Annotated in this window: 58 protein-coding genes (1 of these 58 running past the window's edge); 25 read left to right on the forward strand and 33 right to left on the reverse strand. The window is 39.6% G+C overall.

The window, feature by feature from the left end; translation table 11 throughout:
• Positions 1 to 21: 21 nt before the first annotated feature.
• Together Q1R07_RS00555 and Q1R07_RS00560 are read right to left on the reverse strand one after the other, a co-directional pair.
• Entirely contained in the window at positions 22 to 933 is a 912-nt protein-coding gene (locus tag Q1R07_RS00555; RefSeq protein WP_300484917.1) for a T9SS type A sorting domain-containing protein, read from the reverse strand.
• 6 nt (positions 934 to 939) lie between these two features.
• Positions 940 to 1830, reverse strand: coding sequence for a T9SS type A sorting domain-containing protein (locus Q1R07_RS00560; protein ID WP_300484918.1), 891 nt, complete (start codon positions 1828 to 1830; stop codon positions 940 to 942).
• A 351-nt stretch (positions 1831 to 2181) separates the two neighbouring features.
• Between Q1R07_RS00560 and Q1R07_RS00565 the strand changes: the two genes are divergently transcribed.
• Positions 2182 to 3306, forward strand: coding sequence for a hypothetical protein (locus Q1R07_RS00565; protein WP_300484919.1), 1125 nt, complete (start codon positions 2182 to 2184; stop codon positions 3304 to 3306).
• A gap of 38 nt (positions 3307 to 3344) precedes the next feature.
• A complete protein-coding gene (locus Q1R07_RS00570) occupies positions 3345 to 5357 on the forward strand; it encodes an FG-GAP-like repeat-containing protein (RefSeq protein ID WP_300484920.1) in 2013 nt (670 codons plus the stop codon).
• A 78-nt stretch (positions 5358 to 5435) separates the two neighbouring features.
• Here the strand turns inward: Q1R07_RS00570 and Q1R07_RS00575 are convergent, their stop codons facing one another.
• Together Q1R07_RS00575 and Q1R07_RS00580 are read right to left on the reverse strand one after the other, a co-directional pair.
• Positions 5436 to 6314, reverse strand: a complete 879-nt coding sequence (locus Q1R07_RS00575; RefSeq protein WP_300484921.1) for a DUF5777 family beta-barrel protein — start codon at positions 6312 to 6314, stop codon at positions 5436 to 5438.
• A 61-nt stretch (positions 6315 to 6375) separates the two neighbouring features.
• Entirely contained in the window at positions 6376 to 6771 is a 396-nt protein-coding gene (locus Q1R07_RS00580; protein WP_300484922.1) for a hypothetical protein, read from the reverse strand.
• Positions 6772 to 6860: 89 nt separating this feature from the next.
• On the opposite strand from Q1R07_RS00580, the gene Q1R07_RS00585 reads away from it, so the two are divergent.
• Together Q1R07_RS00585 and Q1R07_RS00590 are read left to right on the forward strand one after the other, a co-directional pair.
• Positions 6861 to 7226, forward strand: coding sequence for a hypothetical protein (locus Q1R07_RS00585; protein ID WP_136403278.1), 366 nt, complete (start codon positions 6861 to 6863; stop codon positions 7224 to 7226).
• A 14-nt stretch (positions 7227 to 7240) separates the two neighbouring features.
• Entirely contained in the window at positions 7241 to 7783 is a 543-nt protein-coding gene (locus tag Q1R07_RS00590) for a YceI family protein (protein ID WP_300484926.1), read from the forward strand.
• A 51-nt stretch (positions 7784 to 7834) separates the two neighbouring features.
• On the opposite strand, the gene Q1R07_RS00595 is transcribed toward Q1R07_RS00590, so the two are convergent.
• From Q1R07_RS00595 to Q1R07_RS00610, 4 genes are read right to left on the reverse strand one after another with little or no spacing between them, the layout of a single operon-like run.
• Entirely contained in the window at positions 7835 to 8368 is a 534-nt protein-coding gene (locus Q1R07_RS00595; RefSeq protein WP_300484927.1) for a hypothetical protein, read from the reverse strand.
• A complete protein-coding gene (gene prfH, locus Q1R07_RS00600; RefSeq protein ID WP_300484929.1) occupies positions 8365 to 9054 on the reverse strand; it encodes a peptide chain release factor H in 690 nt (229 codons plus the stop codon). The genes Q1R07_RS00595 and prfH overlap by 4 nt, the downstream gene beginning before the upstream one ends.
• A complete protein-coding gene (locus Q1R07_RS00605; protein ID WP_300484931.1) occupies positions 9033 to 9653 on the reverse strand; it encodes a hypothetical protein in 621 nt (206 codons plus the stop codon). The genes prfH and Q1R07_RS00605 overlap by 22 nt, the downstream gene beginning before the upstream one ends.
• An 8-nt stretch (positions 9654 to 9661) precedes the next feature.
• On the reverse strand, positions 9662 to 11053 hold the full coding sequence (locus Q1R07_RS00610) for an RtcB family protein (protein ID WP_300484933.1): 1392 nt from the start codon (positions 11051 to 11053) through the stop codon (positions 9662 to 9664).
• A gap of 560 nt (positions 11054 to 11613) precedes the next feature.
• Here Q1R07_RS00610 and bshC point away from each other — a divergent pair.
• The 4 genes from bshC (at position 11614) to Q1R07_RS00630 (ending at position 17386) form a co-directional block, all read left to right on the forward strand.
• On the forward strand, positions 11614 to 13203 hold the full coding sequence (bshC, locus tag Q1R07_RS00615) for a bacillithiol biosynthesis cysteine-adding enzyme BshC (protein WP_300484935.1): 1590 nt from the start codon (positions 11614 to 11616) through the stop codon (positions 13201 to 13203).
• A gap of 90 nt (positions 13204 to 13293) precedes the next feature.
• Positions 13294 to 13713: a nucleoside-diphosphate kinase gene (locus Q1R07_RS00620; RefSeq protein WP_136403285.1), complete on the forward strand. Its 420-nt coding sequence runs from the start codon at positions 13294 to 13296 to the stop codon at positions 13711 to 13713.
• A 282-nt stretch (positions 13714 to 13995) separates the two neighbouring features.
• Entirely contained in the window at positions 13996 to 15429 is a 1434-nt protein-coding gene (locus tag Q1R07_RS00625) for a hypothetical protein (protein ID WP_300484938.1), read from the forward strand.
• 31 nt (positions 15430 to 15460) lie between these two features.
• On the forward strand, positions 15461 to 17386 hold the full coding sequence (locus tag Q1R07_RS00630) for an amidohydrolase family protein (RefSeq protein WP_300484940.1): 1926 nt from the start codon (positions 15461 to 15463) through the stop codon (positions 17384 to 17386).
• Between the two features lie 58 nt (positions 17387 to 17444).
• Here Q1R07_RS00630 and Q1R07_RS00635 read toward each other — a convergent pair whose 3' ends face one another.
• The 4 genes from Q1R07_RS00635 to Q1R07_RS00650 all read right to left on the reverse strand — a co-directional run bounded on the left by Q1R07_RS00635 (position 17445) and on the right by Q1R07_RS00650 (position 19012).
• Positions 17445 to 17981, reverse strand: coding sequence for a GNAT family N-acetyltransferase (locus Q1R07_RS00635; protein ID WP_300484941.1), 537 nt, complete (start codon positions 17979 to 17981; stop codon positions 17445 to 17447).
• A 2-nt stretch (positions 17982 to 17983) separates the two neighbouring features.
• Complete coding sequence (locus Q1R07_RS00640) at positions 17984 to 18142, reverse strand: hypothetical protein (RefSeq protein WP_300484942.1); 159 nt, start codon at positions 18140 to 18142, stop codon at positions 17984 to 17986.
• A gap of 149 nt (positions 18143 to 18291) precedes the next feature.
• A complete protein-coding gene (locus Q1R07_RS00645; RefSeq protein WP_136403289.1) occupies positions 18292 to 18588 on the reverse strand; it encodes a DUF721 domain-containing protein in 297 nt (98 codons plus the stop codon).
• Between the two features lie 4 nt (positions 18589 to 18592).
• On the reverse strand, positions 18593 to 19012 hold the full coding sequence (locus Q1R07_RS00650; RefSeq protein ID WP_300484943.1) for a lipocalin family protein: 420 nt from the start codon (positions 19010 to 19012) through the stop codon (positions 18593 to 18595).
• 120 nt (positions 19013 to 19132) lie between these two features.
• Between Q1R07_RS00650 and Q1R07_RS00655 the strand changes: the two genes are divergently transcribed.
• Complete coding sequence (locus Q1R07_RS00655) at positions 19133 to 20224, forward strand: serine hydrolase (protein ID WP_300484944.1); 1092 nt, start codon at positions 19133 to 19135, stop codon at positions 20222 to 20224.
• Positions 20225 to 20235: 11 nt separating this feature from the next.
• Here Q1R07_RS00655 and Q1R07_RS00660 read toward each other — a convergent pair whose 3' ends face one another.
• From Q1R07_RS00660 to Q1R07_RS00730, 15 genes are all read right to left on the reverse strand, one after another.
• On the reverse strand, positions 20236 to 20418 hold the full coding sequence (locus Q1R07_RS00660; protein WP_300484945.1) for a hypothetical protein: 183 nt from the start codon (positions 20416 to 20418) through the stop codon (positions 20236 to 20238).
• Positions 20419 to 20424: 6 nt separating this feature from the next.
• Positions 20425 to 21378 carry a signal recognition particle-docking protein FtsY gene (ftsY, locus tag Q1R07_RS00665; protein ID WP_300484946.1) on the reverse strand — a complete coding sequence of 318 codons (954 nt, stop codon included), beginning with the start codon at positions 21376 to 21378 and terminating at the stop codon, positions 20425 to 20427.
• 148 nt (positions 21379 to 21526) lie between these two features.
• Entirely contained in the window at positions 21527 to 21679 is a 153-nt protein-coding gene (locus tag Q1R07_RS00670) for a DUF4295 domain-containing protein (protein WP_091308981.1), read from the reverse strand.
• Positions 21680 to 21688: 9 nt separating this feature from the next.
• The gene (gene rpmG, locus Q1R07_RS00675) at positions 21689 to 21871 is read right to left on the reverse strand and encodes a 50S ribosomal protein L33 (RefSeq protein WP_008253902.1); all 183 of its coding nucleotides are present in this window, start codon (positions 21869 to 21871) and stop codon (positions 21689 to 21691) included.
• Between the two features lie 25 nt (positions 21872 to 21896).
• Positions 21897 to 22133 (reverse strand): 50S ribosomal protein L28, encoded by a 237-nt coding sequence (gene rpmB / locus Q1R07_RS00680; protein WP_136403294.1) that lies wholly within the window; start codon positions 22131 to 22133, stop codon positions 21897 to 21899.
• A gap of 79 nt (positions 22134 to 22212) precedes the next feature.
• On the reverse strand, positions 22213 to 23460 hold the full coding sequence (locus Q1R07_RS00685; RefSeq protein ID WP_300484950.1) for a competence/damage-inducible protein A: 1248 nt from the start codon (positions 23458 to 23460) through the stop codon (positions 22213 to 22215).
• A 65-nt stretch (positions 23461 to 23525) separates the two neighbouring features.
• On the reverse strand, positions 23526 to 23870 hold the full coding sequence (locus Q1R07_RS00690) for a histidine kinase (protein WP_300484952.1): 345 nt from the start codon (positions 23868 to 23870) through the stop codon (positions 23526 to 23528).
• Positions 23870 to 24481 carry a fumarylacetoacetate hydrolase family protein gene (locus Q1R07_RS00695; RefSeq protein ID WP_300484954.1) on the reverse strand — a complete coding sequence of 204 codons (612 nt, stop codon included), beginning with the start codon at positions 24479 to 24481 and terminating at the stop codon, positions 23870 to 23872. The genes Q1R07_RS00690 and Q1R07_RS00695 overlap by 1 nt, the downstream gene beginning before the upstream one ends.
• An 18-nt stretch (positions 24482 to 24499) precedes the next feature.
• Complete coding sequence (locus tag Q1R07_RS00700; protein WP_136403298.1) at positions 24500 to 25276, reverse strand: 3'-5' exonuclease; 777 nt, start codon at positions 25274 to 25276, stop codon at positions 24500 to 24502.
• 164 nt (positions 25277 to 25440) lie between these two features.
• Positions 25441 to 26604, reverse strand: coding sequence for a WG repeat-containing protein (locus Q1R07_RS00705; protein ID WP_300484957.1), 1164 nt, complete (start codon positions 26602 to 26604; stop codon positions 25441 to 25443).
• A gap of 149 nt (positions 26605 to 26753) precedes the next feature.
• On the reverse strand, positions 26754 to 27923 hold the full coding sequence (locus Q1R07_RS00710) for a WG repeat-containing protein (protein ID WP_300484958.1): 1170 nt from the start codon (positions 27921 to 27923) through the stop codon (positions 26754 to 26756).
• 210 nt (positions 27924 to 28133) lie between these two features.
• Entirely contained in the window at positions 28134 to 29558 is a 1425-nt protein-coding gene (locus tag Q1R07_RS00715) for an RtcB family protein (protein ID WP_300484959.1), read from the reverse strand.
• On the reverse strand, positions 29558 to 30622 hold the full coding sequence (locus Q1R07_RS00720) for a nucleotidyltransferase domain-containing protein (protein ID WP_300484961.1): 1065 nt from the start codon (positions 30620 to 30622) through the stop codon (positions 29558 to 29560). Before Q1R07_RS00720 ends, Q1R07_RS00715 begins: the two co-directional genes overlap by 1 nt.
• Positions 30579 to 31379: a nucleotidyltransferase domain-containing protein gene (locus tag Q1R07_RS00725; protein WP_300484963.1), complete on the reverse strand. Its 801-nt coding sequence runs from the start codon at positions 31377 to 31379 to the stop codon at positions 30579 to 30581. The genes Q1R07_RS00720 and Q1R07_RS00725 overlap by 44 nt, the downstream gene beginning before the upstream one ends.
• A 649-nt stretch (positions 31380 to 32028) precedes the next feature.
• Positions 32029 to 33546, reverse strand: a complete 1518-nt coding sequence (locus Q1R07_RS00730; protein ID WP_300484966.1) for a TROVE domain-containing protein — start codon at positions 33544 to 33546, stop codon at positions 32029 to 32031.
• A 288-nt stretch (positions 33547 to 33834) separates the two neighbouring features.
• On the opposite strand from Q1R07_RS00730, the gene Q1R07_RS00735 reads away from it, so the two are divergent.
• Positions 33835 to 34848 carry a WYL domain-containing protein gene (locus Q1R07_RS00735; RefSeq protein ID WP_300484968.1) on the forward strand — a complete coding sequence of 338 codons (1014 nt, stop codon included), beginning with the start codon at positions 33835 to 33837 and terminating at the stop codon, positions 34846 to 34848.
• Positions 34849 to 34897: 49 nt separating this feature from the next.
• Here Q1R07_RS00735 and Q1R07_RS00740 read toward each other — a convergent pair whose 3' ends face one another.
• The 3 genes from Q1R07_RS00740 to Q1R07_RS00750 all read right to left on the reverse strand — a co-directional run bounded on the left by Q1R07_RS00740 (position 34898) and on the right by Q1R07_RS00750 (position 37911).
• Positions 34898 to 36202, reverse strand: a complete 1305-nt coding sequence (locus tag Q1R07_RS00740; protein WP_300484970.1) for a dihydrolipoamide acetyltransferase family protein — start codon at positions 36200 to 36202, stop codon at positions 34898 to 34900.
• An 83-nt stretch (positions 36203 to 36285) separates the two neighbouring features.
• Positions 36286 to 37449, reverse strand: a complete 1164-nt coding sequence (locus Q1R07_RS00745; protein WP_300484972.1) for a glycosyltransferase family 2 protein — start codon at positions 37447 to 37449, stop codon at positions 36286 to 36288.
• Positions 37450 to 37509: 60 nt separating this feature from the next.
• The gene (locus Q1R07_RS00750; RefSeq protein ID WP_300484973.1) at positions 37510 to 37911 is read right to left on the reverse strand and encodes a hypothetical protein; all 402 of its coding nucleotides are present in this window, start codon (positions 37909 to 37911) and stop codon (positions 37510 to 37512) included.
• A gap of 115 nt (positions 37912 to 38026) precedes the next feature.
• Between Q1R07_RS00750 and Q1R07_RS00755 the strand changes: the two genes are divergently transcribed.
• From Q1R07_RS00755 to Q1R07_RS00810, 12 genes are all read left to right on the forward strand, one after another.
• A complete protein-coding gene (locus Q1R07_RS00755) occupies positions 38027 to 39880 on the forward strand; it encodes an ABC-F family ATP-binding cassette domain-containing protein (RefSeq protein WP_300484975.1) in 1854 nt (617 codons plus the stop codon).
• Between the two features lie 53 nt (positions 39881 to 39933).
• Positions 39934 to 40632, forward strand: coding sequence for an NUDIX domain-containing protein (locus tag Q1R07_RS00760; protein ID WP_300484977.1), 699 nt, complete (start codon positions 39934 to 39936; stop codon positions 40630 to 40632).
• A 125-nt stretch (positions 40633 to 40757) separates the two neighbouring features.
• Positions 40758 to 41600, forward strand: coding sequence for a ribose-phosphate diphosphokinase (gene prs, locus Q1R07_RS00765; RefSeq protein WP_300484979.1), 843 nt, complete (start codon positions 40758 to 40760; stop codon positions 41598 to 41600).
• Between the two features lie 2 nt (positions 41601 to 41602).
• Complete coding sequence (locus tag Q1R07_RS00770) at positions 41603 to 42145, forward strand: RNA 2'-phosphotransferase (protein WP_300484981.1); 543 nt, start codon at positions 41603 to 41605, stop codon at positions 42143 to 42145.
• Positions 42142 to 42876 carry a metallophosphoesterase gene (locus tag Q1R07_RS00775; protein ID WP_300484982.1) on the forward strand — a complete coding sequence of 245 codons (735 nt, stop codon included), beginning with the start codon at positions 42142 to 42144 and terminating at the stop codon, positions 42874 to 42876. Before Q1R07_RS00770 ends, Q1R07_RS00775 begins: the two co-directional genes overlap by 4 nt.
• Before the next feature lie 34 nt (positions 42877 to 42910).
• Complete coding sequence (locus tag Q1R07_RS00780) at positions 42911 to 44362, forward strand: nicotinate phosphoribosyltransferase (RefSeq protein ID WP_300484984.1); 1452 nt, start codon at positions 42911 to 42913, stop codon at positions 44360 to 44362.
• A 71-nt stretch (positions 44363 to 44433) separates the two neighbouring features.
• Entirely contained in the window at positions 44434 to 45213 is a 780-nt protein-coding gene (locus tag Q1R07_RS00785) for a class I SAM-dependent methyltransferase (RefSeq protein ID WP_300484986.1), read from the forward strand.
• 101 nt (positions 45214 to 45314) lie between these two features.
• Entirely contained in the window at positions 45315 to 46004 is a 690-nt protein-coding gene (locus Q1R07_RS00790) for an ABC transporter ATP-binding protein (protein ID WP_300484989.1), read from the forward strand.
• 43 nt (positions 46005 to 46047) lie between these two features.
• Positions 46048 to 46620, forward strand: a complete 573-nt coding sequence (locus tag Q1R07_RS00795) for a cob(I)yrinic acid a,c-diamide adenosyltransferase (protein WP_300484991.1) — start codon at positions 46048 to 46050, stop codon at positions 46618 to 46620.
• A 170-nt stretch (positions 46621 to 46790) separates the two neighbouring features.
• Positions 46791 to 47012: a DUF2795 domain-containing protein gene (locus tag Q1R07_RS00800; RefSeq protein WP_002986941.1), complete on the forward strand. Its 222-nt coding sequence runs from the start codon at positions 46791 to 46793 to the stop codon at positions 47010 to 47012.
• A gap of 82 nt (positions 47013 to 47094) precedes the next feature.
• Positions 47095 to 50460: a preprotein translocase subunit SecA gene (gene secA, locus Q1R07_RS00805; RefSeq protein ID WP_300484994.1), complete on the forward strand. Its 3366-nt coding sequence runs from the start codon at positions 47095 to 47097 to the stop codon at positions 50458 to 50460.
• Between the two features lie 141 nt (positions 50461 to 50601).
• On the forward strand, positions 50602 to 51846 hold the full coding sequence (locus Q1R07_RS00810; RefSeq protein WP_300484996.1) for a sodium:proton antiporter: 1245 nt from the start codon (positions 50602 to 50604) through the stop codon (positions 51844 to 51846).
• 95 nt (positions 51847 to 51941) lie between these two features.
• Here the strand turns inward: Q1R07_RS00810 and Q1R07_RS00815 are convergent, their stop codons facing one another.
• Genes Q1R07_RS00815 through Q1R07_RS00825 form a run of 3 tightly spaced genes read right to left on the reverse strand, consistent with a single transcriptional unit; the run spans position 51942 to position 55823 of the window.
• On the reverse strand, positions 51942 to 53339 hold the full coding sequence (locus tag Q1R07_RS00815) for an FAD-linked oxidase C-terminal domain-containing protein (RefSeq protein WP_300484998.1): 1398 nt from the start codon (positions 53337 to 53339) through the stop codon (positions 51942 to 51944).
• 24 nt (positions 53340 to 53363) lie between these two features.
• Complete coding sequence (locus Q1R07_RS00820; protein WP_300485000.1) at positions 53364 to 54578, reverse strand: MFS transporter; 1215 nt, start codon at positions 54576 to 54578, stop codon at positions 53364 to 53366.
• A 6-nt stretch (positions 54579 to 54584) separates the two neighbouring features.
• The gene (locus tag Q1R07_RS00825; RefSeq protein ID WP_300485002.1) at positions 54585 to 55823 is read right to left on the reverse strand and encodes a multidrug effflux MFS transporter; all 1239 of its coding nucleotides are present in this window, start codon (positions 55821 to 55823) and stop codon (positions 54585 to 54587) included.
• A gap of 123 nt (positions 55824 to 55946) precedes the next feature.
• Between Q1R07_RS00825 and Q1R07_RS00830 the strand changes: the two genes are divergently transcribed.
• From Q1R07_RS00830 to meaB, 3 genes are all read left to right on the forward strand, one after another.
• The gene (locus tag Q1R07_RS00830) at positions 55947 to 56354 is read left to right on the forward strand and encodes an Rrf2 family transcriptional regulator (protein WP_300485004.1); all 408 of its coding nucleotides are present in this window, start codon (positions 55947 to 55949) and stop codon (positions 56352 to 56354) included.
• A 46-nt stretch (positions 56355 to 56400) separates the two neighbouring features.
• Entirely contained in the window at positions 56401 to 57048 is a 648-nt protein-coding gene (locus Q1R07_RS00835; RefSeq protein ID WP_300485006.1) for an NAD(P)-dependent oxidoreductase, read from the forward strand.
• A gap of 93 nt (positions 57049 to 57141) precedes the next feature.
• Positions 57142 to 57671 carry the start of a methylmalonyl Co-A mutase-associated GTPase MeaB gene (gene meaB, locus Q1R07_RS00840; RefSeq protein WP_300485008.1) on the forward strand. It continues 556 nt past the right edge of the window, so only the first 530 of its 1086 coding nucleotides appear in the window; its start codon is at positions 57142 to 57144; its stop codon lies beyond the right edge, outside the window.

Raw genomic sequence — 57671 nt, forward strand, 5'->3', positions numbered from 1 at the left:
TCTTATCTTTTTCATTTTATTTTAGACTTTAATTAATTTTTCAAAAACCTGTGTACCATCATTACAACTCACAGTCAATAAATAAACCCCTTTAGGAGAAGCCGACAAATCAACAGTTTCCAACCGGTTCTGCAACACCAATTGCCCGTTTCCATTATACACCGCAACAGAAACAATCTCTTTTGGTGTATTAATTTTAAAGATATTGCAAGATGGATTGGGATATACCGTTATTACAGTTGTTTGCATATCTAATTCAGAAATTCCTAATACCACTTCTTTACCTTCGATACTAAAAGCCATCGACCTCGGGCTACCACTTCTAATAGGACTCCATTCTGTATCACCATTATTCCATTTTCTAACATAATAACTAGCACCATCTCCTTCATACCAATACCAGACACTATCAGCCGGCAAACCATCGGTAGCCATAACCGGAGCAAACGCTATCCAATAAGAACCTGATTCCAAAATCAGTTCTTTTCCAGCCAGATCCAAATCAACCGAAATAAGAACTTTCTCTCTCTCAACTTTTTTTAATAAACCTGCGTTGGCATTATCCAAATAAAAATGTGCTAAAGAAGTTCCTGAAAACGGAATTTCTTCATGTTTCCCATCGACCTCCTCAAATATATTTTTAAAAATAAATACATGTACCCCTTTAATCTGCGACATATCCCCTGGAGCAATTAAACCAATTTGTCCTACAAAATTAAATCGGGTGATTTTACTTTTATGTTCAATATCAAAATTATCCGTCAGTATTCTTTTTTGGGTATTACTAACTGTTGAGATACTGGCGGCAAAATCATCTAATTTTCTCACATCATCTAATCTTGAAAATATTACCTCTTCCTGAGCACTTAATAAATTTACCACAAACAAACTACAACAAAGTACTACCCAATTTTTCACTTTTTTTATTTTCATTTTACTTTATGTTTTAATTAATTTTTCACGAAGTTGCCCCCCATCGTTACAGATCACTGTTATCCAATAAACCCCTTTTGGAAAAGCAGACAGATCAATAGTCTTCGATTTGTTTTGTAACACCAACTGCCCGTTTCCATTATACACCACAACAGAAACAATCTCTTTTGGTGTACTAATTTTAAAAACATCATACGAAGGATTGGGACACACCTTTGCAGTAACGGTTTGTATATCCGATTTCGAAATTCCCAACGTTACTTCTTTACCTTCAATACTAAAAGCTACGGATCCAAAACTTGTTGACGACCAACCGCCATTATCCCATATTACTGCTTCGGCTCCGTAATCGGTTCCCTGATACCAGTACCATACTTTATCGGGCGGCATCTCCTCTGTAGCAATTATTGGCGCAAAGGCAATTCCATATGTTCCCACTTCAAGTATCATATCAAATCCAAGCAATTTTATATCGATACCAATAGTAATCTGATCTCCTTGCTGCGTTATTTTCAATCCCGGAGTGTATTCCCGTATCAGCTCAAAATAATTCAAACTGGTTGCTTCAGATAATGGCTGACTCGTCGTAAATGCCCTAAGAATATACAACCGTACTCCTTTAATTAATGCTATGTTTTCGGGCGTTGGTTTCCCGAGTTGTCCGATAAAAGTAAACCGGGTGATCTGACTCTTTTTTGACAATTTAAAATCATCCATTATAATCAATTCCCCTGTATTCGTAATTGATGATAAGTTTGGGTCAAGTGGCGCTGGTTTCCTAACCGCATCCAATGTTGAAAATAGCACTTCCTGTCCCTGGCATTTCAGTCCATAAATAATCGTTAAACCATAAAACAGTAGTGACAGGTATTTTTTCATTATCATTTTTCTTCTCATACTCAATATTTTACAAATCAATCATGGCTAAGTTAAAAAAACCTAATCTCACAAGAAGAGACAATTCCATAACCAAAACAGACAACACAGCCCTATTCATCAGCCATGAAAGAGTATTACAAAAAGCGAACATTGAAAAATAAATATGGCATTATATACAGACATCACAATGTATCGCTTCTTGACTAAACAGAAAAACAAACATTCCATATATTAAACAACATGCCAACCTAATAAAAAATATTTTTAACAAAAAAATTAATATTTTTTAAAATTATTGTTAATTAAAAATTAAATAGCTAATTCTGCTATATTTGTTAGGCAAAACATAAACATTTGATTAACAATTGTATGAAAAAAAACTACTTTCCCCCTACACTACTACTATTAATGGGACTTTTTGTATTATTTTCCTGTCAGTCTGACAACGATGATTATACAGAAATTACCCCAACACCTACTCCGACAGGTACACCTGTTTCGGCTGATTTGTCACAAGTGCCTTATCCAAAACTCTCGGACTATCATTTTTTTACCGGTGCACTAAAAAATAATACCCCAAATGATCGCGTATTACCCTATGAAATTGCCAGCGGTCTTTTTACAGATTATGCTCATAAAAAACGTTTTGTATGGATGCCTGAAAATACCAAAGCAGTATATAATGGCGATGGAAAAGTAGTAACCTTTCCGATTGGGACAGTTTTGATCAAAACTTTTTATTACGATAATGTTCAACCGGAAAATAAAACGCAGATTATTGAAACCCGATTAATGATCAAAAAAGGTGTCGACAGTGAAGGTGTCGACCAGTGGATCTTTGCCAATTATATCTGGAATGACTCCCAAACAGATGCTCTCCTTGACATGAACGGCAGTTACCGTTCACTAACCTGGACGGAAAACGGTCAAACCAAGTCAACTAATTACCGAATTCCATCATCCGTAGAATGCCTTACCTGTCATAAAAAAGATGAAAAAGCGATTCCAATAGGACCGAAACCGCAAAACCTCAACTTTGTTTACAACTATACCGATGGCGCTAAAAATCAGTTAACAAAATGGATGGAACGCGGGATGTTACAAGCCGGTTATCCGGCCAATATTACCAGTACCATCAACTGGCAAGACACCTCAAAACCATTGGAATTGCGCGTACGCTCTTATCTCGATATCAACTGTGCGCACTGTCATTCCGAAAACAGTCATTGCGACTACCGTCCGATGCGTTTTGCCTTTAGTGAAACCTCGAATCCGGTCAATCTGGGAATTTGTGTCGAGCCACAGGAATTTATCGACAATGATCTGACACATATCGTAAGCCGCGGTAAGTTTCAACGTTCAATGCTACACTTTCGATTACAATCGACCGACGAAGCCAATCGTATGCCGTTACTCGGCCGTACCATGGCACACGAAGAAGCCGTACTGATGATCGAACAATGGATTAGTTCGCTCAATCCAAACTGCCCTTAACCTCTAAATCTAATATAATAACCAAAAACTACAACGACATGAAAAAAATTACCTTATTGCTTTTATTGTTGGGATATGTAAACCTACATGCCCAAACCACTTGTAATAATGCCCAGACAATCGGTCCCGGACTACATTCCGTACCGTTTATTTCTGGCACCAATCTCCCTACCATACAATGTTTACCGGGAAATCCAATTTTCGGTACAGCCTGCGAATGGTATTCTTACACCCCTACCGCTAATTATTCGGTAACGATAACCACCGATTTACCGGGCAGCGTAGGCCGTGACACGCGTATTAACGTATATAAGGGCACCTGTAATTCGATGCTTTGTGTAGCCAGTGATGATGATAGCGGTAGCGCGAATACCTCAACCGTTGTTTTCGAAGCGGTACAAGGCAACACTTATTTCATTGTTTTTGATAACAGATGGGACAGTATCGGTTTTGATTTCTACTTAACACAGGAGACACCGGGAACCAATTTAATTAGCTTTTCACAAATGTCCCAACCGCTTACCGGTTTTACCTATAAAAATTGTGTAGTCGATATGAACGGTGACTACCTTGACGATATCGTAGGTGTGGGTAATAACCAAATGCGCATTTTGTATCAGTCATCTAACGGAAGTTTTACCGGTACCACTTTCCCGTTAACCGGAGCAAACAACCAACCGTCGTGGAGTATCGCAGCCGGTGACCTGGATAAAAACGGGTATAACGACCTTATTTTCGGAGGCGGAAGCGGTGCTACGTTTGTTAAGGCCAATGGCAATGGCACTGCTTATACCGCTCAGTCTTTTCCACAGTATATCTTCTGTCAACGAACCAATTTTGTAGACATCAACAAGGACGGAAATCTGGATATTTTTGTTTGTCACGACGTAAATCCGAATGTTTATTTTATGAACGATGGCAACAACAACCTGACCTATCATCAGGGAGGACTTGGTGATCATCCACAAGGTGGAAATTACGGTTCTATCTGGGTTGATTATGATAATGATGGCGATCAGGATTTATTTATCGCCAAATGCCGTGGCGGAAATATTTCGGCCAGTCTTAACGAATTACACCGCAACGACGGAAATGGTGTTTTTACCAATGTAAGTGCACAAGCCGGCTTATCCGACCCAATTCAAACCTGGTCATCGGCTTGGGGCGATTTCGACAATGACGGCGATATGGACGTTTTTGTAGGAGCCAGTTCCAATACAAATGGTATGCACAAACTGATGCGCAATAACGGTGACGGAACTTTTACCGATGTTACAGCTGGTTCCGGAATACCGACTCTAACCAATTTAGGGCAGGAAAATGTAGCACACGATTTTAACAACGATGGCTATATTGATATTTTCGGGCCCGGAAATACAATCCTGTTTAACAACGGTAACATGACCTTTACGCGTCAGCCGTTAGGTGGTATCACCAACGGACCTATCGGAGATTTAAACAACGACGGTTTCCTTGACATCCAAAACGGAGACAATATTTTTCTAAATAATGCCAACTCCAACAAATGGTTAAAATTATCCTTAAAAGGATTACAAAGTAATGCCAATGGTATTGGCGCCCGCGTTGAAATTTACGGTCCATGGGGTAAACAAATCCGCGATGTACGCAGTGGTGACGGTTTCCGCAATATGAGTTCCTTAAATGTTCATTTTGGTCTGGGAACGGCTACACAAGTCACTCAGGTAATTGTAAAATGGCCTTCAGGAATTGTAGACACCTATAACAATGTTAATACCAACCAACATCTTGTCGTTATTGAAGGCAATACACTGCTTAGCACCGGAGATCACAACAAAGACTCTTTTGTGGTGTATCCAAACCCATCTCATGATTTTATCAAAATACAGCTGGATGCAACAGGTGTTACTGCCGACAAAGCAATTTTCTATGATATCACAGGACGTATTGCTCTAACAACCGCTATCGAATCCAATCAGATTGATGTTCGTACTTTAGCAAAAGGAACCTATATCCTATCTATTGAAAGCAATACCGGAGAAAAATACAGTACAAAATTCATCAAGAATTAAAAAAATAAGGGCTGTTTTACAACAGCCCTTTTCTTTATTGGAAACCTGTCGGTTATAATTTCCGACAGGTTTTTATTTTTAAAATACCCGAACCAGGTTAAATCCGAAAGAGATCTCTCCTTTTCCCCAGTCGCCTGTGGTTTGTCCGAGAAAACCAGCTTCGTTCATCGCTCTGGCATTGGTAAAATGCATCTGAAAAACGTGTCCGCCGGTTTCCAGATCCACACCAATGGATAGCGGATTCGTAAATACGGAATTTTTAGCCCGGTTCAGATGAGCCGCATAATCCATATTAACCGACCAGCGTTTGGTGAGTTTATAACGGCCACCCATACCCAAAGCGAACTGATCATTAGATTGCGGATTGGGCGTGATCACATTATTATTTTCATCCAATATATCCCGGATCGTATTTTCATGGAAATAGGATGGTGCCAATTCCAGCGAAAGTCGTTCGGTAAACTTTCTGGAAATTAATAATTGCGTTACATAACTCAGTCGGTTGTCAAATTTCAGGTTTGGAAAATCTTCTTTTTTCATTTCAGTATTGATTGCCAAACTATTAAACCCAACCAGCGTTACCGGGAATCCTTCTTTTTCCTGAGACATTAACCGATATTTCACAGCCATTTCGTAGGTTTTCTGAAAACCACTACGGGAAACATGAGCCGTAAGCCAGTTCGTTACCCCATATGAAAATTTGATTTGCGTATTGGCATCGTCCATTCCGAAAAAGTCTTCAAAACCATGTTTGACATACCCAAAACGATGGGCAACTATAAAATAGAAATCCCCTTTTGCGGCCAGTTTGGTCGATTCGAGGTTAACGATTTTTAAGGACTTAAATACCGATTCGACCCGGTTATCTGTTTTTACCGTGTCGATTTCCGACAACAGGTCATTTTGAGCCGACGCACAAAAAGGAAGTAAGAGTAAAGAGAGTAAACTTTTTTTCATATAAGGTACTTAATTGATTGCGTTATATAATTTATACAGTCCTGTTTTTAACCGGAAAGCACTATTTCACTAGTGTACATTGATCCATTTTCAGTTCGCCCAACAAATCATCGTAGCCAATAAATCGCCCTTTCACTTTGATATTGGACAAAACCATTAGCTCTCCGTTTTTGATTTTATCTTTTAAAACGGCAAATAGTTTTTCATCGATAATAACCGAATTGGCATCCAGATCAACACTAGTGATTTTGCCATATACTTCTATTGTTTTATCCAGATATTTCTGATTGGCTTTGGCTTCATCGACTTTAAATTCATCAAAAATAGAATTGGCCGTTACGAGATAACTCTCTTTTTCCGAGGCAATATCGCGATGCCCTTTGTACAGATAAGAATAACCGGCAAAGCCCAGCAACACCAGTACAATCAAAATTAACACTATTCGTTTTCTTTTCATAAATTTTTAATTTAATAAATGTAAAATTAACGATAATTCATTTTATAAATTAAATTTTAATCATAACTTTAACCATATAATAAAGTAAAATGAAAAAAAGCTACCTATTCACCCTTTCACTCGGTTTATTAGTACTGACCGGTTGTACGAACGATACTGATTCCGACCTTATCGATAACAGTAGTACTACCGAACCGGTTACCTATACCAACACTGTGAAAAGCATTATTACCAACAACTGTATCTCGTGTCACGGAACGGTACCGTCCAACGGAGCACCGATGTCGTTAACCACGTATGCCGATGTAAAAAACGCGGTTTTAAACCGAGGATTGATTGACAGAATATCCCGATCACAGGGAGCAGATGGCATGATGCCATTGGGTGGCACGCGTTTACCGCAAAGCACAATCAACAAAATAATCGAATGGAATACTAACGGTCTTGTCGAATAATAAATCCCTGAATCATGAAACGCATTTTATACCTTCTCGCCATGCTCTGTGCTTTTACAGGACTACAGGCACAAAATAAAAAGGTCACCAAAACCGGAGAAATCAGCTTTGAGGCATCGGTTCCCGCTTTTGAAGAAGTAAAAGCCAAAAGTCGCAACGCTACGTTTGTACTGAACACCGATACGGGTGAAATCGCCAGTTTGGTACTGGTTAAAAGTTTTCGCTTTAAAATTGCCTTAATGGAAGAGCATTTTAATGAAAATTACATCGAAAGTGATCGTTATCCAAAAGCGACTTTTAAAGGAAAAATCGACGATTTTAAAATGAGTTCGCTAACGGATGCGGCCAAAGACTACACCATCCGCGGAAAACTGGAAATACACGGTAAAACAAAAGATGTGGTTATTCCGGCTAAAATCAAAAAAGTGGGCAACGACATTGCCATTCAATCCAACTTTACGGTAACGGTAGACGATTTTGGTATTGAAATCCCGAGTGTAGTTAGCAAAAAAGTCTCTAAAAACGTAGCCGTCAGCTTTGATTGCTCTTTAAAATAGATCCTTTCAAACCATAAAAAAAAGCTCCCTATATAGGGAGCTTTTTTACAATTATTTTTTCTTCTTTTTCGCTTTCGCTTTCTTTTCCTTTTTACCTTCGGACAATTCAATTTTCTCTTTTAATCGTTTTTCCGTATCCGAAATATAATAATGTAAATCCGAATTATAGGCGTTTAATTTTACCTCTTTCAGCACTTCTTTTGCTTCTGCAAAAGCTTTTTTACGCTCCAACAGGCTCACTTTTTTCAAAAGGATTTCGGCTTTATTACAACCTTTAATGGTTAGTGCGAAATCGATTAATTTTTCGGCCTGATCAAAATCTTCGTTTTGCAATAGCGTATCGATAAAATACGGATACACTTCCAAAGCATGCAGATTTTCGGCCAATGCCTGTTCGAAATAGGTTTTCGCCCCTTCGTAATCATAAAGTTGTTCCGCATGAAGCCTTCCTAAAAGGCAGAGTGCCATGGTATTTTTGGCGTCATACGACAAAGCGTATCCCAACGATTCCACGGTTTCTTCCAGATAAGATGGATAGGCGTCCATAGCCTGAAACAAAAACTTATCTAATTTATCTGTTTTCATTCGATGTAGTTTTTCAAGTTATTCTTTAGTTGTTGTCGTGTGGCGCTATAATTTTTCGCCACGTTTTGTTTTTTAAAATCGGTTCCGGTGAACACGCGTTTGGGATTTCCTCTTACAATATTCAGTTGGTTTTCCCATTTTTTATCGACCTCCTTTTTTAGTAATTCTAATGTTGCTTCTTCCAGTTTTCGAACAAGACGTTCGGTTGCCGTTTTTTTATTCTGATGCTGCGAACGACTATCCATCGCTACCACACTGATTCCTGTTGGAGTATGTGTCGCACGAACGGCCGAGCTGACTTTATTTACATTTTGTCCGCCAGCTCCGGAACTTCGCATCGCCTGATACTTTATATCTACATACGAAATTTTCGGTACGGCAGATTGTTCTATTTCAAAAATCCCGATAAACCAGTTTTTCCGTTTGTGCATTTTTCGAAACTGACTGGTTCCAATCCATTGTATGGTTCCGATCCAGGAATCGACAAAAACAGCGCTTTCCTTTCCTTTAACAATAAGCGTTGCCGTAGCCACCGTTCCGTTTTCCTGTCCCGGTTCCCTATGAATTATCTGAGTATCCAGTCCTTCGGATCGCGCTTCTTCCATTATTTTTTTAAGCACCTGAGCCACAACCCAGCTGCATTCTTCCGGACCTCTTCCGGATGTTATTTGTATGATTTTTTCCATTCTTTAATCACCTTTAATAGCTTATCCCGATTACGGGCATCTTTTACAAACTTCGGAAGGCTGGCGACCATTGTTTTGCCAACGTTATACTGACTGTTTCGTTCCCGTAAACCGGCAGCGATATAGCCCTCCAAATAGTCAATATGTGCTTCATTATACGCCCAGAATACATTCCCCCTTACGGTTTTCTGATACCATAATTCGGTATTAAAACGCCACTCTCTGACATTATTTTCATCTGTTTTAAAACACATATGCACTTCTTCAATTCTCGGCACAAATTCTTTTATCTGGTTACAACTCGTGCACTTTACCTTTATTTTTTGCGGTTTCTCATTCAAAAGCTGCGACTCGTATTTTACTTTTTCAACATTGTTACAACAATACTGATTTACTGTTGCTTTGTATTTGATCATAGTATCTTCCTGATAGAGATGACAACCCGGGCATTTTAAAATCCGAATCGGATAACGCTCGTATTGATCCTTTTCGGAAAACGTTCTTTTAATAGTCGCTTTTGTCCCGCATTTTGGACATTTCACCTGAAATTCATTGGCAAAATGATGGGCTCTTTTATTTTCGTCCTGAAATCGTTTCATAGTTACAGTTATTTATCCATTCGCACGATTTTAGGCGTAAACGTCCCTAAAACGGTAACCAATTCCTGTTGGTTTCCCATCACTTTTGTGATATCCTTATAGGCCATTGGCGCTTCATCAATATTGCCACCAATCAGGCTTACTTCGTGCTTTTTAAGTTCTTTTTTGATGTCACTTTGCGTAAACATCGTTTTACATTTGGCTCTCGAAAATGCCCTTCCGGCTCCATGTGACGCCGAATTAAGACTCGCCGGGTTTCCTTTCCCCATCACGATATAACCCGGAGCGGTCATCGAACCGGGAATAATTCCCAATTGTCCTTCGGCTGCCGGCGTAGCACCTTTGCGATGTACAATACACTCCTTATCGTTATGCATTTCTTTCCATGCAAAATTGTGATGGTTTTCTATGGTTACGACCACCCTTTTCCCCAGTAGTTTCGCAATCCGCCTGTGAATTTCATCATGACAGGCTTTGGCATAATCACCGGCAAGGTTCATGGCCATCCAATACTCCTGTCCGTCGTGCGTATTGAGATCCAGCCAGGCCAGATGTTGTACATTTTTAGGCAACGGACATTGTTTGGTCGCCAGATAGGTATATTGTTTCGCAATATTGGCACCCAACCCGCGGGATCCGCTATGCGATAACACCGCAAAATATTCACCGGGCAACATTTTCCATTCCGGTAACGGTGTATCGATTTTTACAATTCCGAATTCTACAAAATGATTTCCGCCACCGGAGGTTCCCAATTGTTTATAGGCTTTGTCTAACAGACCTTTTACAAATGGAATATCCCGAAATTCCGGTCGGTAAAAAATTTCATGATCCGCTTTGATCTGATGCGTTTCATACATTCCGAATTTGGTATGCTCCGCCAGGATTGCTTTCAGTTGCTGCTCTCTTCCTTTTAGAAAAGAAGCCGGTAAATCGAAAATCGACAAACTCATCCGACAACCAATATCAACACCTACACCATAGGGAATCACCGCGTTTTCAGTGGCCAGTACGCCACCAATCGGCAATCCATAACCGGAATGTGCGTCGGGCATCAAAGCTCCCGCTACGGAAACCGGCAGTTTTAGCGCATCGTACAACTGGAATTTTGCCTGCTGATCGATTTCGTTTTCACCAAAAATCGAAAACGGTGCGCGAGTGGTATTGAGTTGTTGCATTCGCACCTGAACTGGGTTAATCAAGCCTTCGGCCACTTTTCCCCAGGTACCGTGATTTTTGAATTTTTCCGGAAACAGTAATACTTCTTTTGCCTCCGTTAGAATGCCTTCTTTTTTCTCTCTTTTTCTATATCTGTTAATTTGCCCCAAGGCAATATTGATGCTATTATTTTTAGGAAAGCCTAATTTGATCAGGTCCTTCCCGGATAATTTATTTCCCATTGTTTGATTCTTTGATTTTTTTGGAACGCAAAACAATAGCTTCAGTAATCCGATTGGGATGCTGTTTTGTTTTGCGAAACATTTTATCCGTATTCGGATAAATTAAAGGGCTAAACCGGGAGCTTTAAAGTAAAAAGTATACAAAAAAGCCCGAAACTTGTTGTCTTCGGGCTTTGTTATCTTGGAAAGTAATTTTCTAGGACTGAACAAAACCACGAAGAACAGCTACACCACAATTTGGTGTCACACTGATAGTAGATGATTGCAATACAAACATTTTTCTTCGTTTTTTAAAGGTTATTAATTTTTCACAATGCAAAGTTTGTAAAATGTTTTTGACATTTCCTAATATTTCAATCTATTTTTCAAATTCAAATTCAAAAACACTCATTTTCAAGACGATAATTCGATTTTTCGGATAAAAATCACCTGAAACAAACCATTAGCAAAGCCTCCATCAGTTGACGGTTTAAAAAATTAACAATAACTTGGGAGATTCGAAAGCGATTATATCTACCTTTATTTTTCAAAAAAACACACTTATATAATTATATCCTATTATGCCTACTGACTGTATCAGCTATCAAGAATCCAATTATTTTTCCCGGTTAATTGTCGATTATTTAGATAAAAAAACAGAAACACAGTCCTTATACCATCGTTTTCCTTCCCTGGAAAATTTCAGAAGTCAAATTGACGAAAAAGCGGCACATTTTAGTACAGCGAACCGAAATACACTGGCAACCGTTTTGGAAAAACAGTATGCCTCGACAGCTGTTTCGGAAGCGACACTTCAAAATATCGCCCTGTTAAAAAACGAGAACACTTTTACCGTAACCACCGGACACCAGTTAAATCTTTTTACAGGACCTTTATATTTTTTATACAAAATCGTTTCGGCCATCAATCTGGCTAAAGAATTAAAAGCTGCTTATCCGACGAATCATTTCGTACCGGTATATTGGATGGCCACGGAAGATCACGATTTTGAAGAGATCAATTATTTTAATTTCAGAAATAAAAAAATAAAATGGAACCGCGATAGTTCCGGACCGGTTGGCCGTCTTTCGACCGAAGGACTGGATAGTGTTTTTGATGTTTTTTCGAAAGAACTCGGAATTGGTCATAACGCCGAATATTTACGTCAGTTATTTAAAAATGCCTATCTAAAACATTCGAATCTGGCCGATGCGACCCGTTTTCTGGCCAATGAATTGTTTAAAGAACAAGGATTGGTGATTATCGATGGTGATTCTGAAGCGTTAAAACGGGAATTCATTCCGTATGTAAAACGGGAATTACTCGAACAAGTCGCTTTTCAGAAAGTAACGGAAACGTCGGTTTTATTAAAAACCTACAACATACAGGTTAACCCTAGGGAAATTAACCTTTTTTATATTGAGGACGGATTGCGGGAACGCATCGTTTTTGAAAACGGAGGTTATATCGTTAACGGAACTTCGCGCCGGTTTACCACCGAAGAGATTCTGGATGAACTGGAACGTTACCCGGAAAAATTCAGTCCCAATGTGATCATGCGTCCGTTATATCAGGAAGTGATTTTACCCAATCTGGCCTATATTGGCGGTGGTGGAGAATTGGCGTACTGGTTGGAATTAAAATCCTTTTTCGAGGCTTCCAACGTTCCGTTTCCAATGTTGGTATTGCGAAATTCTGTAGTTCTGGCAACACCTAAACAGGCGCACAAAGCAGACCAATTAGGTCTAACCTGGGCCGATTTATTTCAAAAGCAACACGATCTGATCGATGCGAAAACCAAATCACTTTCGGCCTTTACGCTTGACTTTTCGGAACAGAAAACACATCTGGAACAACAATTTTCCAAATTGCGGGAAATGGCTGCCAAAACCGATGCTTCTTTTATAGGTGCCGTAGCTGCTCAGGAAAAGAAACAGCTAAAAGGATTGGATAATCTTGAAAAACGATTGTTAAAAGCCGAAAAACGCAACCATCAGGAGCAATTGAGTCGTATCACGGCATTGCAAAACGAATTGTTCCCCAACCTGAGTCTTCAGGAACGGACGGCAAATTTTTCGGAATTTTATCTGGAACACGGCACGAATTTACTAACCGAATTATTCCGCCAGTTACAGCCGTTGGAACAGGATTTTCCGGTATTGATTGTATAAAAGAATCACAATTCTTCGATACAAATAAAAAAGATAACCTATTATTCTGCTTAAAAATACTATTTTTGCAAAAAATTTAAACAAAACAAGATGGCAACGAATAGAACATTCACTATGATTAAGCCTGATGCTGTTGAAAAAGGACACATCGGAGGAATTATTAACATGATTACTGAAGCTGGTTTCAGAATCGTATCAATGAAATTAACACAATTAACAGTAGCGGATGCTCAAAAATTCTACGCTGTTCACAGTGAAAGACCATTCTACGGAGAATTGGTAGAATTCATGTCAAGAGGTCCTATCGTAGCTGCAATCCTTGAAAAAGATAACGCTGTAGAAGCTTTCCGTACTTTAATCGGAGCTACAAACCCTGCTGATGCTGCAGAAGGAACTATCCGTAAAAAATATGCAACTTCTATCGGGGAGAATGCTGTTCACGGATCTGACAGTGATGAGAATGCTGCTATCGAAAGCGCTTTCCACTTCGCAGGAAGAGAAGAATTCTAATAAAATACTATATTATTTTCGAAAAGCCGTTCCAAAAGGAACGGCTTTTTTTGTACCCGTATCTTTCCTTTTTCAGTATTTCTATCTGATTATAAAAACGCGTAATTATACGCTATTATAGGTTTTACCAAGCCATTAACTTTACAAAACGCCTTACATATAAATCGAGTTCAACACAAATTGCAAATTTAAAATCCTAAAAAAATTGCAATTCGGGACTAATATAGAATAAGGTAATCAAACAAAAACAGCATATAAATACAAACCAAATCTACAACAAACATGAAACGACTACTACCCCTTAAGACCATTTCGTTTGGTATTCTGGTTGCGCTAACAGCTACCAGTCTGGCTATTTCCTGCAAGAAAAACACGACACCGGATGCCGGATTATTAGGCGCAGCTCCTATTATCAAACCACAGGAATTTCCGGACGACTTAAATCTTCCCGGTTTTAAATTCCCTCAAGATTCTACCGCAATTTACGGTTGGCTTAACAAACAGGATTCCGCTAGTATTACCCAACATGCCTGGGGTATCTGGGCCGGTTTGACGGCAAAATCCGGTCAGGTTTTTAACGGTGATTCGCTATTGGTATTTGAAACCTGGATGAGCGTAAAAGAACTGGCGCAAATGGCAGCCGACGGAAACAAAGAAGGCGGATGCTTTCAGATCAAAAAAGAACGCAGTGCTCTGGAAGTACCAAAACAGTTAATCCACGGCCAATTGTTTGGTAAAAGAAATGCGGTGCTTGATACGGTTTCTAATGTTTTCGAAACGGTTTCCTACAATCCGGCAGCAGCCTGTTATTCGACACAAAATCTTATTTTCAACCAATCAACACTCGACAAATACAAAGTTACTAACGGTATCGGTAACATTCCTCCATTTCCATCAGCTGGTATTACAACCAAACCTACCTATTTTGCCGGTGGTGTTGATGCGAACGGTTTGATCCGCGTTCCGATTTGGCCGGGCGATCCAAAACCAGCTAAGGTATTTGGTTATAAAGACTGGCAAACCTACGTTTATGTGGACACCAACAACAAACAAGCAAAAGACAAAACCATCGTACCGGTTACCGGTTCCAATCCGACACCGGCTCAAATTGCAGCAGCCACTTGTAACCTGAACGAATTTATCAATGATCAGATCGACGGTCGTATGGCTGCCTATCTGAATAACAACCAAAAAAGCAGCAAACGCAAATACAAAGCCGGCGATTATATCTTATTGGTAGCCATGCACGTAGGAACCAAAGAAATCAGCAACTGGACCTGGCAGACCTTTTTCTGGAGCTATGACCGCGACAATCCGTTTTTCCCAAGTTCGGCGTTCAATGCAAAATTACGTCCAAGCATTATCAAAGGTGCGGCTGCCAATTATGCCGTTTCAACCTCTTATGCGATGGTATGGCCTAACCAGCCGATTACCGGTGGAACCAACAAAGGTGTACGAAGTATCATCTCGTTTAACCCTTATTTGGAAGGCTCTTTTGGTCCAAGCGTATTTAGTGGTGACAACAACCAGCTAAACCCAAGTTTCCAATATGGTGTACAAACCAACTGTATGAGTTGTCACGCTTTGGCATCGGTTACAGGAAGCGTATACACTACCGATCAGTATATCGATATGAAAGACATGAGTCGTTTCCGCAATCAGGTATTACTGGATTTTGCCTGGTCGGTTCAGAGTAATATCAACGCTAATAAATAATCATCAATAGTAATCCCTAAATCGCTAAAGTATGATACATGATCACGAACATATTCACCACGGATGTACCCATTGCGGTTGTAACAATCCGGTTTTAAAAATTCTGGAAAAGGAACTTTCCTCTTCGGAAATTATCACCCAATTATCGGAAAACAAAACCCCTTTTGTTAATCCAACAGAAGAATCGGTATTGTTTCACGGCGGTACAATTCGTCCGTTGATAGACGGGAAAACACATACGGTTGAAGCTATCGGATTCCACAAAGGAAAAGTCGTTGCTTCCGGTTCTATGTTGCACGTAACGGAGGCCATGATCAAAACGGGACATCTTTTTCAAACCCGAAAACTGGACAAAGGTCATACCTTGCTTCCGGGACTAATCGAACCGCACGTTCACCTGGTACCTTCTGCCATATTGGGCAGTTGGTTGGATTTGAGTCCTTATGACGAACAGTTTTTAAAGAAAGGTTACAACACCGAATGGCTTAAAAAGCAGCTTGATGACTATCAAAATGATCCTAAAAACAAAGAAAAGCTTAACAAAAATAATTATTGGATTTTAGGTTGTAATCTTGATCCGGCCTTTATGCCTTTTGAAAAAAGTCATACGCCGGACACATTAAACAAGCTGGTTACGTTCGATTATCAATTTCTGGATAACATCGTACCTGACTATCCGGTATTTATCATGAGCGCTTCGATGCATACGGCCTATGTAAACTCGTTGACACTTCGTATTATTTTCGATCTGAATAAAAGTATACGCGATCAATACAAAACGTTCGAAAATTATCAGCAAACCACAAACGGGCAATTACAGGAAACCGAAGAAATCGGACCGGCTTTAAAATGTATGCCGATTCGCCAGGTCGCTGAATTTGCGCTTGCTTCGTTTAAAAATCTGGACGATTTGTTTGATACCGCTGTGAAACGTGGCGTTACTTTTATGTATGACGCCGGAATGACATCCGTACAAGAGCTTATCTTAAAATTATATCTGGATTTCCATCAAAAGAAAGTGCGCATTGGTGTGGCACAAACCTGTTTAACGTTGGATGATGCTAAAAAACTACCGACTTTTACTCCGATAAAAGAGTACAAAGACCTGTATTCGGGTAGCGTTAAAATCATTTCCGACGGTTCGAATCAGGGATTAACCGGTTATCAGTCGAAACCTTATTGTTGTTATCCGGCCGATAATCTTGGGGTGTTTAATTTCCCGGAAGACAAAGAGCATCCGCATCCGGACGAGCCAACGCAAACCTATCTCGACATTGTAAAAACGGTTGTTGCAGAAAAAGAATGGCCTTTAATGATCCATGCCAATGGTGATATGGCTGTAAAATTTGCGATAGAAGTTTACGATGCCGCTTTTAAAGCGAAAAAAGTAGCAGACCGTCGTCACCGTATCGAACACTGCTCAATTTTGGAACAGTCACAAATCCAGCAAATGAAAGATCTTGGTATTGTTCCGAGTTTTCTAATCGGGCATGTGGGTTATTACGGGTATCCGTTTAAGGAAGCCATTTTTGAAGAAAAAGTAGAAAAACTGGATTTGTGTCGTTCTTCACTTGACGCCGGATTACGTATTTCGCTACATACCGATTATTCCGTAAGTCCGATCGGACCATTGCGCATGATGGAACAAGCCATTACCCGTATGATGGAAGCTGCACCGGACGATTACCCGGACAAAGTATTAAACGAAAAAGAATGCCTTACTCCGGAACAGGCGTTACTTTCGGTAACCTATGACGCGGCGTGGCAATGTCATGCCGAGCAGTGGACGGGTTCGTTACAGGATGGTTATTTTGCCGATTTCGTGATTCTGGAACAGGATCCACTAACGATGAAAGAGTACTATAAAGAACTGCGTAAGGTTCCGGTTCTGGAAACCTGGAAAGGTGGCGTAAAAGTGTATACAAACACCGATATTGTTGTTCCCGAAACGGTATAACATTTTAAAAAGTGGAAAAGCAGGACATTCGTCCTGCTTTTTATGTTTCTATAACTTTTTAATCCAATCGCATCAGATCAAAATACATAAATCGATGTTTCTTCTCTTTATCCGATTCTAAAAGAAATATAAAATCATTCTTTTCGTATAATGCTAACTGTTGAGGTTTGTTGTAGGCATCTAAAATTAATAACCGGCATGCAGGTTTGTGTTCAATAAATGTCCAGCCTTTAATAAAGTCTAATAACTGATGTGCTAATCCGCAGCCCTGGTAGTTTTTATGAATTCCCAACCTTGTAATTTTAACAGCCGGGTATTGACGAATTCTTTTTTTATTAGGGAGTTTAATTTTTCTATGAAGCTTATTCCAAATAGAATTTTCATACCCTAAATCATTTAAACAATCATTCGACAATGAAAAAAAAGCCACTATATCATTATCTGTTTTAAATAAATAGGTATTTGTTATTTTTTCGTTTTGGAATTTTTTAGAATCTTCCAGTAAAAAAATATTTATTTCCGAATCGTTACAATCAAAATAGTCCAATACTTCTTCATTTCTTAATACCGAAAAAGTAAAATCAGACAGATCCATGATTATGCTTTTTTGGACATCACTTTACATACCAAATCAAATATTCTGTTTTTTTTCGTTTCAGAAATTTTATTTACTTTACTCTTAGCTATAACATTATTAAATCTTTTAGATTCTTCACCTTTTATCACTGGAGTAATTTTAATCGTTGTTGCCATCATTATCAATTTTAAAATATAAAATAGAATTCTTCCATAAAGTTTAAATATACAAATTTTACCCCAGTATATAATAGTCAACTGCTTACTATCAAAAGTCAAAAAAGGCTTTAAATTATACCACTTCCGACAATACTCATAACGTAAAAATTCTACCGCAACACAATATCCTTAACCAGATCGCGGCGCAACTCTTCGTTGATCATCTTAACGATCTTTTCTTTACCATAGCTTAATTCTTCGCGCAATACGGCAGAAGACAAGGCCACATAAAGCGTAGTTCCTTTTAGCATGATCTCGGTTGTATAATTATTCACCCCGTTACCCATCAGGTTTTTCCAGGCATCACGAACATCGATCTTGTCCATTCCGGCCTGCAATTTATGATCCTGGATAAACTGTTTTAGTACGTCGGATATCGGAGATTCTTCATTAAATCGTTTCGCCATGCTTTTATTTTATAGAAAATGAAGTCGCTTTTTTGTAGTGGTATTCCATATCGTGCTCGTTTTTGAGCACCAGTTCATCATCGGTTACTTTGATCAATTCTTCCTTCCATTTGGCGTAGGCCGTAGTATATTTCAGATAGACATGGTCGTCTTGTTTGATCACGGCAACTTTTTCGTCCAGTTCGCTCACCAGATAGGTTCCATCCAGTTGTGGCATTACTTTTTTACGGAATCCTTTGTTGTCTTTGATTTCAAAATAATCGATAGTCGGATTGATCGAATACTCCTTACTGCTTCCGTCTGGCATAATGGCTTTTTCAATTTCCCAATATCCGTTGATTTTGGCGATTGCCGCATCATCAATTTTTTTATGACAAGCCGTAAAAGCAAGGCTAAACAGTACTACCGCAATTATTTTTTTCATGGCACAAACATTTTTACAAATTTACCTTTTAAAACGGCACAAACGAAACTTTAGAACAAAAAAACCTGTAGCTTTAAACCATTTAACAAAGCGCTAGTCCAAATAGAAACGCGATCCCTTATGAAACGAATATTCCTGTCGGCAATAACCCTTTTAGCAATAGCCAGTTGCAGTTCCGAAAGCGAAACTTCCAGCGGTTCCACTCCCGTAACACCTACGGAAAGTATGTATTTCCCACCGATCAGTTCCGGGAATACCACCTGGGAAACACGTAGTATTTCCGATTTGGGATGGCATGCCAATGCCGTACAACCCTTACTGGATTATCTGGAGCAAAAGCACAGTAAGTCTTTTATCGTACTGGTAAACGGAAGGATTGTCATGGAAAATTATTTTAACGGACATACGGCCAATAGTTATTGGTATTGGGCCAGTGCCGGAAAAACGCTAACTTCGACCATGACCGGGATTGCACAACAGGAAGGTTATCTCAACATAAACAACAAAGTTTCCGATTATCTTGGGAACGGATGGACGAGCGCACCCTTAGCCAAGGAAAACCTGATCAAGTGTAAAAACCTGCTAACAATGACTTCCGGACTGGATGATGCCAGTAATGGCGATTGTGTGACACCGGCCTGTTTGACCTATCTCTCCGATGCCGGTACCCGTTGGGCTTACGATAATGTTTATGTAAAACTTCAGGATGTAATCGCTACTGCAACACTAACATCTTTCTCCAATTACTTTAATAGTCGGCTACGGGATAAAATCGGGATGAATGGTATATGGACCAATACTTCTGATGGTTTAAGCGTTTATTCCAGCAATTCCAGAAGTATGGCGCGTTTCGGATTGCTAATCCTAAACAAAGGAAAATGGGATAACCAACAGATTCTAAACGAAAGCTACTGGAATGAAGCCACAACCACTTCGCAGAATATCAATCTGGCCTATGGGTATCTATGGTGGTTAAACGGAAAAACGAGTTACCATTTACCGCAAAGTCAGTATCAATTTTCCGGAAGTATTATTCCTTCGGCACCGTCGGATATGTATATGGCACTTGGAAAGAATGATCAGAAAATCTATGTTATACCGAGTATGAAAATGGTAATCATCCGAATGGGTGATGCCGCCGATGGCAGCAATATGGCTTTATCGGATTTTGACGAAGTACTCTGGCAAAAAATAAAGGCGTTATATGAATAACGCCTTTATTTTTATTTTTTATTGAAGTATCTGATAATTGCTACAATCAGCAATACAAAACTTGTTAATCGCAATGCCAGAAAAATACCGGGAAACGGTTTTTCTAAAAAGATAGCCAGGATTCCCAAAACAACACTTATGATCACCATTTTTAACGGTGACAGGTTTTTAAAAAAAGCGATTACGTTGTTCATTAGCTTTTATTTGAAAAATGAATCTACAAATTCAAATTTATTGAAGACCTGAAGATCTTCGATGCCTTCTCCTACTCCGATATATTTTACCGGAATCTGGAACTGATCGGAAATTCCAATCACCACACCACCTTTAGCCGTACCGTCAAGTTTGGTCACCGCCAAACAGGAAACTTCCGTAGCTGCTGTAAATTGTTTGGCTTGCTCGAATGCATTTTGCCCGGTCGAACCATCCAACACTAATAATACGTCGTGTGGCGCATCTTCCTGTACTTTCTGCATGACGCGTTTTACTTTTGTCAGCTCATTCATTAAACCGACTTTATTATGCAAACGACCCGCCGTATCGATGATTACTACATCGGCACCTTGTGAAACCGCCGACTGTAATGTATCAAAAGCTACCGATGCCGGATCACTTCCCATTTGTTGTCTAACGATTGGCACCCCTACACGGTCGGCCCAGATTTGAAGCTGGTCGATGGCTGCTGCACGGAACGTATCCGCTGCACCTAATACCACTTTATGTCCGGCTTTTTTAAACTGATAGGCCAGTTTACCGATGGTTGTTGTTTTACCAACACCATTCACCCCCACCACCATAATTACATACGGTTTTTTGTTGGCCGGGATTTCGAATTCACTGGCTTCACCGGAATTGGTTTCCGATAACAGTCCGGCGATTTCTTCGCGCAGAATTCCGTTTAATTCGTCCGTCCCAAGGTATTTGTCGCGCGATACGCGGGCTTCGATTCGTTCGATGATCTTTAGCGTCGTATTCACACCCACATCAGACGAAACCAGGATTTCTTCCAGGTTGTCCAAAACCTCATCATCCACTTTTGATTTTCCGGCTACGGCTTTGGTCAGTTTGGAAAAGAACGAAGTTTTCGTTTTTTCCAATCCTTTATCCAGGGTTTCTTTTTTCTCTGATGAAAATATTTTTTTAAAAAAATTCATTCGGCTATTTTACAATTAAATTACGATTTAGAAACGCAAATCCGATCGTTCCGAAAAAACGATCCTTCTTACAATTCTTACGACAAATATAAAAATAAAAAAGCTACTTCCATACGAAAGTAGCTTTTCTATAAATTGTATACGGGAATTATTTCTTTTTTAAGAATTCATCCACTTCTTCAGGAGACATTACAGACTCAACGAAAGTATAAGCACCAGTTTTAGGTGATTTTACCATCTTGATAGCCTTAGTTAATCTTTTTGAAGCTGTTTGTAAAGTTGCTACGGTTTTCTTTGCCATGACTTACGATTATTTAATTTCTTTATGAACAGTTACTCGCTTCAAAATTGGATTGAACTTTTTAATCTCTAATCTGTCTGGAGTATTTTTTTTGTTTTTAGTAGTAATGTATCTTGAAGTTCCTGGAACACCAGAAGTCTTATGTTCGGTACATTCTAAAATTACCTGAATTCTATTACCTTTCTTTGCCATCTTGATCTATATTATTTAGGTGGGATTATTTTACAAATCCGTTAGCTTTGGCTTGTTTCAAAACCGCAGCAATACCATTTTTATTAATTGTTTTTAAAGCAGCAGTAGATACTCGTAAAGTAACCCATCTGTCTTCTTCAGGAATGTAGAAACGTTTCTTAACTAAGTTAACGCTAAATTTTCTTTTGGTTTTATTCATAGCGTGAGAAACATTGTTTCCTACCATCGCTCTCTTACCTGTAAGTTCACAAACTCTTGACATTATACTTATCTTTATATTCGTTATTCAAAATCAGGGTGAAAAGTAACAAAAAAGAAACCTATTTCACAAACTATTTTGATTAGTTTTTTAAAATTTCTTTATAAATTTTTTCCAGAGCTTTGTTTACCGCCCTGTCTATAACCTTTTCCCGCGGTTGACCAAAGTTAAATTCTTCACTATAAATCCCTTTAGGAGTAGCAATCGCGATAAAAACCGTACCGACATCGGCATCGGAATCTCCTTTGGCCGGACCGGCATTTCCTGTAGTTGCAATAGCATAATCCACACCGAGTATTTTTTGCACGCGTGACGCCATTTCTTCGGCCACTTCGGTACTTACAACCGAGTGCTTTTCGATAATCTCCGGTGGAATTCCCAACAGGTTTATTTTAGTTTCGGTTGCATAGCTTACAATACTACCTTTAAAATAGGCCGACGAACCCGGAACCGATGTAATCGTTGCCGCTACACTTCCACCGGTACAACTCTCGGCTGTCCCGATAGTTAGTCCTTTTTCCGTGAGCAGTTGCCCTAATACAACCTCCAGTGTTTCCTCGTCGTCGTAACCGACAATATCGTTTTTGATAATAAATTCCAGTTTTTCTACCTGAATTTTAATTTCCCGATGCAATACAAACTCATCGATCCCCATAGCCGAAAGTCGTAGGCGAACCCGTCCCGGACTTGGAAGATAGGCCAGTTTGATAAATTCCGGAAGTGCATTTTCCCAGTTTTCGATTCGCTCCGCCAGAAGACTTTCCCCAACACCATAGGTAAGAATTGTTTTATGAACGATATACGGTCTGTCAAAACGGGCGATCAACCTTGGGATCACTTCGTTTTCCATCAGGTATTTCATTTCATACGGAACTCCCGGTAGTGATACAAACACGGTTCCGTTACGTTCCATCCACATTCCCGGCGCGGTTCCTACTTTATTAAAAAGTACGGTACTTTTGGACGGTACCAACGCCTGATCTTTATTGATCTGTGAAGCCGGTCGGTTAAATGCTTTTTCGATTATTTCCACCACATGAGCCAATACGGTTTCATTGACCACCAATTCGTCGGCGAAATAGTCGCAAAGTGTCTTTTTGGTAATATCATCTTTGGTTGGTCCCAAACCGCCGGTAATGATCACCACATCGACTTTACTTTCCTGTTCCGAAAGCGTATCCAGAATATGTTGTCGGTCGTCCGAAACGGATTGCATTTCGTGTACTTTAATTCCGATTTTTTCGAGTGTCTTGGCAATAAAGGACGAATTGGTATCCACAATCTGACCGATAAGGATTTCGTCTCCGATGGTAATAATGCTGGCTTTCATTTTTTTTGCTGTAAAAGAACAAAGGCAAACCATTTCGCTCTGGTTTGCCTTTTTCCGGACGATGCCTATAGATTATAGTCTTTTTTAATTTCTTTTAAAGTATTATCAACGTGTTCTTTTAAACTTTTGAATACTTCTTTTATCTCTTTCTTTTTTCCTTGTGACTTGGTCCACTCCATGATATGGAGGTTTTCGTCATAAGCCAAATCCATTCCCATCAGATCCAGCGTTGGCTTTATCTTATGGGAAGCACTGTAGGTTTTGTCAAAGTCTTTTTCCTCGATTCCTTCTTTTATGAGTCGGATTTCATTTGGAATTTCCGACACAAATAGCTGGATAATCTGTTGCGCAAACTCGGCATCATTATCCGAAATCTCGTAAACTTTAGATAAGTTATAATGTATTGCCATTATTTTACCTGTATTCTAAACAATTGTTTTCCTTCTATAAATCCTTCCAGCACGTCATTCGGATTCACCTTCGCTACACCGGCCGGCGTACCTGTAAAAATAATGTCACCTTTTTTAAGTGTAAAATATTGGGATACATAAGCAATCAACTCATCGATTTTCCATAGCATATGACTTGTGTTTCCCTTTTGCACCGTCTGACCGTTGCTGGTTAATTCAAATGTAATATTTTCCGGTGAATTAAATTCAGTTTTTGGTAAAAATTCACCGATCACTGCCGAGCCGTCGAATGCTTTTGCTTTTTCCCATGGCAGTCCCTTTTCTTTTAATCGGGATTGTACATCTCGTGCCGTAAAGTCAATTCCCAATCCGATTTCCTCATAATATTTATGTGCAAATTTGGGTTCGATATACTTTCCGACTTTATTGATTTTTACAAGAATTTCCACTTCGTGATGTACGTCATTTGAAAACTCAGGGATTACAAACGGGAATTGTTTTGGTAAAATGGCGGTATCCGGTTTTAGGAAAATCACCGGTTCGTCCGGGCGTTCATTTTGCAATTCTGCGATATGCTCGGTATAATTTCTGCCAATACAGATAATCTTCATAAGTAGCGCTGCGTAGGTTTAACTTAATTTATTATTGAGTTTTCTCAACTTAATCCCGGTCAGTACTTTTTTGGTATACAACGGGAAATCGGCATTTTGAATCCAGCCAAAATAGCCCGGTTCTTTATCGAATACCTCATCTACCAACACCCCTTTGTGTTTTCCAAAAGTAAAGATTTCCTGTCCTTCTGCATTTAATGCGATAAAACCGGCGAAATCCACTGATTTTTTACGGGTTGTAAATTCCGAAAGCGTTTTCATATCGTTTTCCAATTCCGGATAACGATCCAACTGGGCTTTTAAGATCTCGTATGTTGCCATCGTATCAGCTTCTGCACTATGTGCATTGTCCAATGTCTGACCACAATAGAATTTATAGGCCGCGCTTAACGTCCGTTCTTCCATTTTATGAAAAATCGTTTGTACGTCGACTGACACTCTGTTTTTCATATCAAAATCCACTTCGGCACGAAGCAATTCTTCTGCCAGCAATGGAATATCAAAACGATCGGAATTAAAACCGGCCAGGTCAGAATCTTTGATCATATTGTGAATCTGTGTCGACAACTGTTTAAACGTAGGCTCATTGGCTACTTTTTCATCCGAAATCCCGTGAATCGCAGTCGAATGCGGCGGAATAGGCATTTCCGGATTTACCAGCCAGGTTTTACTTTCTTTATTTCCGTTCGGATATACTTTAAATATCGATATTTCCACTATTCGGTCTTTTGCCACATCAATTCCAGTCGTTTCAAGGTCAAAAAAGCAAATAGGTCTGTTTAATTTAAGTTCCATTTTATTGATTTGAATAGCTACAAATATAACGGTTTTGGAAAGACACCAAAAGTATTATAACAAAAAAGACCGGCTCAAAATAAATTTTGCCGGTCTTTTATTTTACGCTTCGAGCCTATGCAAGTTCGCCGTTTTGATATAAATTGTATCGCCTTATTTTTTCTTTAATTTTTGAAATATTCCACTCCATTTTCACCCAGCAATCCTTTTTTACCGGCTTGGGTTGTCACTTCAAACAAGCCAAACTGCCAATGATTATTTACCGGAACAGCATTTAAGATTTTGATCTCCTTATATTTTGGCTTAACGGGTTTGTAAATAGAATTTAAAACAAATAGTCCTTTTTTAGTATCCTTTTCAAGAATACAAATTCCATCCCATCGCTCTTTAATAGCATCATATTCATACTCCAACAGTACTTTGCCCGTTTCGTCTAGTAATCCCATTTGACCATTCTTTTTCGTCGAAAACGTAGCATATCCATGATTCGATCGGAAAAATTCAATTTTATTATCACTTTTAAAAATAATTTTATCTTTATCCATGGCATATATTCCATACCCCTCGTTCATTTTTACGATGACTAGATTATCGGAAATCGAAACTATTTCACCATATTCTCTTTTTATTCTATTATAATTATTTTGCTTTGCCTCTCGCTCACTTTCGGTCGTATGAATCGAACGAATAACAGGTGCGTTATACCATTCTGGTAGTTCCTTCACAACAACCCTGTCATCGGCAAAATCGACTCCTTTTCCCTCCCAATAACTTTTTTCATCTTTGGCTATCCAGTAAAATTTGTCCTGATTTTCATCTTTATTTTGTTCCCAAGACCAATCTATAGCACTATATTCAATGGGTATAATGCATTTTCCTTTCGAGTTGATCAATCCTTTTTTATTCCCTTTTCTCACCTGATAACTTTCATTGGAAACAGACGACACCTCATCATATTCAACAGGAATAAAAACTTTAAAATCCTTGATGACACCCATCTTATTATTCTTATACGCAAAAATATCATTTGAAAACAGGGACATTTTTACCGAATCCAAATCCATCTCTGTAAACCGCTCTTTCTTATATTGATCAATAATAGAAATTTTGCCATTTTTCTTAATCACATATTTCCCATTAAAGTTTGGTGGTGTTGCTACAAAATCGACCATACCAGTTGTAAAGGGTTTTACTTTCACCGTTCCCAAAGTATCACAAAGTCCCCAAAGATTACCATCCCGATACGGCAACAACAATTCGTTTTTTTTGGTGTTTTGGGAAAATACAGTCGTAATACTTAATAAAAAAAGTAAATAAATCGTTTTCATCAATATTATATTAGGTCGGCGAAATTACTGAAATATCTTACGTAAAATATGATTTTAAAACAATAAAAAAGCCCCGAAAAATAAATTTCAGGACTTTTACTTGAGGTAATATCGTTCTAAAAGTGCCTTCTTCGTCGTCAGCTTTTTGGTTAATTTTTGAAATACTCCACTCCATTTTCACCCAGCAATCCTTTTTTACCGGCTTCGGTAGTCACCTCAAACAAACCAAACTGCCAACTCTCACTCACCGGAATGGCTTCTAATATTTTTATTTCCTTATATTTTGGTTTAACCGGTTTATAAATGGAATTTAAAACAAACATTCCTTTTTTATTGTCCTTTTTAAGCATACAAATTCCCATCCACTCCTTTTCAATAGTATCATATTCATAATCCAGTAACACCTTACCGGTTTCGTCAATTAATCCCATTTGACTATTCTTTTTCATCAGGAACGTAGTATACCCATTATTCATCCCACAAACTTCGATACTTTCGTCACTTTTCAAAATGATCTTATCCTGATCCACACTATACACACCATACCCGTCGTTCATTTTCACAATATACATATCGATAGTGGCCGAATTCCTATTGATCGAAAAAGAAACTACCTCACCGTATTTTTCCCCTATACTTTTACTTCTGTTTTCCTCTTCCTCTGTTACCTGTATTTTCATACCGATAACAGGCGGGCCGTACCATTCCGGTGTTTCATCAACCAAAACGACACTGTCGGTAAAACCAACTTCATTTTCCTCCCCATCGTTATTTTCATTTTCTGCAACCCAGTGAAACTTCTTGCTATTTTCATTTTCTCCCCAGGACTCATGTATAGTAGTATATGCGACGGGAATAAGCTGTTTTCCTTTTGAATTGATCAACCCTTGTTTACCTCCTTTTTCCACCACATAACTTTGATTGGAAGTAAGCGATATTTCATCATATTGAACCGGAATAAGCATTTTGAAATTCCGGATAACTCCGATTTTATTATTCTTATACACATAAATATCTTTTGAAAAAGGATACATTTTGACCGAATCCAAATTCATTTCTGCCAACAACGTTCTCTTATGCTGATCAATAATTGAAATTTTTCCGTTTTTCTTAATAACATATTTCCCTTTAAAGTTTGGTGGCGTTGTCATAAAATCCACCATACCGGTTGTAAAAGGTTTTACTTTCACCTTACCTAACGTATCGCAAAGTCCCCAAAGATTGCCATCCCGGTACGGTAACAACAATTCGTTCTTTTTAGCATTCTGAGAAAAGACAGTAGTAATACTCAATAAAAAAAGCAAATAAATTTTCTTCATAAATAATAAAATTAGGTCAGTAAAACTACTGAAATATCTGACACAAATATAATTTTAAAACCATTTCATTATCGTTTTTTTTCACCCAATTCCTATAAAAACCGATTCTATTTTACACTTCTCTTTTTTGCTATCCGAATAGTTTTCAAGTACCAAAATCCGGGCAAAAAACAATAAAAAGCCCCGAAACTAAATTTCAGGGCTTTTACTTTAATCTTCATGACTTCCGTCATCGGCCATTCGGACCAATTTTGGTGTAAATTTCGCTACAACATCAATCAGTTCTTTTTGTGCTTCCATAACCACGGTAATATCTTTATAGGCCATTGGCGCTTCATCTCTTCCGGCACCAACAAGCGTCACGCCGTGTTCTTTTAACACGTCCCGCATATCGGCTTTGGTAATACTTTTCACCGCCTGTTTACGGCTCATCTGTCTTCCGGCGCCATGCGAAGCCGAATGAATCGCTTCCGATTCTCCTTTTCTCCGCACCAAAAAACCGGGAGCCGTCATCGAACCCGGAATGATTCCCATCACCCCTTTTCCGGCTGGTGTAGCTCCTTTTCGATGCACGATAACCTCTTCGCCGTTCCAAATTTCCTTCCATGCAAAATTATGATGGTTTTCAACCCGTGCCAGCAATGTCCCGCCAATAGCTTTCTGCATTTTTTCATGAATCACCTGATGACAGGCAGATGCATAATCGCCAGCGAGATTCATCGCCAACCAATATTCCATTCCTTCCTGTGAATCCATATTCAGATACGCTAAGTTGGCCGCTTCATGTGGCAACTTACATATTTTTTTAGCCAGTTGGGTGTAATACCCGGCTATCGTAGCTCCCATCCCTCTTGATCCGGAATGCGTCAATAACGCGACATAACGTCCTTTATCAATATTTAACACCTCATCGCGCTGTTCAAATTCAATGATTCCGAATTCCACAAAGTGATTTCCGCCACCGGATGTTCCCAATTGCGACCAGGCTTTATCCTGTAACTTTTTAATAAACGGCGTCAGGTTAAACTCGTCTCGGTCAAGAATATCGTGTTGTGTTTTATGTTGTCCGTGATACCCGTGTCCGGCTCCGAATTTTGTATTGGCAATCAGCTCTCTTTTGTATTTCGCCTGATTTTCATAGAAATGCATTTCCGGAATATCATAGATTGACAAAGCCATACGACAGCCGATATCGACTCCGACACCATACGGGATAATCGCATTTTTAGTTGCCAGAACGCCTCCAATCGGCAATCCATACCCCTGATGTGCATCCGGCATTAAAGCTCCTGCAACCGTAACCGGTAACTGCATTGCCACCCGCATCTGATCCTGAGCACCCTCATCAATATGTTCGGCTCCAAATACCCGGTATTCTTTTCCGGTTTCCAACAACGGGATCGTTTGATCAACAGGCGTATTGGCTTCTTCGATTAACTTTGTTGCCAATGCTTCCCATATTGCATCGTCCAAATAGTGTTCCGGTTTCTCTTTTATATTTTTCAACAACTCCAACATCGCGATCTTATCCTGACCAACATTCTGTTTCGCTGCAATTTTTAATGCCAATCCCAAGACTGCATTTTCGTTATATCCAACCGAAATCAAATCGGTTCCTGTAATTTTTGTTTCCATTAGTATCTACTGTATAATTCTTCCCGCATTTCTATCAAAAGCTTTTCTGCTTTTTCGATATCGGGAAAATCTTTTAAATCACTCTCTTTAGCCCCAAATTCAATACGCTCCAATATATTTTCCGCCAGCAGCAGCAGTTCTTCATAACTTTTATTCCCAGCTTTAATTGCCAGCAAATCTTCCCGGTTTTGACGTCTGATATTGAGTTTTCCGGTTTCCATGAGTTCTTCAGCTACCTGCAGTAAGCGTATCGTGTGCATCATATTTTTGGAATCGTATCCGCCCTGATGTTTTTCATTCACCGCATAACGCTCCTGATTGCGTTTTTCAACCCATTCCCAATACGCATTATAATCTTTACAATAGGACGAGTAGCTTTCTGCATTAAAACACAGATATACGTGTACCTTTTCGCCTTCTTCCACCGACGACAAACTCACTTCGTTGGAATGACTGTTTTTCTGCACTCCTTTATACCCCTTCGTTCCCATTTGATCGTAAAACAAAGCATATAATCCTTTTGAATGCGGTAATTTTATCAATCCGCAGCGTTCCTCATCATATCGTTGTGCTTTAATCCAATCTCGAAACGGAACCACATCGTAATTTTGTAAAACAAAACAAAAATCCAATACTTCTTTTTTCTCCTTGGGAAAAGGATTAACAATTTTCTTTTTAAGTCCTTTAGCCTTCCGGATCTGCGTAACCGCATAACCGGCAAAAGTATCCTTTGTTTGTTTGGACAGAAACATTTCCATTGTGAGTCGTTCCATTATCGGATGCTTAAGCAACACACAATCTTCGGGTGTTGCCAGTAATTCGAGCATGTTCGGGTTACTTTTTAAAAGCAATTCCATAAACCTACCCAGTTCATAATAAACCTCATCGTTGGTTTCATTTTGAACCTGCGCTACATACTCCAATCCGAAGAACTGTTCTTTAGGAAGATAAAACACTCCTTTAAGATCTGTATCCGATTCCGGCGTATCCAAACCGTAGGCTTTACTACCGCTGACACACTCAAACAGCAACAGCCCTTTTTCTTTTATTTCCTGTATTGTCATAACGTTTTAGCATGGTTTGAAAAAAGACATCCAGACTTTCGGTTTCAAATACCTCTTTTCCAACCGATTTTACGGCTTCTGTTGTTTTTTCAAAAGTTGTTTTTATAAAATCACTGAGTTCCCCGGTTACTACAACCCAATCGGATTCTTTTGCGGTTTCTTTTTGCTTGATCAACTGCAATATTATTGTTTTCACTTTAGCCTCATCCGGTAGTACGGTTAGCAATTCTCCGATTGTCATGGGCGCTATGGTTTGTTTTTCGACACACCATTTGGCGGCCAATAAAGGGCGAAGGATGTAAAACAGCTTTTTGATTTTTATTTCATTACCCTCTTCCATAGTCAACAGCGCGCTTTTTGCGATTCCAAGATAATGAAACGTATTACTTCTTTCGCTAAAAAAACATTGCGACAATTGCCATAGTGCTTCGCGGAATCCTTTTTCTTCATAATAGACTTCCGGCGATTGCAGCCATTCAAATATTGTTGTATTGGATTTATTCATGAGCTGCAATACTTTCTTCAAATCCCATCCATACACATCCAATTCATCCGTTATCGGAAAACTCAGATGTCCATCTACTTCTTTTACCGATAAATACGCACTACTATTTCGTATGTATACAAACCGTACATCATAATCACTATCCGGAGAAGGAAATCCCCAGGCACGGCTTCCGGATTCACAGGCAAATACTATTTTTATACCGTTTGCCTTTTCTATTTCTTTTAATTTTTCTGCTATTATTGTTTTCATTTTTAAGCTTTTTTATAAACCGGGCAACAAGCAAAAAGAGTACATGGCGTGCGACCTTACACTAACTGTACTAACGGTACAGCGTCGGAATCGAACCAACACTACCCGAGCCCTAATCGAAGTAACTCCTTTTTACGACACCGGTATTTATGTTTTAATTGTAAAGAGGCAACATTTGTAAAGTGATCGGTCCTTTTAATTGTACGAAGTAACACTTTAGTACGGCACTCTTTTAGCAAGCGTAACAAGCAACAAATGACTTTCGGGACTCGAACCCAATTTAATCTACCAACGAAGTAACATTTGTTTACGACAACTTACGAAACAGAAGCAACATTCGAAAAAAGTACAGGGGCACATCGTTGCCGGAGTCGAACCGGATAACCTTGCTGTTTTTACAACTTCGCTATTCCTCCCCCAAATGGTGACGAAGTAACTTTTTTCTACGACATTCTGTTTTTATTTTTAAACAAGGTAACCTATCAAAAAGAGTATTTATTTTGCTCTACCAACTGAGCTACATCTTACCGATGGCGGGACTTGAACCCGCGTCCCAAATACTTTAAATACGAAGTAACTCTTTTTTACGACACTTGTTTTTTATTTCTTTTTATAACTCCCGCGATGTTCTTAACCACGGGAGTACTACCTACAACCCAATCGCATTGATTTTATCCAGGGCTGTTTCTTTGTTTTCCAAAGCATCTAAAAGATCAAATATCTTATCGGACCAACCGGCCAACAAATACACATCATTTTCTCGTATATCTATCGGTTGCTGACCGTATCCTGCCAAATCGAACAAATACAATTTTGCCTGTGGCGCAATTCGTTTGTACTTTTTCCAGGAACCGGCAAACGAGTTAAAAGTCATGGTACTGTTCCACATCTGGGCATCGGTAAACAACATCACTTTATCCACCTGCTGGTTTTTACGAATCAGATCTTCCAACACCAAATGTCCGTTAGTAGCATATCCTACTTCGCCTTCTCTCCTGTAATATTCTTCTACATTGGCCAGTACCGCGCTTCTTGACATATTGATCACTTTCCAGGTATCGCCAAACATTCCGCTGATTACATTTTTACAACGGGATTGCAACAACATTCCCAACATCAAACCGATATCATACAGTAATATCTTACTTCTTGCGGAAACCGGTTTTTGCATCGACCCCGAAACATCGCAAGCAATCACTACAGATGTATCGTAACCAAACCCGCGAATATTTTGCGCACTTATCGCAACCGCTTTTTCCAAAGCCTTCAAAATACTGGACGTAAACGGCGAATTGATTTGTTTCACTTCCCGATAGGCCGCCAAAAACCGAAATGGTAATTGTTTGGAACCGACAACCGCTTTTTCATTCGTCAGATAATCTGAAACCATAGCGATATGTTGTGCCGATACATTAGCTTCAAGTATATTCCGAAGGTTTCGCATCAAAGCCATATAACCGACTTTACGACTTTCTATCAACTCTTCCCATTTTAAGCGAAAAGCCATATTACGGACAGTTGTATTTTCAAATTTTACCATCCCCAAAACCGAAAGCTCCGTTTCCCATGTGTATGGTATTGCCAACGTATTGTTTACTATTTTATTAAATAACTCCTGCTGGTTCGCATCTTTTGCTTTCGGATGTACCAAAAACAAAGCATCTTTTAAGGTCACTTCCGCTTTCCGGTTGTATTTGGCAAACTGATATTCGTCGAACGTATTGAACGATACCGCCAAACCTTTTTGAATCTGTTTTGAAAGTCGGTTTAATTTTTTAGTTTCTTTTCGTTCGTTAGCTAACTGATAATAGGCTAGCAATTCGGTAATCTCATCTGCTCTTTTCACTACATTGGTAACCGCTTTACTTACCGTTGCATTTCCGGATGTTATTTTCGCTAATTCCACTATCAATACCATCGGAACGGAACGCAAGTTCATTTCATTTCGGGCATACGCCGCCAGTTTCGCAACAAATTCCGGATCGCATACAGTCATTAATTTCTGAATTCGCTGCAATCGATCATCCTGTTTTTCGTAAAAAGAATCACTTAATCCGGTTGTAACAACTGCGGTATACAATTCTTCTTCAGGCGACATTACGTATGCCGTTGCTCTTTCATGATTGATGATCCTTTTACTTTCTCTTTTTAATAAGTTGAATTTCATCGTTTTACTTTTTGTTGTTACACTTCGTTTTAACTGCCGGACTGTTGTGTTATCCTGACATTGCAAAGATGACCACCTTAGTACGCAGCATAAATACGCAGTAAAAATATTTTTACAAATTATTTTACAAACAGCTTATTTTAAAACAATTAAACACTAAAAAAAGTAACATTTAACATCAAAAATAAAACACTACGCAAATAGATTGCGTAACAAATAGTATCTTTGCTTTACAATCGTAAGCTAATCCGGTCATTATTTGATCTTATCCTTAATTTCTAATTAAAAATGGCAACAAATAAACTCGCTTTAATCCGCTATAAAACCATCGATAATTGTTTACGCAACCGATTTCGGAAATGGACTTTAGACGATCTGATCGAAAAAGTAGCCGATGCCCTATACGAATATGAAGGAATCAGTACCGGTATTAGCAAAAGAACCATTCAGGGGGATATTCAGATGATGCGTAGCGACCGTTTGGGCTACAATGCACCTATTATAGTAACCGATCGGAAATTTTATTCGTATGAAGACGAGCAATACAGCATTACCAACTCACCGATTAATGATGCGGATATGGATAAAATGAAAGAAATTGTTGCCCTGCTAAAACAATTTAACGGGTTTAACTATTTTGACGAAATGAGTGGAATGATTGCCCGCCTGGAGAACAACCTATACAAGTCGTCCGGCAAAACAAAGAATTACATCCAATTTGAGAGCAATACCCAACTAAAAGGAATTGAACATCTAACACCTTTATATCAGGCTATTCTAAATCAGACGCCATTATTAATTGAATACCGCTCATTTAGAGCTAAAGAATCCCGACAGGATATTTACCATCCGTATCTTTTAAAAGAATACCGGAACCGGTGGTTTTTAATTACCAAACCCAAAAAAGGAACCACGTTAGTTACACTGGCACTGGATCGTATCGAGGCTTTTTATACCTTATCCAAAGATTTATACATCCCTTATGAAGGCGTTGATTTTGAACGCTATTTTGAAGACGCTATCGGTGTAACCAAAACCCGGAAAGACAGGGCGCATCGGGTAATTTTACAATTTGATCCTTACAATGGACCTTATGTAAAAACCAAACCGCTGCATTCTTCACAGCAAATCCTTAGTGAAGACGAAAAAGGATTATTAATCCGTATTGATGTTGTTCTGAATTTTGAATTGGAACGGGAAATATTAGGTTTCGGAGAAAACGTAAAAGTACTGGCACCAAAAATGCTGGCACGAACAATCAAACGCCGACTGGAAAAAGCCAACCTACGCTACGAGCCATAAAAAAAGCCCCGAAACTAAATTTCGGGGCTTTCTAATATAATCGTTTTTATTAAATATCTCTGTTGATATCCCATGCTTCCAGGTAATCGGCAACGCGTTTTACGAAGCTTCCACCTAAGGCACCATCTACTACACGGTGGTCATAACTGTGTGACAAGAACATTTTCTGACGGATTCCGATAAAATCACCTGCCGGAGTTTCGATAACCGCCGGTACTTTTCGGATCGCACCTAATGCTAAGATACCTACTTGCGGCTGGTTGATAATTGGTGTTCCGAAAACACTTCCAAAAGTTCCCACATTCGTTACTGTATAAGTTCCGCCTTGTGTATCGTCTGGTTTTAATTTACCTGCTTTTGCACGGTTTCCTAGATCGTTTACCGCCTTCGCCATTCCAACCAGATTTAACTGATCGGCATTTTTGATAACCGGAACAATAAGGTTCCCATTTGGTAAGGCTGCTGCCATACCCAGGTTAATATTTTTCTTTTTGATGATATAGTCACCCTCTACCGAAATGTTCATTCCCGGGAAGTCACGTAACGCTTTTGCTACCGCTTCCATAAAGATTGGTGTAAACGTTAATTTTTCACCTTCACGTTTTTCGAAAGCATTTTTAACTTTATCTCTCCATTTTACGATATTGGTTACATCCACTTCGATAAACGATTGTACGTGAGCCGAAGTTTGTTTGGATTGTACCATATAACCGGAGATCAGTTTACGCATTCTGTCCATTTCTACGATTTCATCACCACCGTTTACAGAAACCGGAACTGCTTTTGTTGCCGTTGCTACCGGTTGCGGAGCCGCTGCTTTAGGCGCTTCTACCGCTGCAGGAGCCGCTACTGGCTGACTACCTCTATTTTTAACATATTCCAGGATATCGTTTTTCGTAACGCGTCCGTCTTTTCCGGTACCGTTAATTGCTTCCAATTCAGCAACCGATACTCCTTCTTCTTTAGCGATATTTTTCACTAATGGCGAGAAAAATTTATCCGATCCGGAAAAATCAGCAGGAGCCGAAACTGCAGCCGCTACTTCCACGGTTTTCGCTACTTCTGCCACAACAGCAGGAGCCGCTTCCGCTTTTGGAGCTGCTACCGCACCACCTTCAGTCTCGATAATGGCTATTGTCTGACCAACTTTTACCACATCGTCTACATTAAAAAGGATTTCCGTTAATGTACCGGAAACCTCCGATGGTACTTCACTATCTACCTTATCGGTAGCGATTTCCAAAACCGCTTCATCCGCTTCGATAGTCTCACCTACGTTTTTCAACCAGTTGGTTATCGTTGCCTCAGCAACACTTTCTCCCATTTTGGGCAGTTTTAATTCAAACCTTGCCATATCTTTAAACTAAAGTTGTTTTTCTTTATTCGCTTTGCAAAATTAGTATTTATTTCGATTTATTATTCCACAAAACGCAATTATTATTTAATTTTTACGACCTCACCGCGATCGTTACTACTATCACTTCCGATCCAGAACGCACTACCTTCCGGGATGATTCTATAGCGAAACTTCGCCGCTTTATTACGCTCTAAAAAAGCAATGATTTCACGGAAACTAAAACTATTATTATCCAACAGGACTTCAATTTGTTCCCCTTTTAAATCCGATTGCGAAAATAACGCATTTTCATTAATATCTTTATTCCAATAAAGCTTTTTTTGCAACTGCTTTGCTAATTTTTCTTTTACTTCCACATCGTTGGAAAACAAACAATAGGCTTCCGTTTCAATCGGTTTTTTAGCACCGGTCTGCTTTTTCTTAAACAATGCAAAAGCAAAAGTTCCGATTTCCATAAATACCGTAAAGAAAAACGAGACTTTAAAATGTTTCCGATAAAAAAACTGCATCGCTTCCCGGAAACGCTTCATATAGGTTCCGTCTTTTACGGTGCTTTCTCCTTTATAATGGATCACCGTCGTTTCGTGAAAATAATAGTTGGATTTTCCTGTTTTCAGTACCAGATACGACAAATCGATATCATCGGAATACATAAAACAATTTTCATCAAATCCGCCAACTTCGAGATAAAGTTCGCGTTTCAGCACCATAAAAGCCCCTACAAGAATTGCCACCTTTCCGGTCTGATTTTCATTCAGATCCTGTGCATAATATTGATTGAATAATCCTGTTTTCGGAAAAAATTTATACAGACTTGTAATTTTAGTAAAAGCCACCCAGGGTGTTGGCACGCCTCTTTTGGATTCCGGCAGAAAATTTCCGGTACCATCGATCAATTTACAACCGATAATCCCCGAATCGGTTTGTTTTTGTGCAAAAGCAATCACCTTTTCAAACGTATCTTCGGCCACTACCGTATCCGGATTCAGAATACAAACATAGTCGCCTTTTGCCTGAGCGACACCTATATTATTCCCTTTCGGAAATCCCAGATTCTCCTGATTTGCAATAAGCTTCACCTCCGGAAAACGTTCGCGCATCATCGCACAACTATCATCTGCGGAAGCGTTATCCACAACAATAATCTCAGCGTCAATATTTTGCAATGCCTTTTGCACACTCAAAACGCATTGTTCCAAAAAATAGCGAACGTTGTAATTCAGAATAATAACCGATAACTGCATGCTACAAATATAAACAGTAAAAGTTCAAAATGACAGGAGATGTTTACCTTGGAATATTTTTTAACGTTTGCGTACGGCCACTCCATAAAAAACCTCAGAGGAATATGCCTCCGGTTTTACATCGGTAAACAGCAACCCCTTTTCCCTGGTTTGGTATACTTTTTTAATTCCGATAATCGCATCGGCACACTTACTTTGCGCGCCTTTTTTCAATTTAATGATCAATTCTTTCTGTGATGTATCTATAGCCCCTTCTACCTGAATAAGTCCGATTTTAACATAATCAAAATCGATTTTTTCACCCTCGAAAAACAAATCCACCTGTTCCGGCGGTGTAGCACAGGCCTCTATTGTCTCTGTTAATGGCGTAAATGTCTCATGTATATGGGTACCATAGCTACACGAATGTAGTAGTAACGATCCGCTTACGATCGTAAAAATCTTTATCAGTCTTAGCTTCATTATTCTCTTTCTTTAAAACGAGCCCAAAAGTAGCCCTTTTCTTATTTTATCATTCTAAAAATTTTCTCAAAACGAAAATTATAAATAAAGCTTACTTTTGCAAAAAAGTAACGTTGTGAATTACCTATCAGTAGAAAATATTTCCAAGTCGTTTGGAGAACGTGTTTTATTTGAAAACCTTTCCTTTGGAATCAACAAAGACCAGAAAATTGCTTTTGTGGCCAAAAACGGAACCGGAAAGACTTCGATCTTAAAAATCATTACCGGTGAAGACACGCCCGACAGCGGTCAGATTGTAATGCGAAAAGAAATCAAAATGGCTTTCTTATCGCAGGAACCGAGTTTACAACAGGAACTAACGATCGAAGAAAGCATTTTCGCTTCCGACAATGAAATACTAAAGGTAATCGAGCAATACGAAAAGGCACTTGAAAATCCGGAAGACGAAGAAGCCTATCAGAAAGCTTTCGAAAAAATGGAGTTGCACAATGCCTGGGATTTTGAAACCCAGTATAAGCAAATTCTGTTTAAGCTAAAACTGGAGGATCTCAAACTTAAAGTCAAAAACCTTTCCGGAGGACAGAAAAAACGTCTGGCTTTGGCCATTATTCTGATCAATAAACCTGATTTATTAATTCTGGATGAGCCAACCAACCATTTGGATCTGGAAATGATTGAATGGCTTGAAAATTATTTTGCAAAAGAAAACATAACCCTGTTTATGGTAACGCACGACCGTTTCTTTTTGGAACGCGTTTGTAACGAAATCATCGAACTCGACAACGGAAAACTATACCAATACAAAGGTAATTATTCGTATTATCTGGCTAAAAAAGAGGAACGTATTGCCTCCGAAAATGCCAGTATTGACAAAGCTCAGAATCTTTTTGTAAAAGAACTCGACTGGATGCGTCGCCAGCCAAAAGCCCGTACTACTAAATCCAAATCGAGGATCGATGACTTTTACGTGATCAAAGAAAAAGCCCAAAGTCGCCGTAAGGAAAACCAGGTCGAACTGGAAATCAATATGGAACGTATGGGAAGTAAGATTATCGAACTCCATAAGGTTTACAAAAAATTCAACGATCGCGTCATCCTCGACGGTTTTGACTATACGTTTAACCGCGGAGAACGAATTGGAATTATCGGAAAAAACGGAACCGGTAAATCGACTTTTTTAAATATATTAACCCAAACCATCCAACCGGACAACGGGAAAGTGGTTATTGGCGAAACGATAAAAGTGGGCTATTACACCCAAAGCGGTATCAATCCGAAACCGGAACAAAAAGTTATCGACATCATTAAAGAATACGGCGAATACATTCCACTAACGAAAGGACGTACCATTTCGGCCGGTCAATTACTGGAACGTTTCCTGTTTGACCGTAAAAAACAACACGATTATGTTGAAAAACTAAGTGGTGGCGAACTAAAACGTCTGTATTTATGTACCGTTTTAATTCAAAACCCAAACTTCCTGATTCTGGATGAGCCTACGAATGATTTGGATATCGTAACCTTAAACGTACTCGAAAACTTCCTGTTGGATTATCCGGGCTGTTTACTGGTGGTTTCGCACGACCGTTACTTTATGGATAAAATCGTGGATCACTTGTTTGTATTCCGTGGTCAGGGTGTGATCGAAGATTTCCCTGGAAATTATTCTGATTTCCGATCGTACGAAGATAGTGCCGAACCCGAAAAAGAAGAAGCCAAAGAAAAAGTCAACTGGAAACAAAACCAGGTAAAACAAGGTCTTACGTTTAACGAACAAAAAGAATTTCAGAAAGTAGAACGCGAAATCAAAGATCTGGAATTCAAAAAAGCTGAGATTGAAAAACTCTTTTCCGATGGTAAAGTAGCCGATGATGCTATTTCCGCAAAAGCCAACGAATTACAGCAAATCATCACGCAATTGGAGGAAAAAGAAGAACGCTGGTTTGAACTGAGTGCTAAAATGGAATAAAACTTAAGATTCACATAAATAGCCTATTTTTACATAATTACTAAAAGAACAAAATGTCAATTATTCAAAATATAAAAATTGCAGTGGATGCCATTGTGTTTGGTTATGAGAAAAACCAGCTTTTTGTTCTTTTGGTCAAACAAAAATTTGGCGATACCAAAAACTTATGGTGTTTACCAGGAGGCTTTGTTTTAAACAACGAATCTCTTACCGCTGCTGTAACCCGTGAACTGAGGGAAGAAACCGGAATTACCGTAAACTATCTGGAACAACTTTATACGTTTGGCGACAAAATTGATCGTGACCCACGATTTCGTGTGGTTTCTGTTGCTTATTTTGCTTTGGTCGATCCTTCCAAACTGACCTTAACAACCATTACCAATACCGATGCAGAAAAGGCCAAATGGTTTCCGATTGATAAACTTCCGGATCTGGCCTATGATCATCGTGAAATTATCGACACCGCTTTTGCCCGTTTAAAAAACAAACTTACCTATCAGCCTATAGGATTTGACCTATTGGGAACCGAATTTCTTTTTTCCGAATTGGAAAATCTATACACTACCCTACTCGAAAAAAACATCGATCGTCGTAATTTTCGAAAAAAAATACTGGGATTTGGTATCATTGACGAAACCGATAAAATTATTTCGGTAAAAAGTGGCCGTCCGGCTAAACTTTTTAAATTCAATGAAAAAAAATACCGTGAGCTGGAATTAAATGGATTTCATTTCGAAATAAAATTCAACTAAAACACTAATTACAAAGCAAATAACCCATTAAAAAGAATAATACATTATTAATTTGCGTATTTTTTACACATATTTCTTTTTCAGATCAGAATTTTACTTTAACTTTGCGTAAAAATAACACAAATATGACAACACTTAATCTAACACCGGACTTTACCCCATACGGAACAGCAAACGCACTACTGTATCAATCGTTTGTTTTTTCCGGTGGTGAACCGCATATAAAAATTAATCCAGACTTTGATCCCAATCAAATGATCACCATAACACAACGCATCAATTCTTTTAACGACCTTGGACTGTTTTGTATTGCTGTAGATGCCTTAAAGCGAATGGGCGTAAAAACAATCGAAGCCTTTATTCCGTATTTTCCGGCGGCTCGCCAGGATCGGGTTATGATTAAAGGGGAATCGCTTTCGGTAAAAGTATATGCAGATATCATCAACAATCTACAATTACAAAAGATTACCGTATTTGATCCGCATTCAGAAGTTACTCCTGCACTTTTAAACAATTGCGAAGTACTGGACAATCATGCCTTTATCAAAAAAGTAACCGAATATCTTAACACCGATCTAAAACTGATTTCTCCGGATGGCGGGGCATTAAAAAAAATCTATAAAGTTTCGGAGGCATTAGGCGGAATTGAAGTGGTGGAATGCTCCAAAAGCCGTGATGTCAAAACGGGCAAACTATCCGGTTTTAAAGTATACGATACCGACCTGGAAGGCAAAGATTGTCTGATCGTAGATGATATTTGCGACGGAGGTGGTACTTTTTTAGGTCTTGCGGAAGAACTAAAACAGAAAAATGCCGGTAATCTTTACCTTGCCATCAGTCATGGCATCTTTAATAAAGGATTTGACGGATTATCCGGTTACTTTACTAAAATATTTACGACCGATTCGTTTAAAGCTATCCATCACGAAAATGTCGTACAAATTAAATTAGAACATTTGGAACATTAATCATGACAGAAGAACATAAAAAAAGAATAAGCAAATTTTTAAGCTTATTATTACGCCACCAACCCGAAAAAATCGGATTACAACTGGATGAAAACGGTTGGGCAAACGTGGAGGAACTTATCGAAAAATCGGCGGCTAAAAATTACATTTTCACAAATGAAGAATTGGAAGAAATTGTCGCAACAAATGATAAAAAAAGATTTGCTTTTAATACTGATCAATCAAAAATAAGAGCCAGTCAGGGACATTCATTAGACATAGAACTAGCGTTGGAAACACAAATTCCTCCTGAATTTCTTTTCCACGGAACAGCCGAAAAATTTGAAAGAGCTATCCGTACAGAAGGTATAAAAAAAATGAATCGGCAGCATGTACATCTTAGTCAGAATCAGGAAACGGCACATAAAGTCGGTTCCCGACATGGCAAACCGGTTATTCTTACAATACTATCCGGACAAATGCACAATGAAGGTATCGCATTCTACCAATCTGAAAACGGTGTGTGGCTTACGGATTTTGTTGACCCGAAATATATTTCAAAATGACAACACGAACACTCGTTATAGGTGACATACACGGAGGTTTAAAAGGCCTTGAACAAGTTTTAGCCAAAACAGCACCGACTCAAAACGATACTTTTATCTTTTTAGGAGATCTTGTTGACGGCTGGAGTGATTCGGCTGCAACTGTTAGTTATCTTATACAATTTTCACAACAATACAACTGCATTTTTATAAAAGGGAATCATGATTTTTGGTGTGAAGAATGGCTTAAAACCGGGACAGTAAACAAAACCTGGCTTCAACACGGAGGTCAATCTACTTTTGATAGTTATGAAAAAGTAGATGAAACCACAAGAAATGAGCATCTTGTATTTTTTGACAACATGCACAATTATTATGTTGACAGTAAAAATCGTTTGTTTATACATGCTGGCTTTACCTCCATGCATGGACCGGAAAAAGAATTTCATACTTCCAATTACAACTGGGATCGAACTTTATGGGAAATGGCTTTAACCATGAACTACAGAGTTGTTGATAACATAAAAATATATCCTAAGCGATTGTTACTATTCCATGAGATTTTTATAGGTCATACTCCAACTTTGGTATACGATGTAACAACTCCAATGCAAGGTTGCAATGTATGGAATATCGATACCGGTGCCGCATTTACCGGAAGACTATCGGTAATGGATATCGCAACAAAAGAATATTGGCAAAGCGATAAACTAATCGATCTTTATCCAAATGAAAAAGGCAGAAATAAATAAAACAAAACCATTCACAATATAATACACTCACATTATGAACCCATTACTATTAACCGACGGCTATAAAGTAGACCACAGACGCCAGTATCCGGATCAGACAAGCCTGGTATATTCCAACTGGACACCCAGAAAAAGCAGAATCGAAGGTGTTAATGAAGTTGTATTTTTTGGTTTACAGTACTTTATAAAAAAATATATTATTGAAAGTTTTGAAAAGGACTTTTTTCAGCAGCCAAAAACGGAAGTGGTACAAAAATATGCCCGAAGAATCAATAATTATCTGGGTGAAAATCAGGTAGGCACCAAACATATTGAAGATTTACACGATCTGGGTTATATTCCAATGGTATTTAAAGCCCTTCCGGAAGGCAGTTCCGTACCGATCCGAATTCCGATGTTTACCATGTACAATACCTTACCGGAGTTTTTCTGGCTTACCAATTATTTCGAAACCCTGTTATCAGCTGTAATCTGGGTGCCGTGTACATCGGCCACAATAGCACGTCAGTACCGGAAAGTTTTAGATCGTTATGCTGCCGAAACATCATCCCTTCCGGAATTTGTCGACTGGCAGGCACATGATTTTTCGATGCGCGGAATGGCCGGAATAGAGGCCGCTACCCTTTCCGGTGCCGGTCATTTATTAAGCTTTACCGGAACCGATACCATCCCAGCAATAGAATTCCTGGAACAATACTACAATGCCAATTCCGATTCCGAACTTATTGGAGGTTCTGTTGCTGCAACCGAACACAGTGTAATGTGCATGGGAACCAATGAAGGTGAATTTGAAACTTTTAAAAGATTAACCACAGAAATATATCCAAAAGGTATTGTATCGATTGTATCTGACACCTGGGATTTATGGAAAGTACTAACTGATTACCTACCCCGATTAAAAGACAGTATTATCACCCGCGAAGGCAAAGTCGTAATTCGTCCTGATTCCGGTGATCCGGTAGCTATTATCTGCGGAAATAAAAATGGGAAAACATTGGAAGAACAAAAAGGAGTGATCGAAATTCTCTGGGATATTTTCGGCGGAACGGTGAATTCAAAAGGCTATAAAGAACTAATTCCGCAAATCGGTGCCATTTACGGAGACAGTATTACCGTAGCCAGAGCAACGGAAATCTGCGAACAATTAAAACAAAAGGGATTTGCTTCGACCAATGTCGTATTGGGAATCGGATCCTATACCTACCAATATAACACCCGCGACACTTTTGGCTTTGCCATGAAAGCGACCTATGGTGAGGTTAACGGTAACGGACGCGCCATTTACAAAGACCCGATTACAGACGACGGTACCAAAAAATCTGCCAGAGGACTGATACAGATTTACAAAGATCCGGACGGTCATTTCCAACTAAAAGACAATTGTACCTGGGAAGAAGAAACCAAAGGCGAACTAAAGGAAGTCTTCCGCGACGGTGTTTTAATAATTGACGATAGCTTACAGGAAATCCGAAGTCGAATAAAATAATCTTTAGAATACAACCAACAGCATCGATACACAAGCCGTACTGTGTATCTTTGCTGTTTAATTTTTAACCGATGTACCATCAAATAGCCGCCTATCTAAAATTCCTTTGGCATTCCAAAAACCAACATGGTGTACATTCGCCTTTTGTATTTAGTCTGGTTACCAAATGTTTTTACGATAAAAAAGGTAAGCCGGAATATACCACATTAGGAAATTACAGAAACGCACTTTTACAAAATAACACCACGATTTCGGTAACCGACTTTGGAGCCGGTTCCCGGGTTTTTAAATCCAACAACCGATCTGTTGCCCGTATTGCGAAAAATGCCGGGATTTCAAAAAAAAGAGCCCGTTTGTTGTTCCGATTAGTCCGTTATTTCCAACCGGAAAACATTTTAGAGATTGGTACCTCGCTCGGATTGGCCACCGCTTCGCTGGCTTCAGGAAACTCCAAAGCCAACATAACCACTATAGAAGGTTGTCCGGAAACGGCTCGTATCGCCCGCGAAAACATGACTACATTCGGTTATCACAACATCCATTCGGTTGTTTCCGAATTTCAGGCGTATCTGGATAATACTACCAATCGGAACACAACCTACGATCTGATTTATTTTGACGGCAACCATCAAAAAGAAGCCACGCTACGGTATTTCGACACCTTGCTTCCCACGATAACCAATGACACGCTTTGGATATTCGACGACATCCATTGGTCGGTCGATATGGAAGAAGCCTGGCAAAAAATCAAAGAACATCCGCAGGTAACCGTTACGATCGACACCTTTCAATGGGGATTTGTTTTTTTCCGACGCGAACAGGAAAAAGAACATTTCATCATACGCGTTTGATCATTTCCTGTAACATTTCTAAAGTTTAGTGCACTTATAGGGTATTAAAAAAACCTTTTTAGTATTTTTAAAAACGAAAATCAACCATCGATATAAAGGCAATGGCTAAACCAATCATAGAAATTAAAGAAATTACGAGAGACTTCCCTTTGGGTAACGAAACCGTATACGTATTAAAAGGAATCGATTTAACGATCAACAAAGGGGAATATGTAGCCTTAATGGGACCTTCCGGTTCCGGAAAATCCACCCTGATGAATATTTTAGGATGTCTGGACACACCTACTGCCGGCGATTATATCCTAAACGGAAAAGACGTTAGTAAAATGGGCGATGACGAACTGGCCGAAATCCGAAACAAAGAAATCGGATTCGTTTTCCAGACGTTTAACCTGTTACCGCGTACGACCGCATTAGACAATGTTGCCCTTCCTATGGTCTATGCCGGTTATTCCAAAAGTGAACGTATCGAACGGGCCACCGAAGTACTCAATCAGGTAGGTTTGGGCGATCGTATGGATCACAAACCAAACCAGCTATCGGGTGGACAACGTCAACGTGTAGCCGTAGCCCGTGCTCTGGTTAACCGTCCTTCGATTATTCTTGCCGATGAACCAACCGGTAACCTTGACAGTAAGACTTCCGTAGAAATCATGAATCTTTTTAATGAGATCCATGCCAATGGAAATACCGTTATTCTGGTAACGCACGAAGAAGATATCGCCGAACACGCACACCGTATCATTCGTTTACGCGATGGTGTTATCGAAAGCGACAATAGAAACAAATAACCCCAACCCTGCTTCACAACCGTGAGCAAAAAATTGCAATATCATGAAAGTATATACCAAAACCGGAGACAAAGGAACCACTGCCCTTTTTGGCGGAACCCGCGTACCGAAACACCATATCCGTATTGAAAGTTACGGAACCGTAGACGAATTAAACTCTCATATCGGACTAATCCGCGATCAGGAGATGAATACCTTATATAAAAACGTATTGATTGAAGTACAGGATCGGTTGTTTACATTAGGCGCTATCCTGGCCACGCCACCGGAAAAAGAAGTCCTAAAAAATGGTCAGCAGCGACTCAATATCAATCGGATTTCGCCGGAAGACATAGCGTATCTCGAAAATGAGATCGATCAGATGGATACGACTTTACCGCCAATGACACATTTCGTATTGCCCGGAGGTCACACTACCGTGTCATATTGTCATATTGCGCGCTGTGTTTGTCGTCGTGCGGAGCGTTTAGCGACACATTTACATGAACTGGAACCTGTCGATCCATTGGTTTTAACCTATTTGAACCGACTTTCTGACTACCTTTTTGTCTTGGCACGAAAGTTGTCATTTGACCTTCAAGCCGATGAAGTAAAGTGGATTCCACGGAAATCGTAAATCGGTCGTTTGAAATCTTACTAGCGAATAACTCCGGAAATCCGGCAAAAACAGCTTATTTGACCGGATTTCAGACACACGTTCTTAACTTTTTTTAAAATAAACAAAATTTTACTTGACTATTTCAGTAGAAAATTTATTTTTGCATAAAACTATAAATCGATAACAAGATGTATTGGACATTAGAATTAGCATCCTATTTGAGCGATGCGCCGTGGCCAGCCACAAAAGACGAACTTATCGACTACGCTATTAGAACTGGTGCGCCATTGGAAGTGGTAGAGAACCTGCAATCTATAGAAGACGAAGGAGAGATTTATGAATCCATGGAAGAGATTTGGCCCGATTATCCAACCGACGAAGATTATCTTTGGAACGAGGATGAATACTAAAAAATAAAAAGCAATGAAAAGTCTCCTTATGAGGCTTTTTTTTTGCTTAAATTTGCACACTTTTATTAGAAAACTAAAAATTATGAGTTTCATAAACAGCATATTAAAAGCTTTTGTAGGAGACAAGTCTCAAAAAGACGTAAAAGCAATCCAACCCCTTATCAATAAAATCAAGTCATTTGAAGGGCCACTAGCGGCATTATCAAATGATGAGTTACGGGAGAAAACAGTCTATTTTAAAGACATCATCAAAAAAGCCCGCGCTGAAAAAGACGCGAAAATTGAGGCTTTAAAACAGGAAGTTGAACAAACGGAAGATATTGATAAAAGAGAAGATCTATACGCTTCGATTGATGCTATAGAAAAAGAAGCTTACGACCTTACTGAGAAAGCCTTATTGGACATTCTACCGGAAGCCTTTGCTGTTGTAAAAGAAACCGCACGTCGTTTTAAAGAAAACACCCATATCACGGTAACCGCTACGCCAAAAGATCGCGAGTTATCGGCTTCCAAACCGTATATCGTAATTGAAGGCGATAATTCCGTTTGGGCCAATTCCTGGAATGCTGCCGGAAAAGAAATTACCTGGGATATGATCCACTACGACGTACAGTTGATTGGTGGTGTGGTATTACACCAGGGTAAAATTGCCGAAATGCAAACGGGTGAAGGTAAAACATTAGTAGCAACCCTACCAATTTACCTGAATGCTTTAACCGGAAACGGTGTACACCTGGTAACGGTGAACGACTACCTTGCCAAGCGTGATAGCTCGTGGAAAGCGCCTTTATTCGAATTCCACGGATTAACAGTTGACTGTATCGACAATCACCAGCCCAATACCGAAGGACGTAGAAAAGCATACGAAGCCGATATTACCTACGGTACAAATAACGAATTCGGTTTTGACTACCTAAGAGATAACATGGCACATTCGCCGGCAGAATTGGTACAACGCAAACACAATTATGCGATTGTCGATGAGGTGGATTCCGTTTTAGTGGATGACGCCCGTACGCCATTGATCATTTCTGGTCCGGTTCCACAAGGTGACCGTCACGAATTCAACGAATTAAAACCGAAAGTAGAAAACTTATATGGCCTTCAGCGCCAATTGGCAAACGGATTCCTAACCGAAGCCAAACGTTTGCTAAAAGAAGGAAACACCAAAGACGGTGGATTCCAGTTATTACGCGCACACCGTGCTCTACCTAAAAACAAAGCTTTAATTAAATTCCTGAGTGAAGAAGGTGTAAAACAAATCCTTCAGAAAACGGAAAACCACTATATGGCCGACAACAATCGTGAGATGCCAAAAGTGGACGAAGCCTTATACTTTGTAATCGAAGAAAAAAACAATCAGGTGGAATTGACCGATAACGGTATCAAATTCCTATCAAAAGATACGGATGATACGTTCTTTATCTTACCGGATATCGGAACCGAAATCGCCGCAATCGAAAAACAACATCTTTCAAAAGAAGACGAAGCTGAAGCCAAAGAAAGACTATTCCAAGACTTCGGAGTAAAAAGCGAGCGTATTCACACGTTAACGCAGCTTTTAAAAGCCTATACTTTGTTCGAAAAAGATACGGAATATGTTATCATGGATAACAAAATCCTTATCGTTGATGAGCAAACCGGTCGTATCATGGACGGACGTCGTTATTCCGACGGTTTACACCAGGCGATCGAAGCCAAAGAAAACGTAAAAATTGAAGCGGCTACACAAACGTTTGCGACCATTACGTTACAGAACTACTTCAGAATGTACAGCAAACTATCGGGTATGACCGGTACTGCAGTTACAGAAGCGGGTGAGTTATGGGAAATCTATAAATTAGACGTAGTGGAAATTCCAACCAACAGAGGAATTGCCCGAAAAGATAAAGAAGATTTAATCTACAGAACGGTACGTGAAAAATTCAACGCCGTAATCGAAGATGTTGTTCAGTTATCCGAATCCGGAAGACCGGTATTGATCGGTACAACATCGGTAGAAATCTCCGAGTTATTAAGCCGAATGTTGAAAATGCGTGGTGTAAATCACAACGTATTGAACGCGAAATTACACAAACAGGAAGCGCAAATCGTTGCTGAAGCCGGTAAACCGGGCGTGGTAACCATCGCAACCAACATGGCTGGTCGTGGTACCGATATTAAATTAACAGACGAAGTAAAAGCAGCCGGAGGTTTAGCGATCATCGGTACCGAGCGTCACGATTCGCGTCGTGTTGACCGTCAGTTAAGAGGTCGTGCCGGACGTCAGGGAGATCCGGGAAGTTCTCAGTTCTATGTATCGTTGGAAGACAACCTGATGCGTTTGTTCGGATCGGAACGAGTTGCCAAAATTATGGACCGTATGGGACTAAAAGAAGGCGAAGTGATTCAACACTCGATGATGACCAAATCGATCGAAAGAGCACAGAAAAAAGTAGAAGAAAACAACTTCGGTGTTCGTAAACGTTTGTTAGAATATGACGACGTAATGAACGCACAACGTGAAGTAGTTTACAAACGTAGAAAACACGCGCTACACGGAGAACGTCTAAAAGTGGATTTAGCCAATATGATGTACGACGTTTGCGAATTGGTAGTGGAACACAACAAACCATCCGGAGATTTCAAAAACTTCGAATTTGATTTGATCCGTTATTTCGCTATCAGTGGTGCAATTTCAGAAAGTGATTTCACTCGTTTATCCGATCGTGAACTAGTTGGAAAATTATACAAAGCCGTATTACAACACTATACGGAAAAATCCGAAAGAAGTGCTAAAGAAGCTTTCCCGGTAATTAAAAACGTATTCGAAAACAACAACGGACAATTTGAGCGTATCGTGGTTCCGTTTACAGACGGTATCAAATCGTTAAATGTTTTCACCGACTTACAAAAAGCTTACGAAACAGAAGGAAAATCATTACTGACTGATTTCGAAAAGAACATTACGTTAGCAATTGTAGACGAAGCCTGGAAAAAACACTTACGCAAAATGGACGAGTTAAAACAATCCGTTCAGTTAGCCGTACACGAACAAAAAGATCCATTGCTTATCTATAAATTCGAAGCATTCAACCTGTTTAAAAACATGTTGGATAACGTAAATAAAGAAGTAATTTCATTCTTATTTAAAGGGGATCTTCCATCACAAAACCCGAACAACATCCACGAAGCGGAAGAAGTTCCGGTATTACAGGAAGACTACACCATTTCAAAAGAAGAGGTTCTAAACTCGGAAGAAATTGCCGAGCGTAACCACCAGGCTGCAATGCAACAACAAGCGCAACAGCAACCGGTAACGGAAACAATCGTTCGCGACGCTCCGAAGATTAACCGTAACGACAACGTGACCATCAAACACGTAATGTCCGGTAAATCCGAAACAATGAAGTTTAAAAAAGCCGAAGCATTATTAGCATCAGGCGAATGGGTTATCGTTAACGAATAACATAATCCTCACAAATATTAAAAATCCCTCTGTTTTACAGGGGGATTTTTATTTTTATAATAGGCTTAACATCTTTTTTCTATTTTTTTCTTATCTTTTTTTCCGATATAAAAATTATTTCTAATCCTTTAAATTATTAGTATGGAGTTATACTATTCTTTTTCTATTTTACTCGTTTTAGCCTCATTTTTCGCCTATTTAAACCTTCGTTTCCTAAAGCTTCCCTCGACTATTGGAGTAATGATCATCGCAATGATCACTTCGATTATTCTGGTTGTTTTCGGACACATTTTCCCGGATACCCTAACCCGGTTTTCCAAACTTATCGCCGAATTTGACTTTACGGAAGTCCTGATGGGCGCTATGTTAAACTTCCTGCTTTTTGCCGGAGCGATCCATATTAACATGTTGGATCTAAAAGAACAACGCTGGCCCATTATCGTCTTTTCAACACTGAGCGTTATTTTATCAACCTTTATTGTTGGTGTGCTGCTTTATAATATCCTGATCTTATTATCACTCGAGATTCCGTTTATTTACTGTTTGTTGTTTGGAGCGCTTATCTCGCCAACCGATCCGATTGCCGTATTGGGAATCCTGAAAAATGCCAATGTACCCAAATCGCTTGAAACCAAAGTTGCCGGTGAATCGTTGTTTAACGACGGTGTGGCGGTAGTGGTTTTTGCCGTAATCCTACAATTGGCGCAAGGTCGCAACATCGATTTATCCTTTAGTCATATTTCTTGGCTAATCATCAAAGAAGCACTCGGCGGATTCCTATTGGGAATGGTATTGGGTGTAACCGCATCGAAAGCGATGCGTAAAATCGACGATTATAAAGTGTCCGTTTTAATTACATTATCCGTTGTTATGGGTGGTTATTTAATCGCTCATGCGATGCATATTTCCGGTCCGTTAACCATGGTGGCTGCCGGTCTTATTATTGGAAACTATGGTAAAAAAACCGCGATGTCTCCCATTACCAAAGATTACCTAAATAAATTCTGGGAACTGATCGATGAAATTATGAACGCCATTCTGTTCCTGTTTATCGGATTTGAATTACTATTGATTCCGAATATTTTGGGCTACTGGCAAATCGGTTTAATCTGTATACTACTGGTGCTATTTTCCCGTTTTCTTTCCATCTGGATTCCAACGTTGGTTATTCCATTTAAAGAAAAATTCAACCGTGGAACAATCAAAATCCTGGTTTGGGGTGGTTTACGTGGTGGTGTATCAATTGCTTTAGCACTATCAATTGAAGAAGGCCCACACAAACAAATGATCCTTGCGATTACCTATTTTGTAGTGGTATTTTCCATCGTAGTACAAGGCTTAAGTATTGGAAAACTGGCTAATAAAGTATTACCAAAAGAAGTTTAACGTTTCAAATCTTTTCACACCTGATAGGTTTTTGAAACCTGTCAGGTGTAACCCATATAAATAAAAAGCTGTCTTAAATAAGACAGCTTTTTTGTTTATAGTGTATCGGGAAATATTTTCCCCGGATTAAGAATGTTGTTCGGATCAAATAGTGCTTTAATACCTTTCATCAGCAGAAGCTGTTTGTCGCTAAAAGCAATATCCATATAGTTTTTCTGTACAAAACCAATGCCATGTTCCCCGGAAAGCGTTCCTTTTAAAGCAACCGTGAGTTCGAAAATTTCACGGATTCCTTTTGGCACTTCCGTTTTCCAGTTTTCGTCGGTCATCGTTCCTTTGATGATATTCACATGTAAATTACCATCGCCGGCATGACCATAACAAACCGACTGGAAGCCATATTTTGCTCCGATACTTTTGATTCCCTCCAAAAGGCGCGGTAATTCATAACGCGGCACTACGGTATCTTCTTCTTTGTAAACCGAATTCGCTTTTACCGCTTCGGCTACGCCCCTTCTCATTTTCCACAAGGCATTTTTCTGATCGTCGGAATCGGCAAAAAGAATTTCATCAATTTCAAACGATTCCAATACCTGCATGATTTTTTCGGCTTCGGCAAACAAAATATCCGGATAATTTCCGTCGACTTCAATTAGTAAATGCGCCTGAATTGCCTCTTTTACCGGAACATTAATTCCGTCGATAAACCGCAACGTCCAGTCAATCGCATCGCGCTCCATAAATTCCAACGCACTCGGTACAATTCCCGCCCGGAAAATCGCCGAAACCGCTTCACAGGCTTCCCCCGCTTTAAAAAACGGTACGAGCATCAATACATTATGATTGTTTTTCGGTAGTAATTTTAATACAATTTTAGTAATGATTCCCAACGTACCTTCGCTCCCAACCATCAATTGTGTCAGGTTATATCCCGTGGAATTTTTCAGTGTATTCGCTCCCGTCCAGATAATTTCACCGGTTGGCAACACCACTTCCAGATTCAGAACATAATCTTTGGTCACCCCATATTTTACCGCTCGGGCGCCACCGGCATTTTCGGCTACATTTCCACCGATAAAACAACTGCCGCGACTACTCGGATCCACCGGATAAAACAAAGCTTTTTCCAGTACCGTATCCTGCAAGATCTGTGTAATAACAGCCGGTTCGGTGATTACCTGTAGATTTTTTTCGTCAATTTCAAGAATACGATTCAGTCGTTCGGTCGAAAGTGCGATACCACCGTGGATACTTAAAGCGCCACCACTTAAACCCGTACGTCCACCAATGGGAACCACCGGAATGGTATATTCATTCGCCAATATAACTATAGCCGAAATTTCAGCAGCCGAAGCCGGTTTTACCACCACCTGAGGCGGAAATACCAGATCTTCCGTTTCATCATGTCCATAACTATTCCGGGTTTCTTCGTCGGTAAAAACATAAGAAACACCTACAATTCCCTGAAGCTTCTCTATAATTTCCGGATTCATCTTTCTAATTTTACAGTGAAATTACTATTTCTTCTTAATATTTGGAAGGAAATACGCAATAAGTCCGATCAAAGGTAAAAAAGCACAAATATGATACACAAACGTGATACTCGTATGATCGGCCAGATAGCCCAACAGTGCCGATCCCAAACCACCCATTCCGAAGGCAAAACCATAGAATAACCCGGAAACCATTCCGAGTTTTTTAGGTAATAATTCCTGCGCATATACTAAGATTGCCGGGAAAGCCGACGATAGTATCACACCAATGATCATCGATAATACACCGGTCCAAAATAAATCGGCAAAAGGCAACAACAACGTAAACGGTGCCACACCTAAAACCGAAAACCAGATCACATATTTACGCCCGAACTTATCCCCTAACGGTCCGCCTAAAAGTGTTCCGGCCGCCACCGACATCAGGAACAAAAACAAGTGAAACTGCGCATCCTGAACCGATACATGGAATTTGTCCATCAGGTAAAATGTAAAATAACTCGACATACTCGCCGTATAGAAAAACTTTGAAAAGATCAGCAACAGCAGAATCGCGATCGATAGATTTACTTTTCCTTTCGAAAGGTTGTGCAGAATTTCCGGTTCTGTCTTTTTTGATTTTCGCAAGCTCAAATGATCACGGTACCAGAAAGCAATCTTACTCAGCACTGCCATTGCCACGATTGCAAAAATCAGGAACCACAAAATATACTGTTGTGAGTTTGGCACTACAAATAATGCTACTAATAAAGGCCCGATAGCTGTTCCGGCATTTCCACCGATTTGAAAAATGGATTGCGCCAATCCTCGCTTACCGCCGGATGCCAAATACGAAACCCGGGACGATTCCGGATGAAAGATAGACGATCCGATTCCGACTAAAATCACAGCCAGCAATATCATATAAAAACTGGTTGCATACGAAAGGGCAATAATCCCGACAGACGTAAACAACATTCCGTATAATTGCGAAAAGGGTTTCGGATGTTTGTCGGTATAAAAGCCGACAAACGGTTGTAAGATAGAAGCCGCCATCTGATACGAAAAAGTGATCAATCCGATCTGCGTAAACGACAACTGAAAATTATCTTTTAATATAGGATAAGCAGCCGGGATAACCGCCTGCAATAAATCATTTAATAAATGCGCAAAACTGATCGAAAACAGGATCGAATACGCCGTTTTTTGTACCAGTTCCTGTGACTGGTTTGCTTCTAAAGCAATTTCATTGGTTTTCATGGTAAGCTATAACTTTTTAGTCGCAACCGGCACCGGTATAGGTTCCGGGTTAATTTTTCCTTTTTTAGTATTGATATTCAAACGCAGAATAATAACAAAAGCCACTATACCCGCGGCAGCCATTCCGCCCACCATTGGAAACAAGGTTTCGTCGTGTAAAGCACTTACAACCGCCGACAAAATCGCTCCGCATACCATCTGCAAAAATCCGATCAATGCCGAAGCACTCCCTGCATTTTCCGAAAACGGTGCCAAGGCCATCGCCGTACTGTTCGGTACCAATATTCCGAGGCAAAACAGGAAGGTAAACAAGTGCAGAATCAGGATTACAGGGGTAAACAATTGCAGTTGTAATAATGTGATCAACGACAAAGCTACGATCAATAAGGTTCCTCCGGACAGGGTAACAATTTGCAACGAAGTAAATCGTTTTAACAGCAAACGGTTTAGCTGACTTCCGGCGATAAAGCCCATCGCATTAATTCCGAAAACCCAGCCATATTGTGCCTCCGTTAATCCGAAATACTTCATAAATGCAAACGGCGATCCGCTGATATAGGCAAACATTCCCGCCATGGCCGCACTACCGGCAAAAGCGTAGAATAAGAAGGTCTTTTCAAAAAATACGGCTTTATAGTCGCGAATACTGTTGTTAAAATTAAGCGGTTCCGTAGTCCTTTCTTTTATACTTTCCGGCAGATAAAAATACACCGCCAGGGTCAGCAATAATCCGATTATCGCCAGCACATAAAAAATAGACCGCCAGTCGGAAACCGACACCACCCAACCACCGATTGACGGTGCCAGAATCGGAGCCACACCTACGATTAGCATCAGGATGGAAAAGATTTTGGCAATTTCCGAAACCGGAAACAAATCGCGTACTACAGCCCGGCTAACGACCATACCGACGCATCCGCCTAATGCCAACACAACCCGCATGGTGATCAACCAATAAATAGAAGGTGAAAGCGCACAACCGATCGAAGCTGCGATAAACAATAACAACCCAAACAATAAGGGTTTCTTTCGTCCGAATTTATCAATAATCGGTCCGTAAAAAAGCTGACCGATGCTAATTCCTATAAAATAACTGGTAAGCGACAGGGTAACCTGTGCGATATCCGTATGCAGTCCTTTGGCTATGGCCGGAAATGCAGGCAGGTACATATCGATGCTGAAAGGAGCCAGAGCCGATAAACCTGCGAGGATAAAAAGAAGGGTGTATTTTTGTTTAAACGTCATTATATTCGCAGTATCAAGGTGCAAATTTCGACAATCCGCGGCAATAATTTTTCTTAAAAAAAAGCCAAAATATTTTTTATTTCAACAAAGCGACATACATTTGTAATACATTTTATTACAGTTATGATTACCGGTAAGTTTGCCATCACCACACATATACTAACGCTCTTAGCAAAATTCCCAGACGAATACATGGCTTCGGACTATATCGCCGGCAGCCTGAACATTCATCCGGTGTTGGTTCGCAAAGAAATTGCCAACCTTAAAAAACACCATTTGGTAGAAAGCAAAGAGGGAAAAAATGGCGGAACGAAACTGATCAAATCGGCAGCAACAATCTCAATGGAAGAAGTGTTTAACATGACTTTCGAAAAGATGAGCTTTGGTTTTTCGAAAAACGATCCGAATCCGGAATGTCCGGTTGGCAAACAAATCAACAGTAATCTGACTGCTTTATATGACGACATCAACATCGCGATTGTCAACAAATTGAAGTCCATCTCGCTTGAAGAATTCAGTGAGCGGTTCTGATATTTTTTTACCCAAAACTGTAACAAATTTTATTATATATAAAAATATGAAAATAGCCATTATCGGAGCCACAGGATTTGTAGGTTCTACCCTTTTAGACGAAATCAGCAACCGCAGCCATCAGATTACCGCCATTGCCCGAAATCCGAAAACCACAACCCATACCAACGTAAACTGGGTAAAAGCCGACATTTTTAATGTTTCGGAACTTGCCAACGTATTAGCCGGTCATGACGTAGTGATCAGCGCTTATAATTCCGGATGGACCAATCCGAATATTTACGATGATTTTATCAACGGTTCAAAAGCCATCCAAGAAGCCGTAAAACAATCGGGTGTAAAACGCTATATTGTGATTGGCGGAGCCGGAAGTTTATTTGTGGCTCCTGGTTTACAAGCTGTAGACACACCGGATTTCCCAAAAGAATACCATGCCGGAGCTTCTGCCGCACGCGATTACCTGAACTTTTTAAAAGACGAAAAAGAATTGGATTGGGCCTTTTTTAGTCCGGCATTCGAAATGCATCCGGGTATTACCACCGGAAGAACCGGTAACTATCGTTTAGGTCTGGACAATCCCGTATTTGATGACAATCAGCGTAGTATCTTATCGGTTCAGGATTTGGCCGTAGTTATTGCCGATGAAACCGAAAATCCAAAACACCATCAGGTACGCTTTACAGCCGCTTACTAATTTTCCATCTAATATAACCCAGGGTGCACAATATTCAATTCAACTTGAAGATTGTGCACTTTTTCTTTAATTTTACAGTTCAAAATTATTCCAGTGGCACACAAGAAATCGCATCCTACGGCTCTACATGAAAAAGACGGTATTGAACAACCGGAAATTGTCAGTTCGGCTTCAGTAGCCCAGATCCGGCAATACCGCCGGCAACAACCGACATCGGAACAACTGATCGCCGGGATTTTGAGCGGGGATAAAATTGCCTTGAGTCGTGCCATTACACTGATCGAAAGTACGAGTACCACGCATCTGGAAAAAGCCAATGAAGTCATCAAAGCCTGTTTGCCACATGCCAATAAATCGGTACGTGTTGGAATCACCGGTGTACCGGGTGTTGGAAAAAGTACCTTTATAGAAGCTTTTGGAAAATACCTGACCGGATTGGGTAAAAAAGTAGCTGTATTGGCTGTTGATCCCAGTAGTTCGATTTCCCACGGTAGTATTCTGGGCGATAAAACCCGAATGGAAGAATTGGTAAAAGACGTAAATGCCTATATCCGACCGTCGGCATCCGGAGAAAGCCTTGGCGGTGTAGCGCGCAAAACCCGGGAAACGATCATTCTTTGCGA

Origin of the sequence: Flavobacterium sp. (genome assembly GCF_030146175.1) — a bacterium.
Classification (GTDB): domain Bacteria; phylum Bacteroidota; class Bacteroidia; order Flavobacteriales; family Flavobacteriaceae; genus Flavobacterium.

Excerpts from the sequence above, each read along its gene's own strand:
- Q1R07_RS00555 (WP_300484917.1), bottom strand. The coding sequence starts at position 933 with ATGAAAATAAAAAAAGTGAAAAATTGGGTAGTACTTTGTTGTAGTTTG.
- Q1R07_RS00560 (WP_300484918.1), bottom strand. The coding sequence starts at position 1,830 with ATGAGAAGAAAAATGATAATGAAAAAATACCTGTCACTACTGTTTTAT.
- Q1R07_RS00565 (WP_300484919.1), top strand. The coding sequence starts at position 2,182 with ATGAAAAAAAACTACTTTCCCCCTACACTACTACTATTAATGGGACTT.
- Q1R07_RS00570 (WP_300484920.1), top strand. The coding sequence starts at position 3,345 with ATGAAAAAAATTACCTTATTGCTTTTATTGTTGGGATATGTAAACCTA.
- Q1R07_RS00575 (WP_300484921.1), bottom strand. The coding sequence starts at position 6,314 with ATGAAAAAAAGTTTACTCTCTTTACTCTTACTTCCTTTTTGTGCGTCG.
- Q1R07_RS00580 (WP_300484922.1), bottom strand. The coding sequence starts at position 6,771 with ATGAAAAGAAAACGAATAGTGTTAATTTTGATTGTACTGGTGTTGCTG.
- Q1R07_RS00585 (WP_136403278.1), top strand. The coding sequence starts at position 6,861 with ATGAAAAAAAGCTACCTATTCACCCTTTCACTCGGTTTATTAGTACTG.
- Q1R07_RS00590 (WP_300484926.1), top strand. The coding sequence starts at position 7,241 with ATGAAACGCATTTTATACCTTCTCGCCATGCTCTGTGCTTTTACAGGA.
- Q1R07_RS00595 (WP_300484927.1), bottom strand. The coding sequence starts at position 8,368 with ATGAAAACAGATAAATTAGATAAGTTTTTGTTTCAGGCTATGGACGCC.
- prfH (WP_300484929.1), bottom strand. The coding sequence starts at position 9,054 with ATGGAAAAAATCATACAAATAACATCCGGAAGAGGTCCGGAAGAATGC.
- Q1R07_RS00605 (WP_300484931.1), bottom strand. The coding sequence starts at position 9,653 with ATGAAACGATTTCAGGACGAAAATAAAAGAGCCCATCATTTTGCCAAT.
- Q1R07_RS00610 (WP_300484933.1), bottom strand. The coding sequence starts at position 11,053 with ATGGGAAATAAATTATCCGGGAAGGACCTGATCAAATTAGGCTTTCCT.
- bshC (WP_300484935.1), top strand. The coding sequence starts at position 11,614 with ATGCCTACTGACTGTATCAGCTATCAAGAATCCAATTATTTTTCCCGG.
- Q1R07_RS00620 (WP_136403285.1), top strand. The coding sequence starts at position 13,294 with ATGGCAACGAATAGAACATTCACTATGATTAAGCCTGATGCTGTTGAA.
- Q1R07_RS00625 (WP_300484938.1), top strand. The coding sequence starts at position 13,996 with ATGAAACGACTACTACCCCTTAAGACCATTTCGTTTGGTATTCTGGTT.
- Q1R07_RS00630 (WP_300484940.1), top strand. The coding sequence starts at position 15,461 with ATGATACATGATCACGAACATATTCACCACGGATGTACCCATTGCGGT.
- Q1R07_RS00635 (WP_300484941.1), bottom strand. The coding sequence starts at position 17,981 with ATGGATCTGTCTGATTTTACTTTTTCGGTATTAAGAAATGAAGAAGTA.
- Q1R07_RS00640 (WP_300484942.1), bottom strand. The coding sequence starts at position 18,142 with ATGATGGCAACAACGATTAAAATTACTCCAGTGATAAAAGGTGAAGAA.
- Q1R07_RS00645 (WP_136403289.1), bottom strand. The coding sequence starts at position 18,588 with ATGGCGAAACGATTTAATGAAGAATCTCCGATATCCGACGTACTAAAA.
- Q1R07_RS00650 (WP_300484943.1), bottom strand. The coding sequence starts at position 19,012 with ATGAAAAAAATAATTGCGGTAGTACTGTTTAGCCTTGCTTTTACGGCT.
- Q1R07_RS00655 (WP_300484944.1), top strand. The coding sequence starts at position 19,133 with ATGAAACGAATATTCCTGTCGGCAATAACCCTTTTAGCAATAGCCAGT.
- Q1R07_RS00660 (WP_300484945.1), bottom strand. The coding sequence starts at position 20,418 with ATGAACAACGTAATCGCTTTTTTTAAAAACCTGTCACCGTTAAAAATG.
- ftsY (WP_300484946.1), bottom strand. The coding sequence starts at position 21,378 with ATGAATTTTTTTAAAAAAATATTTTCATCAGAGAAAAAAGAAACCCTG.
- Q1R07_RS00670 (WP_091308981.1), bottom strand. The coding sequence starts at position 21,679 with ATGGCAAAGAAAACCGTAGCAACTTTACAAACAGCTTCAAAAAGATTA.
- rpmG (WP_008253902.1), bottom strand. The coding sequence starts at position 21,871 with ATGGCAAAGAAAGGTAATAGAATTCAGGTAATTTTAGAATGTACCGAA.
- rpmB (WP_136403294.1), bottom strand. The coding sequence starts at position 22,133 with ATGTCAAGAGTTTGTGAACTTACAGGTAAGAGAGCGATGGTAGGAAAC.
- Q1R07_RS00685 (WP_300484950.1), bottom strand. The coding sequence starts at position 23,460 with ATGAAAGCCAGCATTATTACCATCGGAGACGAAATCCTTATCGGTCAG.
- Q1R07_RS00690 (WP_300484952.1), bottom strand. The coding sequence starts at position 23,870 with ATGGCAATACATTATAACTTATCTAAAGTTTACGAGATTTCGGATAAT.
- Q1R07_RS00695 (WP_300484954.1), bottom strand. The coding sequence starts at position 24,481 with ATGAAGATTATCTGTATTGGCAGAAATTATACCGAGCATATCGCAGAA.
- Q1R07_RS00700 (WP_136403298.1), bottom strand. The coding sequence starts at position 25,276 with ATGGAACTTAAATTAAACAGACCTATTTGCTTTTTTGACCTTGAAACG.
- Q1R07_RS00705 (WP_300484957.1), bottom strand. The coding sequence starts at position 26,604 with ATGAAAACGATTTATTTACTTTTTTTATTAAGTATTACGACTGTATTT.
- Q1R07_RS00710 (WP_300484958.1), bottom strand. The coding sequence starts at position 27,923 with ATGAAGAAAATTTATTTGCTTTTTTTATTGAGTATTACTACTGTCTTT.
- Q1R07_RS00715 (WP_300484959.1), bottom strand. The coding sequence starts at position 29,558 with ATGGAAACAAAAATTACAGGAACCGATTTGATTTCGGTTGGATATAAC.
- Q1R07_RS00720 (WP_300484961.1), bottom strand. The coding sequence starts at position 30,622 with ATGACAATACAGGAAATAAAAGAAAAAGGGCTGTTGCTGTTTGAGTGT.
- Q1R07_RS00725 (WP_300484963.1), bottom strand. The coding sequence starts at position 31,379 with ATGAAAACAATAATAGCAGAAAAATTAAAAGAAATAGAAAAGGCAAAC.
- Q1R07_RS00730 (WP_300484966.1), bottom strand. The coding sequence starts at position 33,546 with ATGAAATTCAACTTATTAAAAAGAGAAAGTAAAAGGATCATCAATCAT.
- Q1R07_RS00735 (WP_300484968.1), top strand. The coding sequence starts at position 33,835 with ATGGCAACAAATAAACTCGCTTTAATCCGCTATAAAACCATCGATAAT.
- Q1R07_RS00740 (WP_300484970.1), bottom strand. The coding sequence starts at position 36,202 with ATGGCAAGGTTTGAATTAAAACTGCCCAAAATGGGAGAAAGTGTTGCT.
- Q1R07_RS00745 (WP_300484972.1), bottom strand. The coding sequence starts at position 37,449 with ATGCAGTTATCGGTTATTATTCTGAATTACAACGTTCGCTATTTTTTG.
- Q1R07_RS00750 (WP_300484973.1), bottom strand. The coding sequence starts at position 37,911 with ATGAAGCTAAGACTGATAAAGATTTTTACGATCGTAAGCGGATCGTTA.
- Q1R07_RS00760 (WP_300484977.1), top strand. The coding sequence starts at position 39,934 with ATGTCAATTATTCAAAATATAAAAATTGCAGTGGATGCCATTGTGTTT.
- prs (WP_300484979.1), top strand. The coding sequence starts at position 40,758 with ATGACAACACTTAATCTAACACCGGACTTTACCCCATACGGAACAGCA.
- Q1R07_RS00770 (WP_300484981.1), top strand. The coding sequence starts at position 41,603 with ATGACAGAAGAACATAAAAAAAGAATAAGCAAATTTTTAAGCTTATTA.
- Q1R07_RS00775 (WP_300484982.1), top strand. The coding sequence starts at position 42,142 with ATGACAACACGAACACTCGTTATAGGTGACATACACGGAGGTTTAAAA.
- Q1R07_RS00780 (WP_300484984.1), top strand. The coding sequence starts at position 42,911 with ATGAACCCATTACTATTAACCGACGGCTATAAAGTAGACCACAGACGC.
- Q1R07_RS00785 (WP_300484986.1), top strand. The coding sequence starts at position 44,434 with ATGTACCATCAAATAGCCGCCTATCTAAAATTCCTTTGGCATTCCAAA.
- Q1R07_RS00790 (WP_300484989.1), top strand. The coding sequence starts at position 45,315 with ATGGCTAAACCAATCATAGAAATTAAAGAAATTACGAGAGACTTCCCT.
- Q1R07_RS00795 (WP_300484991.1), top strand. The coding sequence starts at position 46,048 with ATGAAAGTATATACCAAAACCGGAGACAAAGGAACCACTGCCCTTTTT.
- Q1R07_RS00800 (WP_002986941.1), top strand. The coding sequence starts at position 46,791 with ATGTATTGGACATTAGAATTAGCATCCTATTTGAGCGATGCGCCGTGG.
- secA (WP_300484994.1), top strand. The coding sequence starts at position 47,095 with ATGAGTTTCATAAACAGCATATTAAAAGCTTTTGTAGGAGACAAGTCT.
- Q1R07_RS00810 (WP_300484996.1), top strand. The coding sequence starts at position 50,602 with ATGGAGTTATACTATTCTTTTTCTATTTTACTCGTTTTAGCCTCATTT.
- Q1R07_RS00815 (WP_300484998.1), bottom strand. The coding sequence starts at position 53,339 with ATGAATCCGGAAATTATAGAGAAGCTTCAGGGAATTGTAGGTGTTTCT.
- Q1R07_RS00820 (WP_300485000.1), bottom strand. The coding sequence starts at position 54,578 with ATGAAAACCAATGAAATTGCTTTAGAAGCAAACCAGTCACAGGAACTG.
- Q1R07_RS00825 (WP_300485002.1), bottom strand. The coding sequence starts at position 55,823 with ATGACGTTTAAACAAAAATACACCCTTCTTTTTATCCTCGCAGGTTTA.
- Q1R07_RS00830 (WP_300485004.1), top strand. The coding sequence starts at position 55,947 with ATGATTACCGGTAAGTTTGCCATCACCACACATATACTAACGCTCTTA.
- Q1R07_RS00835 (WP_300485006.1), top strand. The coding sequence starts at position 56,401 with ATGAAAATAGCCATTATCGGAGCCACAGGATTTGTAGGTTCTACCCTT.